The sequence below is a fragment of the Halorubrum ruber genome, from assembly GCF_018228765.1.
Taxonomy (GTDB): Archaea; Halobacteriota; Halobacteria; order Halobacteriales; family Haloferacaceae; genus Halorubrum; species Halorubrum ruber.
On the sequence record NZ_CP073695.1, the window covers coordinates 1,008,670 to 1,064,163 of the forward strand.

The window sequence follows — 55,494 nt, forward strand, 5'->3', positions numbered from 1 at the left end:
TCGACGCGGTCGCGGCCGCGGGCGAGACCGCCGCCGACCGCGCGGCCGAGGCCCTCGAACCGCACTTCTCGCCCGGCCCCCGGATCCGCGCCCGGGTCGACCGCCACGTCGGGGTCCTCCGAGACTTCGCTCCCCGGGACGACGTCGACCGCGCGCTGGAGGAACTCGACCGGATGCGTACCGACCTCGCCAGCATTGGTACTTCCATCTACGTCGAGGAGGAGTTCTCTCGAAACCCGATTCACAACCGGCTGTTCCGCCGGCTGCTGGCGCCGCTGCCGCCGGACGACCCCGAGCGCGGCCGCGTCACGGGCGGGACGCTCGTCGAGATCGCCGTCGCGAGCCGCGGCTTCTCGACGTTCGCGCACCGGCCGTACGACCGCGACGAGGTCGACCGCGACCGGATCCCGCGGATCTACGGCGACGCGTTCGCCTCCGAGCGACAACGAGAACTGCGCGCTCGCCTCGGCCCGATCCCCCAGCCGGAAGACCGCGTCGAGGAGCTGTTCGTCGCGTTCGCGGACCGCCCGCCGCTGGGGAACCGCCGTCGAGAGGCGTTCGAGGACTGGGCCCGCGAACTCGACGGTGTCCCCGTCCACGTTCAGCGATACCCGGACGCCGAGACCGCCGCGGCGCGGCTGTCCGCAGCGCTTGACGAGGGCGCGACGGAGGGCCGCGCGCCGATCGACCCCGAGGCGACCCTGGCCGGCTCCGACTTCAGCGGGAACGCCTCAACGGAGGAGGACGGTTCCGAGACCGACGCCGGCCCGACCGCCTGGTACCGGTTCTACCACCGCGAGGCGGAGGGCGAACGGTACGGCTTCGACGAGCACGCCGGCGTCCAGTACGGCTACCTCGTCCGGGCGGGGAGTTCCTGCTCGCGACCGGCTTCTCCGGCGACGCCTGGGAGGAGCGGGTCGGCTGGCACGGCCGATTACGGCACGGGTGGGTGACCGGCGCGTGAACGCCAACCAGATCGGTCTCGTGGCCGCGGTGTTCGCCCTCGTCGGCGCCGGCGTCGGTATCGTCGGCGCGGCCGCGACGGGCTGGGCGGAGGCGGCGCTCGCGACCGCAGCGACCGGCGAGACCGCGCGGTTCGGCCCGGTGTTCGTCGCGCAGTCGTACCTCGCCGCGACCGCGACCGTCCTCGTCTCCGCCGTCCCGCTGGCCGGCGTCCTCGGGGTCCTCGTCGGCTCGCGCTCCCGCAGCGTCTCCGCCGCGGCGACGACCTGTGGGCTCGGGACCGGCCTCGGCGCGCTGGCGTACGGGCTGATCGCGGTCACGGTGATCGTCGTCTCGCAGGGCGACGCCGCGACGCAGGCGCACGGGCTCGCGGACGCGGCCCTGCCGACGCTCGCGACCGCGTTCGTCGCCGGCGCCGTCGGCGCATCGACCGGCGTTCTCGGGACGGTGATGCGATGACCGCCGACCGAGACGGACCGGAGTCCGACCGCGCCGACCGTCCCGACAGACCGATCCGACGCGCGTCGCGGCGGGGCGTCCTCGCGGTCGGCGCAGTCGGCCTGCTCGCCGGCTGCCTGGTGACATCGGAGGAGGAGGGAGGACCCGACACCCGACAGACGGACGACGGAGCGAACGAAAGTGATACAGGAGATGACGACGGCGACGGGAGCGGATCGGACGGCGGCGCGGGAAGCGACGGAGACGGGTCCGACGGCGAGAGCGAGACGACGCCCGACGAGGTCGGTCCCGACGGATCAGGGCTCGTCGTCACCGACGCGACAGTCCTGGGAGTGGACGAGGGCGGGGGACGGACGACCGTCCGGGCTCGCTTGACCGTCGAGAACGCGGGACGGTTCGAGTACGGCGTCGTCGAGTTCCGGGTCGACGCGTACGCGACGCCCGCGGGGACCGACGAGCGCGAGGCGGTCGGGTTCGAGTACGACACCGAGAGGTTCACCGGCGACGACCGGTTCGACGGGTCGCGCCCGCGCCGCTTCGACGTGGAGATCACGTTCCCGAGCCGGCGGACCGGTGTCCGCCCCGAACCCGACCGCTACGTCGTCGACGCGGCCGTCAGGCGCGCGGAACCGATCTGAGGCGGTGCCGGGACTCGCGACCGCGGTCCGCCCGGGAGAGAGACTCGCCGTGATCGCTACCTCTTTATCTGCGCTCGCGAGCCGTGAACCCATGGAGGGACGGGCGGCGGCGCTCGGCGCCGGGACGGTGTTGAACGCGCTCGCGACCGGCACGGGCGCCGCCTTCGGCATCGACGTCGAGACGCGCGCGACGGTCGAACTCGACCCCGCGGCCGACGGGGTCGACGGGGAGATCGCCGAGGACGCCGACGCCGACACCGACCTGATCGAGCGCTGCGTCGCGCTCACGACCGAACGCTGGGGCGACGGCGAGGGCGGTCGCGTCCGGACCGACAGCGACGTGCCGCTGGCGGCCGGGCTCAAAAGCTCCAGCGCGGCCGCGAACGCGACCGTCCTCGCGACCTGCGACGCGCTCGGGCTCGCGGTCGGCGACGGCGGCCGCGCAAGTGACGACGCGGTCGGCGACGGCGGCCGCGCAAGTGACGACGCGGTCGGCGACGACGGCCGCGCAACTGACGACGCGGTCGGCGACGACCCGGACGGCCCCGCGGTCGACGTCACCCGCCTGGAGGCCTGCCGGCTCGGCGTGCGCGCGGCCCGCGAGGCCGGCGTCACCGTCACGGGCGCGTTCGACGACGCGACCGCGTCGATGCTCGGCGGCGTCACCGTCACCGACAACGACGCGGACGAACTGCGCGCGCGAGAGACCATCGACTGGAACGTGCTCGTCTGGACGCCGCCGGAGCGGGCGTACTCGGCCGACGCCGACGTGGCGCGCTGTCGGGCCGTGGCGCCGATGGCCAACCTCGTCGCCGACCTCGCGCTCGACGGCCGGTACGGCGAGGCGATGACGGTGAACGGGCTGGCGTTCTCGGCCGCGCTCGGCTTCGACGCCGACCCCGCGGTCGAGGCGATGCCGCACGCGACCGCGGTGTCGCTGTCGGGTACCGGCCCGAGCGTCGTCGCCGTCGCGGACCCAAACGACCCCGAGACCGACCTCGACGCGGTCGCCGACGCGTGGGGCGACCGCCCCGGAACGCTGCGTCGAACGACAACCAGAAACGACGGCGCGGCCGTCGAGTGAGCACCCATGAGCGGATCACCGACCGACCCCACCACCTACCAATGAGCGACACACCCAACACCGAGGACCGAAGCCTCGACGAACTGCGACGCGAGATCGAGGACATCGACCGCGAGATAGTCGAACTGATCGCCCGCCGGACGTACGTCGCCGACACGGTCGCGGCCGTGAAAGACGAACGCGACCTCCCGACAACCGACGAGGGACAGGAGGAGCGCGTGATGGAGCGCGCCGGCGAAAACGCCGAGCGCTTCGACGTGGACGCCAACCTCGTGAAGGCGATTTTTCGCCTGCTGATCGAGTTGAACAAGGTAGAACAGCGCGAGAGCCGGTAGCTCAGTCGAGGTCGAGACTCAGTTTTAGTGCCTCGTCGACGTCAGCCATCGTGGGTCCGTCGAGTGAACCGACGACCGAGTGAATCCGTTTCGGAACCGAAACGGTTCGGATCTGGTCGAGCCGAATTGACGAGTCCGTTTCGAGCGGTGACCCGTCCGCCTCGACGAACACCTCGAACGGATACTCGCGGTAGGTGCCCGTGACGGGCGCGATGATGGTCGTGCTGGAGTTTCGGTTTCCGATATCGTTTTGAACGACCACGGCCGGCCGCGTCTTCTTCATCTCGTGTCCTTCGGCGGGGTCAAGCCGAACGATTACCACGTCGCCCCGTCGCACGTCCGTGCCGTCACTCATCGAGGCCTTCCCACGCTTCGTCGGACGTTCCGCTCCATTCCTCGGTGAGCGTCTCCGCGCTCTCGGAGGCCTCCCGATAGGCTGCTGCCAGCTCGTCGTCGTCCGGCCGGTCGGACTCGACCTCGACGACGGCGACGGTCACGCGCTTGTTCGCGTACTCGGTGCCGAGATACACTCGACCCCGGTCGTCCGCCTCGCTCGTCTTGAGGTCTGTCGCGTCGACTTTCATCGAGGAATGGCACGGACCCGCTGCTAATATGTATTGCCCACTATTACCCACGGACCTCTCGTAGAAGTTGCAGAAGATATTATTTATTTCAGATATCTGAACAAAGTGGAGCAGCGGGAAAACCGGGAGGGCGGGAACGCTCTCACACCCCCGTCGACGCCCAGCGGAGGGCTGCTGTCGGGACTCTCGGACGGTCGGTCGGCGAAAGAATGAGGGACGCGGCCGGCGTGCGGATCGCCGCGACCGCTTCGCGGACGCGCTCTCTTACGTGTCGTCGCTCGGGCTGAACACCGATCGCGCGGTCGACAGCGCCTCCGGAACGGCCTCCTTCGGTGGGTCGACCCACGGCGAGCGGACGGTTTTCTCCACGATTCGGTCAGGGGGAGAGTCCCCGGTGGTCTCGGTTCCCATTGTGAGTTCGTGGTCGGCTCCGACGGCCCGACACGAACGTCTCGCGGGCCCTCGGCGGCACGTTGCGTCGCCCGATCCGGCGTGGGGGAGTTCGGTTCCTCGCTGAAACCGTTGGCGGTCGAGCGCCGACGGTTTCGTTACGCTTTACACTCGCCCATACTGAGCCGCGGGCAACTACGTGGTGTCGGTGCTACTTCTGACCGGCGCGTTCGTCGTCTCGTTCGCCGTCGCGGCCGTAACCGGCGCGAGCAGCGTCTCCGTCTCCATGGCGCCGGCGGTCGGGGCCAACTCGACGGGGGTGCTCCGGGGCGCGTTCCTCGTCGGACTCGTCGGGTTCGTCGGCGCCGTGGCCCAGGGCACGGCGGTGACGCGGGGGTCGGGACCGAGATCGTCTCCGGACCTGTCTCCTTCGAGATGGGGACGATCGCTCTGATCGTCATCGGGCTGTACGTCGGCCTCGGGATCTACTTCGAACACTCGATCCCCGTCGCGTTCTCGACCTTCGGCGCGATCGCCGGGGTCGGGCTGGCGGCGGGATACAGCCCGAACCTCGACTACTGGTCGCTCACTGTCACCTCGTGGATCGCCTCCGGTATCGCCGCCGTGTTCGTCGCGTACGGACTGGTCACCCTCATTCGTCGGTATGTGCCGGTGTCGGACCGGATGGACCGCTGGGTCGAGAACGCGGTCCTATTCGGCGGGATCGTGTTCTCGTTCATCGGCGGTGGCAGTCAGGTGGGGCTGGCGGTGGGGCCGCTCGTCGGGACCGTCAGCGACCTCGGCGTCGGGATCCTGCCGCTGATCGCCTTTGGGGGACTCGGCATCATGGTAGGTGCGTGGACGAAGAGCCCCGTCATGCTCCAGGCCGTCGGGCGACAGTACGCCAGCCTTGGCCAGCGGACCTCGCTCGCAGTGCTTCTGACCGCGATCCCGATGGTTCAGATCATCGCCAACACGCTCGGCGTGCCGATCTCGTACAACCACATCATCATCAACAGCATCGCCGGCTGCGGGTTCGCCGGCGCGGGCGCCGGCGTCGACACGCGCAAGTACGCCGGAACGCTCGTGAGCTGGCTGCTGACGCTGCTGGGATCGACGGGAACGGCGTACCTGCTGTACATCGCGAGCCAACACGTCCGGTAGCGCCGACCGGAGACGAAATCGAACAGTTGGTCGTTTCGCGTCCGACGACCCACGCGGACGGCGGGCTACTCGTCGCCGTCGCGGATCAGCATCACCTTCACCCGGCGAACGGCGTCGAAGTCGCGGAGCCGGTACGTCAGTTCGCGGACGCGCGCTGCGTCTCCGCGGCAGAACAGCGATTCGAGACACCACTCGCCCTGATGGGTGTGGCTCGTGTTGAGGATCACGTCCTGGTACTCGTGTTGGGCGCCGTGAAGCTCCCGGATGACGTCGTGGTGGCGGTAGTCGAAGCCGACGAGCGCGACGACCTCGCCCGAGGTGTCTTCGAGCCGCGAGTGCGACTCGACGAACTCCAGCATCGCCTCCCGCACCGCCCGCGAGCGGTTCTCGATCCCCTCGTCTCGCCACACGCGGTCGAACTCCGCGACCAGCTCGTCGGGGATGTTGAAACTCGTTCTCATTAGCCCGCCTTCGGACCCGGGGACACAAGAGGCTCCGTATTACGATCCCTCCGGTTCGGTACTAACAACCGCTAAACGGCCCCGTTCCCGACCCTCGAACAACGATGCTCCCAAGCGAACTGTTCGGGCCGCTCGCGGGCGCGGTCCTCCTCGGCGCGGTCCACGGTATCGAACCGGGGCACGGTTGGCCGGTCGCGGCCTCCTACGCGCTCGATCAGACCAACAAGTGGCTGTACGGGTTCACGGCGAGTCTAATCATCGGTTTGGGCCACCTCGTCAGCAGCATCGCGATGGTTGCTGTCTTCTTCTACGCGAAGAGCTACTTCGATCTCACGCAGGTCAACGAACCGATCACGGTGCTCGGCGGCGTCCAGATCGGCGGGCCGGTCAGCCTCGTGGCCGGCGCCCTGCTGATCGGGCTCGGCGTCCGCGAGTACCGCCACGGCCACTCTCACGGGACTCCCGGCGAGGCGCACGACCACGACTCGGAAGGGAGTCACGGTCACCACGACGGGCATGACCATCACGACCACGGCCATGACGGGCACGACCACCGCGACCACAGCCGTGACGGGCATAATCATCACGACCACCGCCATGACGGACACGAACACCACGACCACAACCATTCACACGACCACGACGGCTCCGACGGACGCCTCGCCCGCCTGAAGAGCGCTCTCCCGTTCGTCGGCGGCCACTCCCACTTGCACGGGAGCTTCGACGAGAGCGCCGACCGGGGCCTCCTCGGCATCGCGTGGTTCGCGTTCGTCCTCGGGTTCGCCCACGAGGAGGAGTTCGAGATCATCGCGCTGTGCGCCGGGTCGAGCTACTGCCTCGAGCTGATGAGCGCCTACGCGCTCACCGTCATCGCGGGCATCGTCGGACTCACCATGCTGCTCATCGCGGGCTACCACCGCTCCAGAGAGCGCGTCGAGCGGTTCACGCCGTACCTCCCGGCGTTCTCCGCGGCGGTCCTCGTCCTCATGGGAGTCGGGTTCCTCGCCGGGCTGTTCTGACCCACAGCCGCGCGCCCCGGCGCGCCGCTCCCTTCGCCGCCCCCTTCGCCGACGCGTAGCTTTAATTCGGACGACGGTGTGCGGGTAGCCGTGGTATCGCCCTCGTCGATCGCGGGCGCCGACTCGGGGATCGTCCGGGAGCGGCCCTTCCAGCTGCTGTTGCTGATCAACGTCCTCCCGCCGCTCGGCACCGCGCTCCTCTCGCCGGTGCTGGGCAGCCTCGTCGAGCCGCTCGGCGCCTCCACGGCGAACATCGGCCTCATGATGTCGGCGTTCACCGCGCCGTCGATATTCGTGATCCCGATCGCCGGCGTCGTCTCCGACCGGTACGGCCGGCGGCCCGTCCTGCTCTTCGGGCTCGTCTGGTTCGGACTCACCGGGACCGCCATCGCCTTCGTCTCGACGTTCGGCGCGGCGCTCGCCTTACGCGCGCTCCAGGGGATCGGCTTCGCCGCGCTCACGCCGATCATCATCACCAGCCTCGGCGACCTGTACGCGGGCACGAAGGAGGCGACCGCCCAGGGCCTCCGGTTCACCGGCTCGGGGCTCTCCCAGACGGCGTTCCCGCTCGCCGCCGGGGTGCTCGTCGGGATGGCGTGGCAGTACCCGTTCCTGCTGTACGCCGTCGCCTTCCCGATCGCGGCCGTCGTCTACCTGTACTTCGAGGAGCCGCTCGACGAGGCGGGCGGCGTGGGAGACGAGGCGGGCGGCGTGGGAGACGAGGCGGGCGGCGTGGGAGACGAGGCGGGCGGCGTGGGAGACGAGGCGGGCGAGGGAGGCGAGGCCGGGATCCGGGCGCAGCTCGGCGACATGCGCGGGCTCGTCGCGCAGCGCCGCGCGTGGACCATGGTCGTCGCCCGCGGGAGCGCGAACGTCGCGTGGTTCGGCTTCCTCACGTACAACTCGATCCTCGTCGTCGACGTGCTCGGCCACACGCCGGCGGAGGCGGGGGCGCTCGCGGCGCTCGCGAGCCTCACGTACGCGCTCGCGGCGACGCAGGCGGGCCGGATCGCCGAGGCGTTCGACGACCGGCTCTACCCGCTTCTGGCGCTGAACCTGTCGATGGGGGCGGGGCTCGGGCTCGCCTTCCTCGCCCGGTCGCTCGCGGTCGCCGCGGTCGGCGTCGCCCTCATGGGGGTCGGCTTCGGGCTCGTGCTCTCCATCTACCGGAGCGTCATCACGGCGCTCCCGCCGCCGGACCTGCGCGGGGGGCTGGTCAGCCTCGGCGAGGGGAGCGGGCGCGCGGCGGCGACGGCGACCCCGGTGGTCATGGGCATCGCCGTCGCGCTCGCGACCCGCCCGCTCGGATTCGAGGCGGCGGTCCGCGCGGTCGGCGTCGGCGCCGGCGTCGTCGGCGCCGGGGTCGGGATCGCCTGCCTGCTCCTGATGAGCGCGTCGCCGCCGATCCGGACCGAGGGGTAGGGCGGCTCGCTCGCCTCGATGGTCGCGATCCCCGAGAGCTTTGTCGGCCGCCCGCGACGCGTCGACCATGTCCGCCATCGACGTCGCCGTCCTCGACCACGACGCGCACGGCATCCCCGCGGCCGACTACGCGGAGATACTCGCCCGGCGGCTCCCCGACCGCGAGGTACGTCTCGCGGCGACGCTGGACGAGCACGAGCGCTACCTCCGCGAGGCGACGGTCGTCGCGGGGAAATACATCCATGCCGACGAGGTCGCGGCCGCCGAGAGTCTCCGGCTGTTCGCGTGTAACTCCGCCGGCGTCGACCACCTCCCGCTGGACGCGCTCGCCGAGCGCGGCGTCGCGGTGACGAACGCCTCGGGCGTCCACGGCCCGAACATCGCCGAACACGTGCTCGGCTGGGTGCTGACGTTCGCTCGGCGGCTCGACGAGGGGCGCCGCCGCCAGCGACGCCGGGAGTGGCGCCGCTTCCAGTCGTTCACCGAACTCGCTGGCAGCACCGTGACGGTCGTCGGCCTCGGCGCTATCGGCGAGGCCGTGGTCGAGCGGTTCGCGGGGTTCGACGTCGAGACGGTCGGGGTCCGCCACACCGTCGCGAAGGGCGGCCCGACCGACGAGGTGGTCGGCTACGACGACCTCCCGGACGTGCTGCCGGGCACGGACGTGCTCGTCCTCGCCTGCCCGCTGACGGAGACGACCGAGGGGCTGATCGGCGAGGCGGAGCTCGACGCGCTGCCGACCGACGCGGTCGTCGTCAACGTGGCGCGCGGCGGCGTGATCGACACGCCGGCGCTCGTGGACGCGCTCCGGTCGAACACGCTCCACGGGGCCGCGCTCGACGTCACCGACCCAGAGCCGCTCCCGAGCGACCACGACCTGTGGGGGTTCGAGAACGTCTTCCTGACGCCGCACGTCGCGGGCCACACGCCGAGGTACTGGGAGCGGCGCGCGGACGTCCTCGTCGAGAACCTCGAACGTGTCGCCGAGACCGGCGACTACGACGGACTGCGAAACCAGGTCGCCTGAAGCGAGGCCGTCGAAAACGGGGAGAGCCGTCCGGAACTATTGGTACGCCTGGATCCCGGTGAGGTCCTCGCCGAGGATCAGGGTGTGGATGTCGTGGGTGCCCTCGTAGGTGTACACCGTCTCCATGTTCGTCATGTGGCGCATCGGCGAGTAGTCCGCGGTGATCCCGTTGCCGCCGAGCATCTCCCGGGCGATCCGCGACTGGTCGCGGGCGGTGCGGACGTTGTTCCGCTTCGCCATCGAGACGTGTTGCGGCCGCATCTCGCCCGCCTCCTTGAGGTCCGCGAGCCGGTGCGCGAGCAGCTGGGCCAGCGTGATCTGCGTCGCCATCTCCGCGAGCTTCTCCTGTTGCATCTGGAAGCCGCCGATCGGCTTCCCGAACTGCTCGCGGTCGGTGGCGTACTCGCGTGCCACCTCGAAGCAGTCCGCCGCCGCGCCGACCGCGCCCCACGCGATGCCGTAGCGGGCCTGCGTCAGGCACGACAGCGGGCCCTTCATTCCCTCGACGTCGGGGAGGCGGTTCTCCGCCGGGACGCGGACGTTCTGGAGGCTGATCTCGCCCGTGATCGACGCCCGGAGACTGAGCTTCTCGTCGATCTTGTTCGTCGTGACGCCGTCGCGGTCGGTCTCAACGAGGAAGCCGCGGACCGGCGTTCCCTCCTCGCCGTGGTCCTTCGCCCAGACGACCGCGACGTCCGCGATCGGGGAGTTCGTGATCCACGTCTTCGAGCCGTTCAGGACGTACTCGTCGCCGTCGGGCTCGGCCATCGTCTCCATCGCCGAGGGGTTCGAGCCGTGCTCCGGCTCCGTGAGTCCGAAACAGCCGACCGCCTCGCCAGCGCCGAGCTTCGGGAGCCACTCCTCTTTCTGCTCGTCGCTGCCGAACGCGTGGATCGGGTACATCACTAAGGCGCCTTGGACGCTCGCCATCGACCGGAGCCCCGAGTCGCACGCCTCCAACTCGCGCATCAGGAGCCCGTAGGCCGTCTCGCTGACGTTCGGGAGGCCGTACCCGGCGAGGTTCGGCGCATAAAAGCCCATCTCGCCCATCTTCGGGATGAGCTCCGTGGGGAACGTGCCCTCGATCCAGTGGTCCCCCATGTCCGGGACCTCGCCGTCGACGAACGATCGCGCGGAGTCGACGAGCAGGCGCTCCTCCTCGGACAGGGTCGACTCCATGTCGAAGTAATCCAGCATACGATCGCTTGCGATCCCAAGGATAAATAAGTATAGTTGTGTCGGTCACTCGACCGAAATCGGCGGTCTCGTCAGTCGATTGAACGGATCCGAGGGCCCGCCGTCCGAGCGCGGGCCGCGCCGCCACCGTGGCCGAACAGATATTCCGGCCGAGAGCGCCTCAGTCCCAGCCGTCGGTCCCGTCGAGGAGGTGCTCCTCGACGACGGCCTCGTCGAGTTCGATCCCGAGCCCGGGCGCCTCCGGCACCGCGATGCGGCCGTCCTCGATCAGCGGCTCGTCGCGCGCCAGCAGGTCGTCCCACCAGTCGACCTCCAGCGCGTGGTACTCCAAGAGGTCGAAGTTCGGCGTCGCGGCGCCGAGGTGGACGCACGCCATCGTCCCGACCGGGCTACAGACGTTGTGCGGCGACATCGGCATGTAGTTCTCCTCCGCGCGGTCGGCGATCCGCATCGTCTCCGTGAGCCCGCCGACGGTCGTCGGGTCGGGGGTGACGATGTCGACGCCGTGGTCGTAGATCAGGTCCGACAGCTCGAACACGCGGAAGCGGTTCTCGCCGGTCGCGACCGGGGTCCGCGTCGCCCTCGTCACCTCCTTCTGGGCGTCCATGTTCTCCGGCGGGATCAGGTCCTCTAACCACATCAAGTCGAACTCCGCGAGCTCGTCGGCGAGCCGCTTCGCGCTCTCGACGGAGTAGTCCCAGTGGCAGTCGAAGGCGAGGTCGACGTCGTACCCGATCTCCTCGCGCACGGCCGCGACGATCTCTTTCTTCTCGCGGATCGCCGCGTTCGTCAAGCGCCCGTTGTACGGGTCGTTCTCGTTGTCGGCCGGGAGGTCGAGGTCGAACTTCAGCGCGGAGAATCCCATGTCGGTGACGCGGGCGGCCTCGGCGGCGTACGCCTCGGGGGAGTACGCCTCGGCGTCGGCGTAGGCAGTCGCCCCGTCCTCGACCGCGTACGCCTCGCCGGCGTGGCAGTCGCAGTAGAGCCGCACCTCGTCGCGGTACTTCGAGCCGAGCAGCTGGTAGACGGGGAGCCCGAGGATCTTCCCCGCCGCGTCGAGCAGGGCGATCTCGATGCCGGAGGCTGCGGTGACGACCTTCCCGGTCGTGCCGCCGTGGCCGGACATCTCCTGGAAGATGTAGCGCACCAATCGCTCGACGTCGAGCGGGTTCTCGCCGACGAGGAACCGGTTCGTGTACTCGACGAGCTCCGGGACGCCGCCGCCGCGGTACGCCTCACCGATCCCGGTGACGCCGGCGTCCGTCTCCACTTTGATCAGGTTCCACTCGAAGTTCCCCTCGACGACGCAGGCGTCGAGGCCGGTGATCTGTACGTCTCGGTCCGGGTCGCGGGTGTCGATCTGGTCTGAGTAGTCTCGCATGTGTGGTGGTGTTTGTATTTCGCTGGTATTGCCGAGTCAGTCGTCTCTGAACCGCTCCAACGCGTCCTTATCGAGTGGCACGCCGTGGCCGGGGCGGTCGGGCAGGTCGATGGTACCGTCGTCGCCGGGCTTCACCGGGTCGGCGACCACGTCGTCGAACGCCTTCACGTCCATGTCGCGGTAGAAGTACTCCACCCAGAGCCCGTTCTCGATGGCCCCGAGCAGAGAGGCGTGGATGTTCCAGTTGTAGTGGGGCGCGATCTGGATGTCGTACGCCGAGGCGTGGTTCGCGATCTTCAGCCACTCCGTGACGCCGCCGCAGACGGTGACGTCGGGCTGGAGGATCGTCGCCGCGCCGGTGTCCGCGAGCCGAGCGAAGTTGTGGCGCGTCCCCTCTAACTCGCCGGTGGCGACCGGGTAGTCGAGCCCGTCGTTCACCTCGGCCATCGTGTCGACGCGGTCGATCATCACGGGTTCCTCGATGAAGTACGGGTCGTACGGCGCGAACGCGCGGCAGTTGCGGAGCGCCTCGGTGCTGGACTCCCAGACGCCGTTGGCGTCGAGCAGCAGGGTGCGGTCGTCGCCGATCTCGTCGCGCACGGCGGCGACGCGCTCGGCCTCTTCGTCGGCCGAGAGGCGGCCGACCTTCATCTTCACGACGTCGTGGCCCTCGTTGAGGTAGCGCCGCATCTCGCCGCGGAGCGCCTCGTGGCCCTTGTCGTCGCGGTAGTAGCCGCCACTGGCGTACGACGGCACCGACTCGGCGTGGCCGCCGAGCAGCTTGTGAAGCGGCATGTCGGCGGCCTTCGCCTTCACGTCCCAGAGCGCGATGTCGACCGTCGAGATGGCGCGCAAGAAGAGGCCTGTCCGGCCGATCTGGACGTTCCCCTCGTACATCTCGTGCCACAGGCGCTCGGTGTCGCGGGGGTCCTCGCCGACGAGCAGCGGTTCGAGCAGCGACTCGACCGCGTCGGCGATGAGGCCGGCCCCCTCGTACCCCAGCGAGTAGCCGACCCCCTCGTGGCCGGTGTCCGTCCGCACGTACGTGATCGCGTGGTCCCGGTAAGTCAGCGTCCGGTTGGAGAAGGAGACGGGAGACCCCAGCGGTAACTTGATCGGGAACGACTCGACTTCGGTTATCTGCATGCGTGGTGCGGCGTCACACGGGTACAAGTAGACCGCTGTATCGGCAATGCTCTCGGTCGCGGCTCGTGTTCCCACCCGCAGCTTTTGTACCGGCGGCGCGAGGGCCCCCACATGGAGTTCCCCGACCGATCCGACGTGGACGGGCTCATCGACCCGCAGCCGCTTCCGGAGTTCGCGCGGGTGCGGTACGAGCCGCGGACGGAGCGCCTCGACGACCCCGTCGGGGCGGCCCGCGAGTCGCTCGACGCGCTCGACCTCGGCGACCTCCCGGCCGGCGCGACCGTGGCCGTCGGGGTCGGCAGCCGCGGCATCGATCGCATCGACGAGGTCGCGGCGGCGGTCGTCGACGAGGTCGCCGAGCGCGGCTTCGACCCGGTCGTCGTGCCCGCGATGGGCAGCCACGGCGGCGCGACCCCCGAGGGGCAGCGCGAGGTGCTGGCGGCGCTCGGGATCACGGAGGAGTCCGTCGGCGCGCCGATCGACGCGCGCATGGCGGCCGAGGAGCTGGCGACGGTGAGCGTGGGCGACGTCGACCTGCCGGTGTACTTCTCCGAGGCGGCGCTCGCGGCCGACGCCGTGCTCGTGGTGAACCGCGTGAAGGCCCACACCAACTTCACCGGGCCGATCGAGAGCGGGCTCGCGAAGATGACCGTCGTCGGACTCGGCAAGCAGCGCGGCGCGAAGTCGTTCCACTCGACGGCGATCGCCGAGGGGTACGTCGAGACGCTGACGGCGGCGCTCGACGTGATCGAGCGCGAGACCCCGATGATCGGCGGGATCGCGCTCGTCGAGAACTTCGAAGAGGAGACCGGCCACGTCGAGGCCGTCCCCGCGGGCTCGTTCCTCGACCGCGAGCCGGAGCTGCTGGAGCGCGCCTACGACGAGATGCCGACGCTGCCGATCGACGACATAGACCTGCTCGTCGTCGACGAGATCGGCAAGGAGATCTCGGGCGCCGGGATGGACACGAACGTCATCGGTCGCTACCGCGTCCTCAACGCGCCCGACCCCGAAACGCCGGACATCGACCTCATCTACGTGCGTGGCCTGACCGAGGCGACGAAGGGGAACGGCAACGGGATCGGGCTGGCCGACCTCACTCGGAAGCGCGCGGTCGACCAGCTCGACCTGAAGAAGACGTACGCGAACGCGCTCACGAGCGGGTCGCTCGCGAAGTCGAAGCTCCCCGTGGTGGCGCCCGACGACGAGTTCGCGCTCCGGACCGCGCTGGCGGCGCTGGGCGGGTACGACCCCGAGACGGTCCGGATCGTCTGGATCCGGAACACGCAGGACCTCGGCGAGTTCCGCGTCTCCGAGGCCGTGGTCGACGACCTCCCCGAGGCGGCGGAAGTGGTCGGCCGCGAGACGGTCGGATTCGACGGCGGAACGGCGGAGATCGAGGGGTTGGCCGACGACGCGGACGCGTAGGGTCGCGTCGCCGGTCGAACCGCGCCGCTCACCCGTCGTGTCTCCTCGTCGATACCTCCAGTTGCCTCTAGGAAAACGTTTTCACCCGATACGCGGAACCGATAGGGTATGGACCTACAGATCGACGGGAACGCGGCCCTCGTCACGGCGTCGTCCAGCGGACTCGGCAAGGCATCGGCGAAGGCGCTCGCCCGCGAGGGCGTCGACGTCGTCATCAACGGCCGCGACGAGGAGCGGCTGGCGGACGCGAAAGAGGAGGTCGAGGCGGTCGCGACCGGCGAGGTCGTCGCCCACTCCGCCGACCTCACCGACGCAGACGAGGTCGCGGCCTTGGTGGAGGCGACCGTCGACGAGTTCGGCACGATCGACCACCTCGTGACGAGCGCGGGCGGTCCGCCCTCGGGCGCGTTCCTCGACACCGACGATGAGGACTGGCAGCACGCGTACGACCTGCTCGTGATGAGCGTCGTTCGCCTGGCGCGAGAGTCGTATCCCCACCTCAAGGAGGGCGACGGCGGCACCATCGTCAACATCACCTCCCGCAGCGTGAAGGAGGCCATCGACAGCCTCGTGCTGTCGAACTCGGTCCGGATGAGCGTCATCGGGTTAGAGAAGACCCTCTCGAAGGAGTTCGCGCCGGAGGTACGCGCGAACGCCGTCCTGCCGGGCCCGCACGAGACGAGCCGGATCCGGGACCTCGTCGAGGCCGCCGTCGAGCGCGGCGACTACGACTCCTACGAGGAGGGGCTCGACGACTGGGCGCAGAACCCGCTCGGGCGCATCGGCGACCCGATGGAGCTCGGTAACACGGTCGCGTTCCTCTCGTCGCCGAAGTCGGGGTACGTCAACGGCACCGCCCTCCCCATCGACGGGGGATCGACCGGAGCGAACCTATGAAGCCGGTCGCGTTCGACGAGGCGGAGACGTACGAGCCCGACGAGGGGTGGCGGCGCGTGTCGATGGCGGGCAGCGACCGCTTCTCCTTCGAGTGGTTCGAGAAGCCGCCGGGGCACAGCTCCCCGATGCACGACCACGAGAACGAGCAGGTGTGCCTCTGTCTGGAGGGCGAGCTGACCGTCGTCTCCGAGGACGACGAGGTCACGCTACAGAAGAACGACTCCGTCCTCTTGGAGTCGAACGAGCCCCACAGGGTCGAGAACACCGGCGACGAGCGCGCGGTCGGCCTCGACGTGTTCGCGCCCGGGCGCTCGTTCGACTTCTGGACGGACCGGGAGGAGTGAGATGAACGGAGCCACCTCGCAATGAAGTATCTTGCGCGCACGGCGACCGGCGAGCCCCTCCTCGGCGGCGAGGACGGGTACGTCCCCCTTGACGCCGTCGAGCCGGACCTGAAGACGGTCGGCGACGCGCTCCCGCGGGCTGCCGCGGGCGACCTCGGTGACGTGGCCGACGCGACCGCGGACCCCGTCCCGGCGGCGGACGTGTCCTTCGGCGCGCCCCTGGAGTCGTTCGGGAAGCTGTGGGGGATCGGCCTGAATTACGAGGAACACGCCGGCGACCTCGACGAGCAGCGCCCCGAGGAGCCGGCGAGCTTCATGAAGCCGCGGTCGGTCCTGACCGGCCCCGGCGGGCCGATCCGCCTGCCGCCGGAGTCGCAGAGCGAACGGGTGACCGCCGAGGCCGAGCTGGCGGTCGTGATGGGCCGAACCTGTCGGAACGTCGACGAGGGCGAGGTCGACGACGTGATCGCGGGCTTTCTCCCCGTGATCGACATGACCGCCGAGGACGTGCTCCAGCGGAACCCGCGCTTCCTCACGCGGGCGAAGAGCTACGACACGTTCCTCGTCCCCGGCGCCGCGCTCGCGGTACCGGAAGGGCCGGTCGACCTCGACGAGCTCTCGGTGCGGACCGAGGTCAACGGGGACGTGCGAGCCGAAAACGAGATCCGGAACATGCTGTTCCCGCCGGCGGAGATCGTCTCGTTCCACTCCGACGTGATGACGCTGGAGCCGGGCGACCTCTTCAGCACCGGCACGCCCGGCGCGGCGCCCATCGACCCCGGCGACGAGGTGCGGGCGGTCGTCGAGTCGATCGGGTCCGTCACTGCGCCGGTGACGCGGTAGGCGGCCGGCGCCCCCGCAGCTACTTTTATTACCTCGTTTCGGGAAGGGACGGGTATGTACCGGGTACTGGTGCCGGTCGGCGGAGAGACCGAACACGCGCCGGCCGCCGCGGACGCGGTCGCGTCGCTTCCGAACGCCGCCGACGAGGTCGAGGCGGTGCTGCTCAACGTCTACGAGGGGTTCGAGGTCAGCGGCGAGGGGGGCCGCGTCGACTCCGAGGACGTGTGGAACGAGGAGAACTACCCCGAGGCCGTCGCCGCCGTCGAGGACCGGCTGGCGGCGGCCGGGGTCGAAACGTCGAAGCGGCGCGAACACGGCGACCCCGCGGAGACGATCCTCGAAGTCGCCGAGGAGCTCGACGTCGATAACATCACGATGAGCGGGCGGCGCCGGAGCCCGACCGGCAAGATGCTGTTCGGGAGCACGACGCAGTCGGTGCTGCTCGGAGCGGACCGACCGGTGACGGTCATCCTCGAGGAGTAGCTCCCCCGGCGCGGTCTCCTCGGCGGGTGGCCGGCTCCGGTGGTGGGTGCTTCAACGGGTGACGCGTTCCGGCGACTTGTTCGCTGATCGTCATTATAATGAATATTCCTTCGGTTTGAACTGAAACAAACAGGCACATTGTTAATGATCGACCGGGTGTACTCTGTTGAGTATGTCCGAGAACTCAATCGATCGGCGGAAGTTCCTGTACGGTACCGGCGCGGTAGGTGTCACCGGACTGGCCGGCTGTAGCGGCAACGGCGGTGACGGAGGAGACGGCTCCGACGGCTCCGACGGTTCGGACGGATCTGACGGCTCCGACGGCTCCGACGGCGGCAGCCAGGACCTCACGCTGCGCGTCGGCACGTCCGCCGGCGGGACGCAGGACGTCGGCCTCGCCGTCGAGCGCGCGGTGAGCCAAGAGAGCGACTCCCTGAGCTACTCGACCATCGAGAGCCCGGGATACATCGGGACGATCCGGCGGATGGCGAACAACCAGTTCAACGCCGGGATCACCGACAACAACTCGCTGTCGAAGGCGCTTGACGAGACCGGCGCGTTCTCCGAACAGCCCGTCGAGCGCATCCCGCAGTACGGGTTCTACGCGTTCCCGTACGCCATCTACATCATCGCTCGCGACGGCACGGGGATCGAGACCTTCGACGACCTCGCCGGCGCGAACGTCTATCCCGCCGAGCCGGGGTACTCGACGCGCGCGACGACGCTCGACGTCTGGTCGCAGGAGCCGACGGCCGACATCTATGACCAGATGAACATCCAGAACATGGGCGTCGACTCCGCGCCCGGCGCGTTCGAGGAGGGGACGATCGACGCCAGTATCGCGTACGGGACGCCCGGCGTGCGGTACACCGGATTCGTCCAGGAGATCGCCTCCCGTACCGACATCCACTACGTCGAGCCGACGGACGCGCTCCGCGAGTCCGCAGAGTCGTACCCCGGCGCCGGGTTCGGCACCACGAGCTACGACGACTGGCCCATCGCGGACACCGACATCGGCACGGACGAGGTGTTCCACTGGAACCTCGAGGTCAACTACACGTTCAACCCCGAGGCGAACCCGGACGCCGTCTACGAGCTGTGCCGCGTCGTCGACGAACACAACGACACGGTTAACGAGGGCGAAGAGCAGTTCAACGACTTCGAGTCCACCGCGGACATGCTCGGGTCGGCCCGCGAGAACATCCCGGTCCACCGCGGCGCCGTGCAGTACTACCGGGACAACGACGCGTGGGACGACAGCCTGACCGAAGGCGACAGCGCCTGATCGGCCGGGAAACCGGCTTTCCTCCCCGTTCACCGCGGTGTACCGATCAGTAATTTAAAATCATCGAACACGCAACCGACAACTCAGACACCAACCATGATACTATCAACCACGCCCGGGCGACCGACCAGCCTCTCTGACGTACTCCAGCGCCAATGAGTACGGACACGGCTTCGACGGAATCCGAGTCCGGGCTCCTTCGAGGGCTCAACGTCACGGTCACGGCGGCTGCGCTGCTGTTCTGGGCCGGCGTCCTCTACTGGGCGCAGACGCAGGCGATCTCGCAGGTGCGGTTCGCCACCGCATTCGTCGGCGGCATCCTGACCGTGTACGCGCTCAACGAGACCCGGCTCGCCATCGCGGACGGCGACTGGATCGACGGCGCCGTGCTGATCCCCGCGTCGCTGGCGCTGATGACCGCGTCGGCGTTCTTCGCGGTTAACTTCCAAGACGTGTACCTCCAGCGGCAGGGGTACGCGCTCGAACACGAGTACATGCTCGCGCGGCTCGTCGTCCTCTCGCTGATGTACCTCACGTGGCGCGAGTTCGGGAACGTGTTCCTCGGGCTCGTCTTCGCCGTGTTCGGGTACGCGATGTACGGGAATCTCGTCCCCGGCGTGCTGGGTCACGCGGGGATGAACCAGGCGACGCTGCTTCAGGCGACGGTCACAGACCTGTACGGGTTCTACGGGAGCCTGACGCAGATCACCGCCTCGTGGATCGCGCCGTTCCTACTGTACGCCGGACTGCTGTTCGCGTACGGCGCGTTCGACCTCATCCTGCGGGTCGCGATCGTGGCCGCGAAGTACATCGAGTCGGGGATCGCGCAGACCGCGGTGCTCTCCTCGGCGGTCATCGGCTCGATCAACGGCTCGTACACCGCCAACGCGGCGATGACGGGCTCGTTCACCATCCCGACGATGCAGGAGGCCGGGATGAAGGGGCACCGCGCGGCCGGCATCGAGGCGGTCGCCTCCACCTCCGGGCAGGTCCTCCCGCCGGTGATGGGGGCGTCCGCGTTCGTGATGGCGTCGTACCTCGGGGTGCCGTACCTCGACATCGTCGTCGCCGGCCTCGTCCCGGCCGCTATCTTGGTCGTCTCCATCTCCATCGCGGTCCACTACCTCGCCATCTCGGACTCCAGCAGTCAGGACATGGAGTTCTCCGAGTTCTTCGACGAGCGGCTGTCGACGGAGAAGAAGGTGTTCGAGGCGATCCGCTTCGGCGTTCCGTTCGGGATCCTCATCTACCTGCTCGGGATTGCCCAGTACACCGTGATGACGTCCGCGCTGTACACGGTGGTCGCGATGATGATCACGGGGACGTTCATGCCGCCGCTCCAGCGGCTGGTCGACAGCTCGGGCACCAGTCCGGTCGGCGAACTCGTCACGCAGGTAAAAAACACCGTTCACGGGATCCGCCGCGGCGCGATCATCCTGGCGCCGATCGCGATCATCCTCGTCGTCATCAGCGGCGTCGTGAACCTCTTCAGCACGACGGGGATCCCGGCGAAGATCGCGCTGCTGCTCATCAACATCTCGGGCGGCGTGCTGCTGTTCGCGGTGCTGCTCGGGATGGGGGTCGCGATCCTGATGGGGGTCGGCATGCCGACGGTGGCCGCCTACGTCATCGTGGCCATCCTCATCGTCCCGACCTTCGTCTCCGACTTCAACGTCCCGGCGATCACCGCCCACTACACGATGTTCTACGCGGCCATCCTCGCGGGAATCACGCCGCCGGTGGCGACCGCGGCGGTGATCGCGGCCGGGATCGCGGAGGCGAACTTCTGGCGGACCTGCGGGGCGGCGATCCGGATCGCCGCGCCGCTTTTCGTCCTCCCGGTCGCGTTCGTCTACAACCCCGGCCTGATCTCGATGGACGTCGGCGCGTACACGCTGTACGTCGGGCTGCTCGTCCTGCTGGGCGCCGTGGCGATCATCTACGGGCTGAACTACCCGTTCAAGATGCGTCCCGGTCGGAAGATCGGCGCGCGCGCGCTGCTCGCGACGCTCGGCGTGCTGATCATGGTGTACCCGTCGAACGTCGCGAAGATAGCCGGCATCGCGGTCTTCGCCGCCGTGTTCGTCGCGGAGAAGGTGATGATCCGCGGTCTCACGCTGCCGTTCGGCAGGGGGGCGAGCCAATGAGCGACGACGACTCCCCCGAGGCGGTCGCCGAGGAGTCCGCACAGCAGGCTGGCGGACTCGACGAGATCATCCCGGAACCGCTGCTGCCGGTGTGGAACCAGGTGGAGAAGGTCCAGGCGTTCCGCCGGACCCACGGGTCGAAGTACGTCGGCGCGCTCGAACTGCTCACCGCGCTCGCGCTCACCGGCGGCTACGTCTGGTGGCTCCTCATCTACCTCGAACTGCTGTGAGGTCGCCGGCGGCGCCGCCTCGCCGCCTCGGCTCTTTTTCCTGACCGTTCGACCGATCCCGGAACGTTCGCCCTCGACTCGCCGAATCGCGATCGACCTCGGGCTGCCGAATCCCGATCGGCCTCGACTCGTCGAACGGCGTTTCGCCTCGCGTCCGCGGGCCGTTCGCTCGACCGCGTAGCGGGAGGCTACCGTGCGAGCGCAGGAAAGCGACGATGTCTGAGAAACGAACGCAGGGAAAGGGTGGGGCCGCGACCGAGTCAGCGCCCGCCGTCGGTCATCGCGACCGGCTCGTCCGCGTCGACATCGCCGGGCGCCTCCGCGGCGGACTCGTCGCTCGACGCGGGGTCGGCCGCGGTGTCCGTGACGCCGAACTCCGTCCAGAGGGTGGCGACGACGATCGCGTACGCGACGAGGTCGTAGTGGACCGCCCCCTCCAGCCCGGTGAACGCGGTGAGGGTACTGTATCCGTACAGCGCGACAACCCCCCCGACGAACGCGGCCTCGTTGGTGAACCGGCCGTCGCGCACGGCGGCGGTCGCGCGGCGGATCGTCGGGCCGCAGGCGACGAGGAACGCGATCCCGGAGAGCGCGCCGAGGTTGATGAAGAAGTGCGTCGTCATCGCCGAGTCGAGTATCGACTGGAGGTACTGGACCGTCACGGGGTCGTAGAACAGCCACTCGATGCGGGTCGGGTACAACACCGCGACGTACGGCGTCGCGACCATCAGGCCGAAGAGGACCGCGACCGCGACGCGGGCCGACGCGAACTGCGACGCGCGCCGCGCCTCGAACGCCTCGTCGCCGGGCGCGACGACGAGCCCGCACGACTCGAGCGTCTCGCGGAGCGCGTCCCGCGACAGCGACGGGTCGTGGTGGACGCCCACCGTCCCGTTGCGCCGCGTCGCCGAGGCGTCGCTGACGCCGTCGACGTCGCGCAGGACCGCCTCCAACTGCCTCTCGCGGCGGTCGGTGTCGATCCCGTCGACCGAGTACGTGTCGTGGTCGTGGCCCTCCGGCACGCGGGCCGTTCGCGGTCCCGAGTCGACGGCGTCGCTCGGGGGCGTCTCACCGCCGGGCGGATCGCCCTCCCCCGTCTCGCCGGGCGCGTCGATCCCTCGCTCGCGGACCACGGCGTCGAGCGGCGTCTCGCCGCCGCGGTGGTCTCTCTCTCGCATGAGAGATACCTACGGTTACAAGAGCATGAAACTTCCCCTGAGCGGCGGCGCGTTCGGGGTCCCGAATGCGCTGTCACCGCGCCTCAGGCATTCACCGATTCGAGGTAGGAGCTCACGATCATCTGTCCCTTGCGGGTGAGCGCGGCCCCGCTCTCGCCGTCGGCGACGAGGCCGGCCTCCCGGAGCGTGTCGAGGATCATCGACGTCTGGGTGACGTCGCCGGTGACCACGTCGGCGATGTTCGCCTCGCCCCCCGCGGAGTAGATCGACACGAGGATCTCCAGCTGCTCTTCGGTCGGGTCGAACGAGTCGAGCTCCTCCATCGCCTCGTCGTACTCGATCTTGATGTACCGGCCGAGGATGTTGAGGGCGCGCTCGTTCGGCACGGTCGCGATCGACGTGACCGTCTGGCCGTCGGCGACGTGCCGGAACACGAGCGCGGGCCGTTTCTTCCCGCCGAGGGTGCGGTCCGTGCGCTCGTAGTCGATCACCGCGGAGAGGTCGACGGTGAACGGCTCCGGGCAGTTCTCGAACCGGATCTCGCCCGGCGACACCGACACCGAGGCGCGGTGGTCGCTCGCGTCTGTGACGCGCCCGCCGACCTTCGCCGGGTGCCGAACCGTGACGGTGACGTTCCGCAGCAGGGACTTGAACAGCAGCCTGACGAACTTGTCCATGTCCTCGGGCTCGCCCTCCACGAGCGCGGCGCGGCGCGACCCGTCTTGCTCGTACGCGACGGTGACGCTGTCGTTGAAAAACGAGCGCAGGTCGCCCGGCACGCTCCCGACGACGACGTCGAACACCCGCGAGAGCGGGACCGTCTCCTTTCCGTCGTCCGTCGCGACCACTAACCGCCGCTGGCTCAGCAGGACGCGGCCCGTCACCGGCTCGTCGGTTCCGAAACTCGCCGCGTGGACGCGGCCGACGAAGTCGGCGACGACGGACTCCTCCATCGAGGGATCCTGAGCGCCGTACGCTATTTATTGTTACTCACCTTGTATCAGTCGTGATAACCGTCTGTCACCTGCGCCGATCCGGAGTGGTCCACGCGGCGAACGGCGCCTTCGGTGCGTTTCGAACCCCGCCGTCGCCGCCGAGAGAAGTCGAATATGTTCGGTCGTCGGCGGTCGCTCGCGATGCGATCGGGTGGGGAACAGCAAAGCCTAATGAGGTGGGCATCAAATCGGCAGGTGATGCCCACAGTAGAATACCTCAACTACGAAGTGCTCGACGACCACGGCTGGTCGATGGACGACGACAACCTCTTCGAGGAGGCCGCCGACGCCGACCTCGACGCCGAGGACTACGGCACCCTCGAAGTGAACCAGGGCGAATACATCCTCGAATCGGCCGAGGCGCAGGGCTACGACTGGCCCTTCTCGTGCCGCGCCGGCGCCTGCGCGAACTGCGCGTCCATCGTCAAGGAGGGCGACATCGAGATGGACATGCAGCAGATCCTCTCCGACGAGGAGGTCGAGGAGAAGAACGTCCGCCTCACCTGTATCGGCAGCCCGGCCACCGACGAGGTCAAGATCGTCTACAACGCGAAACACCTCGACTACCTGCAGAACCGCGTCATCTGATCGGCTCTCTACTGCGGTGAAAGCCGTTCTCACGCGGGACCGCACCGCTTACGGTCCTCGCACCTCTTTCCGCTTCGGTAGCGGTGAGTCCGTCCCTCGACGACTTCTGTTACCGGAGACCGCGTCGCGCCCCCTCCGTCGCCCGAACAGGTTCGGGCGAGTTTCGCGGCCGTGAGAACGCGCGAAACCCCGTTCGGGGGACCGTCCGTATCGGGGGTATGGTCGAGAAGACGGACCGAAGCGAGGACGCGAACGGCCCCCGGTCGGCCGACGGTCGCCGGTTCGAGGTGTTCGTCCGCGAGGAGGAGTCGGACCCGCTCCGCCACGTCGGCACCGTCGCCGCGTCGACGTCCGACGTTGCGCACGAGGAGGCGAGCAAGCTGTTCGCGTGGTACGCCCGCGACGTGTGGGTGTGTCCGGCCGCGGAGGTGTCCCGCTACTCCGCGGAGTCGCTGGTTGGCGACGAGGACGAAGGGACGGAAGATTCAGCGGAGTCCGACGACGCCGACGAGCCGCGCGTCTACGAGGAGACTGAGGGGACGCCGACCGTCTCCTGCGGCGGGGCGCCGGTCGACAGCGACGGGGGCGGTGACGAGGCCGCGGAGCCGTCCGCGGAGGGGTCGCGATGATCTCCGTCAGCAAGCTGCTGTGCGGGCTCGACGCCGAGAGCGACGGGCTCCGCTACGACGCTGCCGACGGCTCGAAGGAGCCGCAGATCACGGAGGAGAAACAGCGACGTCCCGTCGTCGTCTGGAACACCACGAAGCGGTGCAACCTCTACTGCGAACACTGCTACGCGGGCGCCGACGCCGAGGGCGCCCCGAACGAGCTGTCGACCGCCGAGGGGAAGGCGCTCATCGACGACCTCGCCGAGTTCGGCGTCCCGGTCCTCCTCTTTTCCGGCGGCGAACCCCTTGTCCGCGAGGACCTCCCCGAGCTGATCGAATACGCCGACGACAGCGGGATCCGCCCGGTTCTCTCGACGAACGGCACGCTCCTCACCCGCGAGCGCGCCCGCGAACTGAAGGAGGCGGGGCTGAAGTACGCCGGCGTCTCGGTCGACGGGCTCCCCGAGCGAAACGACCGGATCCGGGGCGAGGAGGGCGCCTTCGACGCCGCGGTCCGGGGGATCGAGGCCTGCCTCGACGTCGGGCTCAAGACGGGGCTCAGATACACGATCACCGAACACAACGTCGACGACCTGGCGGGGGTCGTCGACCTGCTCGTCGACGTCGGCGTCGACCGCTTCTGCTTCTACCACCTCGACTACGGCGGCCGGGGCGCCGACATCTCTGACGTCGACCTCTCGCCCGAGGCGACCCGGAAGGCAGTCAGGGACCTCTGTGACCTCACCCGCGAGTACCACGAGCGCGGCGAGGAGATCGAGACGCTGCTCGTCGGCAACTACGCGGACGCGGGCCACCTCGTGGAGTACGCCGACCGGGAGATGGGGACCGACCGCGCGCGGCTCATTTATCAGTATCTCCGGCGCAACGGCGGCGACCCGACCGGCGAGCGCGTCGCCGACGTCGACCCCGTCGGCAACGTCCACCTCACGCAGTTCTGGCAGGGGTACTCCCCCGGCAACGTCCGCGACCGCTCGTTTGGCGCCATCTGGACCGACGAGTCGAACCCGCTCCTCGCCGGGCTCCGCGAGCGGGAGGAGCGGCTCACCGGGCGCTGCGCCGACTGCGCGTATCAGTCGATCTGCCGCGGCGGCTCGCGGCTCCGCGCGCTCTCGGCGCACGGCGATCCGTTCGCGCCCGACCCGAAGTGCTACCTCACCGACGCCGAGCGCGCCGGCGAGGAGGCGCTCGCGCGGATCGACGGCGCCGGCCGGTCAGCGCCCGCCGACGACTGAGCCGGGTCCGGGAGCCGGTCACCCTTCCGCGCCGTCGAAGACGTCCGTCACCAGCTTCGCCTGTGCGGTGCGGAGCCGCTGGGAGAGCGCGGACTTGCTGATTCCGAGCTCGTCGGCCAGTTCGCTCAGGCGGACGTCGCGGTCGTCGTCGAAGTAGCCGCGGACGACCGCGAGCTCGAGCCCGCGGCGCTGCTTCGGCGTCAGCGCGGAGAGGTCGAACGTGACCTGCTCGGTCGCGTCCGGCCCCTCGACGACCGCGAGCCGGACGAGACGCACCCGGTCGACGACCCCGCGGAGCTCCTCGACGAGCCGGCGGACGTCGGCCCGGTCGTCGACGTACGCGGTGACGAGTATCGTCCCGTCCTCGACGCGCCGGAAGTGCGGGACGTAGCCGAGCCGGCCGAACGCGTGACAGAGGCAGTCTGCGTCGACCTCGCCGGTCCCGCGGCGCACCTCGCCGTCCGGCGTCGTCACGTCGACGACGCACTCGTCGCCGACCGCGTTGACCGCGACCGCGGCGGCCTCGTCGGCCTCAGAGACGATCGGACAAGCGCGGTCGCCGGTCGGATCGACGTCGAGGTCGACCCGCAGGCGACGGTCGCCGTCGGTGCCGGCGGCGTCAGACATGTCTATCGCTACGGACGGCGTCGGTTTTACTCTTCGGCGGATTCCCGGGATCCGGCGCGGCGGTCGGCCGGTCGAGAAAAGTCGGCGGCCGTCGCCCGCGCCTCAGTCCTCTGACTCGGGGGCGGCCTCCTCGGCCGCGGGCTCCTCGGCCGCGGGCTCCTCGGCGGCGCCCGAGTCGTCCTCGCCCTCCTCGGAGCGGGCGGCGACGAGGGCGCCGCTGGCGACGCTGTACATCGGCTCGTCGGCCGAGCGTACGCCGCTGATCGAGAACGGGATGTTCGCGTCCGCGAGGTGGTCGGCGAACAGGTCCTCGAAGCCGTTCGGGCTGGAGGTACCGCCGGTGACGACGACGGGCACGTCCAGTCCCTCCTCGACGTCCTCCTCGTCGACCTCGCGGGAGATGTTCTCGATGACGTAATCGAGCAGGTTCTCGTAGTAGATGGCGAGCGCGCCCTCGACGCCGCCCACGTCGGTGCGGAAGTCGAGTTCGAAGTCGTCCTCCTTGATGCTCGTCACCTTGTCGACGGGGGTGCCCGTCGCCTGCGCGGTCTGCTCGTCGACCCAGTCGCCCCCGCGGGCGATGGAGAACTTCATGACGGGCACCGCGTAGTAGGCGAGACAGACGTTGGTCATCCCCGCGCCGAAGGAGATCCCGAGGCCGGTGAAGTTGTTGTCGGCCAGTTCGGAGTAGATGACCGCCATCCCCTCGTTGATCGGCTCGGGGTCGTACCCCATGTCGCCGAGCATCGACTCCAGCGTCTTCTCGTGGTACAGCGTCGTGAGCGGCGAGTCGATGGGATCCGCGGGGCTGGAGTAGAACAGCCGCTCGTTCGGCTTCGAGGGTTCGCCGACGACCTGCTCGGTGATCAGCTTGATCATCGGGATGGCCGACGCCTCCTCGCTGGAGAGGATGCCGTGTTGCATCGGCCGGCGGGTCTCCTTGTTGAAGATGTTCGCGAAGTTGAGGGCGTCGTCGCCGACGACGTACACCTTGTCGTCCTTCCGGATGTGGAGGACCTCGCTGCGCGAGAGCATCTGCTCGGCCATGTCGCTGTACTCGATCTCGACGAACGAGTTGCGCTGCTGTACAAACACCGTCTCCGCGCCCTCCTGCCGTCCGGAGAGGATGTTCATCGTGCCAACGTCTAAGCCCTTGGCCATATCCGGGTATTTCATTTCGGACCTGATAAACGTTCGTGGCGGACCGACCGACAACCGTCCGAGGCCGGGCGAACACCTTCGGGAGGGGACGAGGCGACCTCGCGACGATGAGATGCCCCCGCGACGACGAGACGCCCCCGCGACGACGAGACGCCCCCGCGACGACGAGACGACTGACGCCCCGTCGCCTACCGCGGCCCCCGACTGATCCCGCACCGTTTATTCCTCGCGGGCGGGAGTACGCGGACGACGTGCGAGACACGCTCCGCGGTATCGTCGAGCTCGCGCGCCTCGGCAACTGCGTCGCGGCCGGGGCCCTCACGGCCACCGGCGCGTTCGTCGCGGGCGCGAGCGGCGCCGCCCTCCCGACCGCGCTCGCGGCCGTGACCACCGCCTTCGCGGTCGCCGCGGGCAACGCGATCAACGACTACTTCGACCGCGACATCGACGCGGTCAACCGCCCCGACCGGCCGATCCCGCGGGGCGCCGTCTCGCCCCGGGGCGCGCTCGCGACCGCGACCGTCTGGTTCGCCGTCGCCGTCGCGGCCGCGGTCGCCCTCCCGCCGCTCGCGATCGCCATCGCCGCGGTGAACCTCGTCGCGCTGGTCACCTACACGAGCATTTTTAAGGGGACGCCCGGCCTCGGCAACGCCCTCGTCGCCTACCTCGTCGGCTCGACGTTCCTGTTCGGCGGGGCCGCCGTGGGGAACCCCCGCGCGGTCCTCGTCCTCGCCGCGCTCGCCGGACTCTCGACGTTCACGCGCGAGGTGATCAAAGACGTCGAGGACGTGGCCGGCGACCGCGAGGAGGGGCTCGCGACGCTTCCCATCGCGGTCGGCGAGCGCGCGGCGCTGTGGATCGGCGCGGCCGCGCTCGTCGTCGCCGTCGCCGTCAGCCCGCTGCCGTACCGCTCCGGGACGCTCGGCGCGGCGTACCTCGCGGTCGTCGCGGTCGCCGACGCGGTCATGCTGTACGCGGCCTACGAGAGCTTCTCAGACCCCGCCGCCGCGCAGCGACGGTTTAAATACGGCACCTTCCTCGCGGCGGCCGCGTTCGTCGTCGGGCGGGCCGCCGTGGTCGCGTGAGACGAGCGGCGCGGCCGCTCGCGGACGAGTAGTTCTTTAAAAAACGGTGGCAGTTCGAAGCGACGCTCGACGGCGGACGGTCAGGTGACGGTCACGCGACGTTGAAGCCCTTGTCGCGGAGGAAGTCCTCCACGCGACCCGAGTGGTTCCCCTGGAGCTCGATGGCGCCGTCCTCGACGGTGCCGCCGCAGGCGAACTTCGACTTGAGATCCGACGAGAGGGAGCTCAGGTCCACGTCCTTCGGGTCGAATCCTTCGATGACCGTTACCTCCTTACCGTACCTGCGCTCGTCGATGCGGATGCTGATCTGCTGGGACTCCTTCGCGACGTCCTCGCAGACGCAGAGTTCCTGGGGCAGTCCGCACGTCGAGCAGACTTCCGACATTACAGCCCGAATCTACAGGACGCCCATATTAAATAGTGTCGGGAAGCCCCCCGATCAGCGGACGAACCGCCCGATGAGCGGCAGTCGTTCGAGCGCGAGCCGCCGGACGGCCCGGCGGGCCGCGTCGGCCTCGTCGCGGGTCACGGATCCGGCGTACGCGGCGCGCTCGTACGCTTCCGCGACGGTCTCGACGCGCTCGTCCGCCCCGAGCGTCCGGACCGCGTCAACGTAGCGCCGCGGGGTCTCCCCCGGTCGCCGCTCGCGGTAGCGCCCGGCGAGGAGCCGTTCGAGGTCGGCGAACGCCCGCTCGGCGTCCGCCGCCGGGTCGCCGCGCCGCCGCGGGAGCGTCGGACCGATCCGTCGGCTCGCCCGGCTCGCTATCCCCGTTCGCCGGACGCCCGCGACGCCGAGGCCCGCGACGAGCAGCCAGTAGAGCGCGGTCTCCGGGTCCGGCAGCGACCCGAGCGGGCCGTCGCTCCCGCTCGACCCCGACCCCGCCGCCGGACCGGTGGTCGTCGTCGGCGCGGTGCCCGTTCGGGTCCCGTCGAGCCGCGCGATGCCGCTGGAACCGAGCGTCCCGTTGCCGCTCGTGTTCCCCGCCGTCGAGTTGTTCGTTCCCTCGGTCGTCTGCGCGCCGTCGTCGGTCGCCTCCGGATCGGTCTCGTCCGAGTCGACGTCAGTCTCAGGCGTCTGATCGGGCGCGGACGCCTCGGTGTCGACGTCTTCAGCGCCGTCGGCCCGCGCATCCGCGAGCCGGGTGTCGCGCGCCTCGTCGCGGGGCGCGGACGGGGTGGGGTCGAACGCCACCCAGCCGTGGTCGGGCACGTAGATCGACACCCATGCGTGGGCGTTCTGCCCGCGGACGACGTACTCGTCGTCGCCGACCTGCTGGCCTGAGGTGTAGCCACTCTCCATCCGCGTGGGGATCCCCTGCGACCGGAGCATCGCCGCCATCGTCGTCGCGAAGTAGACGCAGTAGCCGGCGTCCATCTCGAAGAGGAACGCGTCGGCGACGTCGCCCTCCGGTCGCTCGACGGTCAGCGAGTAGTCGTACTCCGAGCGCAGGTACGCCTCGACCGCGGCGGCCTGTTCGTACGGCGACTCCGCGTCCGCCGCGGCCGTGATCTCCTCGGTCCGCTCGCCGACCCGGTCCGGCGTGCTCTCGGGCAGCTGGGTGTACCGCTCCTCGATCGCTTCGGGGTAGTCGGTGCTGGAGTTCCGGAGCGTCGCGGGGTCGTCGTCGAGGACGCGGCTCTCGACGGTCACCGTCTCGCCCGGTTCGAGCGGGTTCGCAAGTCGGAGGCTGCCGCGCTCGTCGACCTCGACGGCGCCCCCGCCAGAGGCCGCGACCGGCTTCCACGGCGCCGGGAGCGCGCTCGACTCGGTCTCCGCGGTGATCGTCACGTCGACGCTGTCGTTCGCTCCCGGCGGGCCCGGCAGCGTGTCGTTGACCGCGGACCGCTCGCCGCTCCTGACCCAGCCGTCGCCGGTGTAGGTGTCGTACGCCCCGGTGTGCCAGTTCCGCTCGACTGGGCTCTCGATCGTGTACCGCACCTCCGGGGAGAGCCGCGTGGTGCCGATCACCTCCAGCTCGTCGTCGCCGCTCAGGCTCGACTCCAGCGTCGTCGTGCCGCGGTCGAGCCCCAGCGGCGCCGCCGCGCCGGCCGGGATCACGGTGACGGTCGCGCTCGCGACGACCATCGCCGCGACCACCAGCGCGAACGTGCCCGCGTGGCCGCGGCGCCGGCTCGGCGTCGACAGCGTGGAGAGCCCCACGGCGAGCGCGAGGCCGACGACGCCGGCGACAGCGGCGCCCGTCCCGGCGTCGCCGGTGAGCACGAGGAAGCCGAGCGTCCCGCCCGCGACCGTCGCGGCCGCGACGTGGCGCCCGCGTCCCGCGAAGTAGCCGACGAGGAACGTCGGCACCGGCGCCACCGCCAGCACCCAGACGTCCGCGAGCGCCAGCCGCAACACGGAGAGCCCGGTCGACAGCGCGAGGAGGTCTAAGGCGACGCTCCGGACCGAAAACAGCGCGCGCCGGCTCGCGGGGATCGCGAGGAAGTAGCCCGCGAGCCCCGCGGCGAACAGCACCCCGGCCAGCCACAGCGCGGTCCGCTCGCCGACCGCCCGCGCCAGCGCGAGCCCGCCGACCCCCGCGAGCGCGACGACGGCCGCGGTCCGCCCCGTCCCGCCGACGACGTTCGTCACCTCGAAGAACACGGCGAGGTACGCCGCGGCGACGACCGCGACGCCGACGACCGCCGGGTCGGCCAGCCGTCGGTCGCCGCCGGCGGACTCGCCCGGAGAGAGCCGCTCTCGGACGGAGGGGCTCCGACTCACGGCGACACCACCTCCCGTCCGTCCGCCGCATCGTCGGCCCCGCCCGGACCGTTGCCGTCGCTTGCCCCGCGCTCTCCCTCCGCCTCGCGGCGCAGGTCGGCGAAGGATTCGGACCGGTCGCCCGTGCGGAACCGGGCGCCGTCCGCGTCGGCGACGATCGTCACGTCGGCCTCGTCGTCGGTCACCGCGCCCGGGCCGGTCCGCGCCGCGAGCTCCAGCACCTCTCGCCGGCCGCGGCCGCCCGGGGCCGCCGAGACGCGCCCGCCGGGCAGCCGCACGTCGACCGGGACGCCGTCGTCGAGCAGCGCCAGCGCGAGGCTCGCCGTCGCCCGCGCGAGCTCGTCGGCGGCGGCCGCGCTCGCGGAGCGGTCGGCCGCCGAGTCGTCGCCGAGGGCGCTGCCCGCGAACGGCGAGCGCTCACCGCCGCTGCGGCCGCCGCGACCGCGCGCCTCGCCCCCGCCGACCTCAGTGCCGCCCGCGATCGTCACGCGGTTCCGAGCGGTCTCGGCCGCGAACTCCTTGACGACGATCTCGTCGCGCTTGGCGGTCGTCGCCCAGTGGACGTCGCGGACCGCGTCGCCGCGGGTGTACTCCCGGAGGCGGTCGAACTCCTCGCGCTGCCGGCTCACGTCGACCGCGTCGGCCGCGTACAGCGCCCGCCGGAACCGCGTCGGGACCGGGTCGCGGGGCGGGTAGACGGTCACCGTGTCGGTCTCGTCGACGACCATCTCGCGTTCGAACAGCCCGAACACGTCGGTCACGGTGAGCTCGACCGGGCCGAGCGTCCGCTCGCCGCGCTCGCGGTACGTGACGGCGTACGACACCGGCTCGGTGCCGACGGACGCACGGATCGGCGCCGTCGGCCCGTCGAGCCCCTCGTCGACGCGGACCCGGACGTCGGCGAGGAACGAGGGCCCGGCGCCGTGGTCGTCGCTGTCGCTCCGCACGGCATCGGGGCCAAACTCCAGGCGGACCTCGCGCGTCTCCCCGACGAACCCGTCGGGAGGCGTCACGTGTCGGACCGCGGGGACGTCGACGCGCGACACCTGGACGTAGCCCGCCGCGAGCGCGATGGCGACCGGGATCACGATCGCGTCGAGCGCGCGCCCGCCGGCGGCGAGCGCGCTGGCGGCCGCGACGAGGCCGACGACGACGGCGACGCGGCCCCGGCGGGTGAGTTCGGGCGTCATCTGTGCGAGGGCAGTGTCGGCGTCATCTCGTCACTCCACGCGGATCCGGTCGAGCGCGTCGGCGACGACGTCCGCGCCGTCGGTCCCGCCCGACTCGGTCCGGATGCGATGCGAGAGCACGGTCGGCGCCTCGGTCTGGACGTCGTCGGGGATCACGTATCCGCGGCCGTCGAGCGCGGCGCGGGCCTGTGACGCGCGGATCAGCGCGAGGCTCCCGCGCGGGCTCGCCCCGAGCTTCGCGTTCCGCCGGGTGAACACCGCGAGGCGGGCCACGTACTCCCGGACCGCCTCGGAGGCCTCTATCTCGCCGACGATCCGCCGCGCGCGCCGGACGTCCGCGATCGTGGCCACGGGCTCGATCGCGTCGACCGGGTGGTCGCCGGCGAGCCGCCCGAGGATCGCTGCCTCCTCCTCCGCGTCCGGGTAGCCGAGCCGGATCTTCTTCGTGAAGCGGTCGACCTCCGCGACGGGGAGCTCGTACGTCTGTCCCGGCTCCACGTCGTTCTGGGTCGCGATCACGCAGAACGGGTCCGGCAGGTCGCGGGTCGTCCCGTCGGTGGTCACCTGGTTCTCTTCCATCGCCTCCAACAGCGCCGACTGCGTCTTCGGCGGGGCACGGTTGATCTCGTCGCCGAGGACGACGTTCGCGAACACCGGCCCGGGCTGGAAGTCGAACTCGTCGGTGCGGCGGTTGAACACGTTGACGCCGGTGACGTCGGAGGGCAGGAGGTCGGGCGTGAACTGGACGCGCTTGAACGAGCCGTCGATCGAGCGCGCGACCGACTTCGCGAGCGTCGTCTTCCCGACGCCGGGCACGTCCTCGACGAGGAGGTGGCCGCGCGCCAGCACAGTGACGAGGACGTGTTCGACCGCCTCGCGCTTGCCCACGATCACGTCCTCGACCTCCTCGACGATGCGGTCCGCGAGCGCGGCGACGTCGGCGGGGGTCTCGGGCTCGACCGCCGCGGCGGTGCCGGCCGTCGTCCCCGCCCCCTCGCGGCCGGTCGATTCCGCCTCGGCGTCCGCCGACTCCGCTGGACCGGCCCCCGCCGGTCCCGACTCTCCGGGGGCCGTCATGTTCGGTCGGCCTCGTCCGGGTCGGGCTCCCGTCCGGAGACGACCGTGCGAATGCTCCCCGTGATCATTGATATACCCCGGGTAAGGCGAGCAACGGCATATGCGTTCCGCCGGCGGCGGTCCGCTCGTCGCGGCCGATCTCGGCGTTTCGGGTCCTCGGCGCTTCGGTGTCTCGACGTTTCACCCCGTCGGCGGCGACCCCGCGAACTCCCCGCGGCGCGCGACTACCGTTCCCTGACGTTCCGCCCGACCGGATCGCCGAACGACGCGGCCCCGGTCGCCGGGTCGCGCTCGTAGACGACCTCGCCGCGGACGAGCGTGACCTCGGGGAAGACGCCGCGGAGCCCCTCGAAGGGGGTCCACGCGGGGGCGCTGTGGAGCGCAGCGGCCTCGATCTCGCGCGGGTCCGCGGTGTCGACGAGGACGAGGTCGGCGTCGCGCCCCTCGGCGACCCGTCCCTTCCGGTCGAGACCGAATATCTCGGCGGGGTTGGCGGCGACCACGTCGCGGACGCGTTCGAGAGACAGCTCGCCCTTTCGGGCCGATTCGAGCAGCAGCGGGTACAGCGTCTCGACGCCGGGCACGCCGCTGGGCGCGTCGACGAGCCCCGCGCGCTTCTCTTCGACCGTGTGCGGCGCGTGGTCGGTCGCGACGACGTCGACGGCGCCCTCGGCGAGCCGGGCGAACAGCGCCTCGCGCCGCTCCTCGGAGCGGAGCGGCGGGTTCATGCGACCGAACGTCCCGAGCGACCGCGCCCGCTCGCGAGAGAGATAGAGGTGATGCGGCGTCACCTCGCAGGTTGCGTCCGTCCCGTCTTCGCGGGCGTCCGTCACCGCGTCGACCGCCTCCGGCGTCGAGGTGTGCGCGACGTGGACCCGCGCGTCGCGGTCGCCGGCCGCCGCGAGCGCGCTCTCGACCGCGGCGATCTCCGCGTCGGCCGTCCTATAGACGGACCACGCGTCGGCGGTCGCGGCCGTGCCGACGCCGCCGAGGTCGCCGTCGAGCGCGGACTCGTCGAACAGCGTCGCGTCCTCCGCGTGGACGGTGACCGGCACGTCGCGGGCGGCCGCCTCGTCGAGCACGTCCGCGAACAGGTCGGCGTCGATCCCCATGTCGCCGGTCGAGTCCGCGAGGAACACCTCGCCGAGGGCGAACAGCGGGCGGTCGAAGAGGCTCTCGGGGTCCCACTCCGCCGTGACGCCGCCGTTGATCCCGTAGTCGACGAGCGAGTCGGCCGCGAGCGCCGCCTTCTCGTCGAACGCCGCACCGTCGACGGTGGGCGGCGAGGTGTTCGGCTGGTCGACGACGGTCGTGACCCCGCCCGCCGCGGCGCTCCGTGAGCCCGAACTCCACGTCTCCTTGTGGCTCCCGCCGGGCTCGCGGAAGTGGACGTGGACGTCGACCGCGCCCGGTAGGAGGTGTCTGCCGCGCGCTTCGAGGACGCGCTCGCCGGCGTCGGCGCCGAGCCCCTCGGCGACCGCGGCGATCCGTCCGTCGTCGCCGATCCGCACGTCTCGAACCCGGCCGTCGGCCAGCGTCGCGCCCGTGATGAGCATCGTTGTCGGCCGGTCGCGGCGCGCGGGATAAACGCTGGTGGTTCCGGTCGGTCTCCCTGGCCCCCCTCCGAGCCGAGAGGCCGTCACCGCAAGAGGTTTGCCGGTTCCGACGGGTCTCCCGCCCATGGCCCTCCTCTCTCTCGCCCCCGCGACCGTCGACGTCGCAGTCGGATGGCTGTGGACGGTCGCGCTGCTCCTCTTCCCCGGGATCGTCGCCGCCGGACTGTGCGCACCGTTCCTCGCCGCCGAGCGCCTTCGGGCGCTGTTCGACGCGCTCCCGCCGGCCGGACGCGTCTTGCCCTCGTATCTCGGGGTGTGCGTCGGGCTCTCGGTCCCGTACGTCGTCGGCGTCGTCTTCACCGTCGCGCGCGCCGCCGAGGCGGGGCCCGCTTGGAGTTCCGGATTCCTGCTCACGGCGCTGATCGGGGCAGTCCTCGTCGCCTTCGTCGCGCCGGCGGTCGCCATGCTCGCCCTGCCACGGCTCGGCGTCGACTGGGACCCGACGGGGTACGGCTACTCGACGTGGCTCCTCCTCGTCGGCGCCGGACTGTGGTACGCGCTCGTCGCCGCGGTCCCCCTCGTCGCGCTCGCAATCGGGATGGCGCTGCCGGGCGGGTACTGACCATTCAGTCACCGATCGTCGATTTATAAATGGACGAGGCGGTCGGCGCGTGCCTCCGAGCGCCCCCTGGGCGCGAGGAGCACGCGCGAGGGACGCCGCGAGCGCAGCGAGCGGCGAGGCTGGGGAGGCGTGAGGTGCGGTCGCGGTGCGGGCCGGGACTCAAAGGGGCAGTCGCGAGGACGGCGCAGGCGACGTAAGCACCGCAGGAGCGAGTGAAACGAGCGACGAGGAGCGCAACGAGCGTGCGCCGTCCTCGCGACTGGGGCTTTGGGGGTGTTCGCCGGCGATCTGCTGATATCTGTTTATAAATGAACGGCTGGGGCTTTGACAGTCTTCGCCGGCGATCTGCTGACATCTGTTTATAAATAAACGGCTGGTGCTTTATGGGAGTTCACTGGCGATCTACTGGTGCGTATTTATAAGCGAGCGGCTGGGGCTTTGACAGTCTTCGCCGCCGATTCCCGAGTGCTAACTAATAGGAGACGCTGTGAGACGTTAGCGACGCTCCGATACGGTTTTGGGTCGCCCCGCGGAACTCTCGTCAAATGCTGTCTCGACAGTTCGTCCGGGAGAACCCCGAGGTCGTCCGCGAGGCGCTCGAAAACAAGGGCGTCGACGTGGACCTCGACCGGATTCTCGACGTCGACGAGGAGTGGCGGGAGCTGAAACAGCGCGGCGACGACCTCCGACACGAGCGCAACGAGGTCTCCTCGAAGATCGGCGACCTGAAACAGGCCGGAGAGGAGGAAGCAGCTCAGGAGGCCATCGAGCGCTCGCAGGAGCTCAAGTCGGAACTCCAAGAGGTCGAGGAGCGCGCCGACGAACTGGAGGCGGAACTGGAGGAATCCTTACTCGAACTCCCCCAGATCCCGCAGGACTCGGTCCCCGTGGGCGAAGACGAGTCGGAGAACGTCGAGCGCCGCCGCGAGGGGTTCGACGAGCTCCGCGACCTTCCGGCCGACGTGGAGCCGCACTACGACCTCGGCGAGGATCTCGAAATTCTCGACTTCGAGCGCGGAGCGAAGGTCGCCGGCGGCGGGTTCTACGTCGCGAAGGGCGACGGCGCCCGGCTAGAACACGCGCTGATCCAGTTCATGCTCGACGTCCACCGCGAGCAGGGGTACGAGGACGTGTTCCCGCCGATCCCGGTCAACTCCGCGTCGATGCGAGGGACCGGGCAGCTGCCGAAGTTCACCGAGGACGCCTACCGCGTCGAGGGGTCGAACGAGGACGAGTACGACGACGACGACCTCTGGCTGCTCCCGACCGCGGAGGTACCCGTCACGAACCTCCACCGCGACGAGATCCTGCTCGGCGAGGACCTGCCCCTAAAGTACCAGGCGTACACGCCGAACTTCCGGCAGGAGGCGGGCGAACACGGCACGGAGACGCGCGGCATCGTCCGCGTCCACCAGTTCAACAAGGTGGAGATGGTGAACTTCGTCCGGCCCGAGGAGAGCGACGAGCGCTTCGAGGGGCTCGTCGACGAGGCCGAGGAGGTGCTCCGGCGCCTGGAGCTCCCCTACCGCATCTTAGAGATGTGTACCGGCGACCTCGGGTTCACGCAGGCGAAGAAGTACGATATTGAGGTGTGGGCGCCCGCCGACGACATGGACGAGGGGCCCGAACAGGGCGGCCGCTGGCTCGAGGTCTCCTCCGTCTCCAACTTCGAGGATTTCCAGGCGCGCCGCGCGGGGATCCGCTACCGCGAGGAGCACCACGAGTCCGCGGAGTACCTCCACACGCTCAACGGCTCGGGGCTCGCGGTGCCGCGGATCGTCGTCGCAATCTTAGAGTACTACCAGAACGACGACGGCACCGTCACTGTCCCCGAGGCGCTGCGCCCGTACATGGGCGGCACGGAGGTCATCGAGGGCCACGACGCGGTCGGCGAGACGAAGCTGGGCGGGGAGTAGGCGGCGCGAGCGCCGTCGAAACCGGCCGGAGCGTCCCCACTCGGATCGAGGCCGACGCCGGCGGGCCGTTCGTGCGCGGATCGGGGCTGAATATCTTATACGCGAGGCGCGAACGGGACGTATGGAACGCGCCGCCACCGGCGAGGAAAGCTCGGGGCGACCGACCGCGGACCGCGTCCTCGTCACCGGCGCGACCGGCACCGTCGGCGAGCCCCTCGTCCGGAAACTCACGGACGGGGACGCGTCGGTCCGGCTCGCGACTCGGAACCCGGACGACGCACGCGAACAGTTCGGTGAGGGGCTGGAGTACGTCGAGTTCGACCTCGGTCGCCCCGAGACGTGGGGGTCTGCGCTCGCGGACGTCGACCGACTCTTCCTCCTGTACCCGCCGGGGAGCGCGGTGAGCGACATCACCGAGTTCGCGGACGCCGCTGACAGGGTAGGCGTCGAGCACGTCGCCTTCCTGTCGATCCTCGGCGCGGGGAAGCTCCCGATCCTTCCGCATCGCCGGATCGAGACGCACCTCGCGGGGACGGACCTCGCGTGCACCTTCCTCCGCGCCTCGTGGTTCGCCCAGAACCTGAGCGAGATCCACCGCGCGGAGATCGTCGACCGCAACGAGATATACGTCCCGGCGGGGGACGGCGTCCTGAGTTTCACCGACGCGCGGGACGTGGCCGCGGTGGCCGCGACCGTCCTCACCGACCCCGGACACCGGAACCGGGCGTACGACCTTACCGGCCCGGCCGCGCTCGACTTTCACGAGGTCGCCGGGGTGTTCTCGGACGTGCTCGACAGGCCGATCGAGTACGCCGACCCGTCCCGGCTGACGTTCGCGCGGCAGATGTATCGACGCGGGTTCTCTCCGGGATTCGTCGTGTTCATGGTCGCGGAGTATTCGGTCGTTCGACTAGGATTCTCCGGACGGACGACCGACGACATCGAGACGCTGCTGGGGCGACCGCCGAGAACGGTCCGCGAGTTCGTCGCGGACTACGCCGACGAGTTCCGCGCGTAGCGCGGGCCGGGGTGACGGTCCACCGAATCCGACGCGCGGTCGGCGAGTCTCATTCGAACAGCTCGCGCGTGTACCGGTGGATCGGTGCCTCAAGCCAGTCCCGCTGCTCTGCGATCGTCTCGAACGCCGCCCGTGCCTCGTCTTCGCTGAGCGCGTCGCGTTTGACCAACGCGCGGAGCACGATCGGCGACAGCGCGACCCGAGCGTCGACCGCCGCCCGCAGCTCCGGGAGCGCCCTGTAGTCGTCGGTGATCAGGAATTCTGCGCCCGTCTCGCGGACCGTGGCGACGCAGCTCGCCTCGCCCTCGTCGATTCGGCTCGTGATGATCCCCTCGCTCTCGTCGACGACGGAGCGCACGTCGATATCCTCGATCAGTTCCAATGCCCGGCCGGCGGCGTCACCGTGTCTGTCGTCGTACTCGGCGGTCTCTCGGAGCTCGCCGAGAACGGTCTCCGTGGTGACGACCTCGAACTCGCGGACCACGACGCCGAGGACCTCGCCGACCGCGAGCGAGACGAACGCGCTCGTGTCTGCGACCAGCATTCACAGGTCCGCGAGGTCGTCGGCGAGCGTCTCGCCGTCGTCGAGGAGTTCCTTCGAGGCGCGGACCGCCTCCGCATCCTGCCGTCCGACGATTTCGGCGAGCGTATCGAATCCGACGGTGCCGTCGAGGTACAGTTCGACGACCGCCTCGCGGAACTCCTCGTCGTCTTCTATCTCGGCTAAGTACCGCCGGAGGGCCTCGATGAGTATCTCCGTCCGGTCCTTGTGCGTCACCTCCGCGGCGACGTCCGCTTGCTCCACCAGCTCCTCGGGGAGCCGGAAGTTGACGCGCTTCGTGCTCATGTACACACGTTGTATGTACGCAGTAAAAATCGTGTCGCCGCTACCGACCGGCTGCCCCGACCGCCGCTACTGGTTCTCTAGAGCGTCGAGGATGCACGCCGCGGCGACGACCGCCTCCTTCGGCACGTCGCTCGCGTCGTCGACGGTGACCGTGTAGGCGTCGCGCATCGAGAACTGTCCCTCGATGTCGCCGACGTGGCCGCCGTCCGCGTCGAATATCTCGTACTTGTTCGGGATCAGGTTCGCGGCCCCGACGAGGTGGCGGAGCCCCGAGAGCAGCTTGTTCTTCGATTCGATCGTCGCCAGCGCCTCGCCCGTGTCGGGGTCGCGGATCGTCCAGTTCTCGACGAACAGCGAGTAGTCCTCGTCCAAGACGACGACCTCCTCGCCGGTGCCCGCGTCGACGATGGCGTAGTTGCCGCCGACGTCGATAATGCCGCCCGCCTTCACCGAGAAGGCGTCCTCGTCGTCGCCGGTGACGAACGGGAACTCCTCTTTCAGCTTGAACATCTTCTGTTTCCCGCGGAGGACCACGTTTCCGGCGCTGTCGCGGACGGTGTACTTGTTCCGGACCAGCGACTGTTTGACCTCGTAGCGGTCGTCGCTGAGGTCGACGGTCGAGATGTCGTACTCGTCCGACTCGGACGGGAACATGGAGGGATCGTCCATGGGTTGCGAAGGGCGTCACCGCCGGAAAAAGCTCCCGCTCTCTGACGGCGCTCGCGCCCGGACGCGGTGGCTCAAGCGATCGTCGTAGCCTCCGGCACCCCTTTTGAACGGCGAGCGGTCGTCCCGGGTATGTCTCGGTTCGCACTCGTCGCGGTCGCTTGCCTCGTCGTCCTCGCCGGCTGCCTGTCCGCCGGCTCGCCCGCCTGTCCCGCGATCGGACCGGACGGCGAGCGGGTCGACGACCCGGTGTGTCCGGACGAACGGGCGGGCGGGCTCTCGCTGTCCCTCGAACGAGACGCCGAGACCGTCCGCGTCACCGCCACGAACGTCGGGGACGGAACGGTGCCGGTCAACCCGGACCAATGGGTCGTCTTCCGGAACGCCGCGGAGCGGGGAGCGGACGCCCCCGAGTGGGAGACGGCCGCGAACGCCCCGGCGGGCACCCACAACCTGACCGTGCGGGAGCTGCCCCCGGGCGAGACGGAGACGTGGGAGGTCCGCTACGACCCGACCGCGCCGGACGCGTCGGACCGCCGCGACGCGGTGCTCGACCGACCGGGCGAGTACGTCTTCTCGCTCGGGGCGGACGGTCGGACCTACGTCGTCTCCTTCCGGATAGCGGAGGCGTGAACGACGGCGTCAGCCGGCCGATGGCGGGCCGATTCATCTCCGCTCGGCGGCGTCTCAGGGCCGGCTTCGCGCTATACCGCCCACGCGAACGCTTCGTCGTCGTCGGCGCCGGCGGCGCCTCCCGCTTCAGGTCGGCCCCTCGCTCTCCCGCTGTCGGTGGTGACGCCGGAGGACGCCGACCTTGTTCGCGACCGTCGCCGCCAACTCCCGGAACGCCGCCGCGGTGTCGCCGTCGTCACCGAACACGATCGGCTCGCCGTCGTCGGCCCCCGCGCGGACGGCCGGGTCCAGCGGCAGCGATCCGAGGTACGGGACGTCGACCGCGTCGGCCAGCGTCCGGCCGCCGTCCTCGCCGAAGATCTCGTGCGTGTCCCCGCAGCTGGGGCAGACGAACCCGCTCATGTTCTCGACGACGCCCAACACGTTGGTCCGGTACTCCCCGAACATCTGGACGCCCCGGCGGGTGTCTCCCACCGCGACGGACTGGGGGGTCGTGACGACGACCGTCCCAGTGACGGGGAGATTTTGAAGCACCGTCAGTTGGACGTCGCCGGTCCCCGGCGGCAGATCGACGACGAGGTAGTCGAGCGACCCCCACGACACGTCGTCGAAGAGGTCGGTGAGCGTGTTCTGTGCGACCGGGCCGCGCCAGACGACCGGGTCGTCCTCGTCGATCAGCAGGCCGACGCTCATCAGTTCGAGCCCGTGCGCGGTCGGCGGCTCGATCCGCTCCTCGCCGTCGACGGTCGCCACGTCCGGCTCGGCGTCGGCGCCGAGCATCTGCGGGACGTTCGGGCCGTACACGTCGGCGTCGAACAGCCCGACGTTCGCCCCGCGGTCCGCGAGGCCGGCGGCGAGGTTGACGGCGACGGTGCTCTTCCCGACGCCGCCCTTCCCGGAGGCGACGGCGATCACGTTCTTGACGCCCGGCAGGACCGACGACTCGGCGGCGTCGAACAGCGGCACGTTCGCCGAGAGCTCGACGTCGATCCCCGCGTCGGCGGCGACCTCGCGGACGCGGTCCGCGATGGCGGCCTCGTCCGGCGCGTGGGGCGCACCGAGCGCGAGCTCGACGGCGGCGGTCCCGTCGTCGACGGTCACGTCGGTGACGAGGCCGGCGCTGACGATGTCCGTCCCGAGCGCCGGGTCGTCGACGGCGCGGAGGCGATCACGGAAGTCTGCGTCTGAGATGGTGGTAGTTGTCATCGGTGGTGTGGTTACGGTGGCGTGGTTACGCGGTCATGTTCTCGGACGGCTGCGCGTCGGCGTCGACGACTTCTCGCGCGTCCCACGCGGTGAACGTCCGCGCGAGCCGGGCGATCGCGGCGAAGACGCCCTCCGCGGTGTCGCGGCTCGCGACGGCCTCCTCGAACCGGTCGATCCAGCCCAGCCGCGAGAGCGTCCGGGCCTGGAGTTCGCGGACCGCGTCGAGGTCCGACTCGGTTCCGTCGCCGTCGCGGAGCGCCGCCTCCCGCTCGCAGAGGGCGCGCATGAACTCGAAGCAGGCGGCGACGTGATCGGGGATGTCGTCGCCCCGCTCGGGCGAGAACCCGCCGACGGCGTACAGTTCAGCCATGTCGGCGGCCGGGTCTCCGAGCAGCTCGCCGGCCTCCCCGGCGGTGTGGTACCGCGAGTCAGACTCGAACTCCTCGCTCGGGTCGACCGCGTGGGCGGACGCGAACGGCGGGACGTAGTGGCTCCCGGGCACGACGAACAGGTTGTCGTACCCGATCTTCAGCGCGTCCGCGTCGTACTCGTCGCCGCGCAGGGGCGCCGTCTCGATGTCGATCGGGAACGCCTCGGCGACGGCGGCGAAGGCTCCCTCGTCGATCGCGGCCGCGGTCGTCTCGGCCTCGCCGTCGAAGGTCGCCGCCAGCAGCCCGTACAGCCGCGCGCGGGCCGTTGCGGTCGCCGTCTCGTCGAAGTCCTCGTGAGCGGTTTCGGACATGCTGATCACCGCCGCTCCACGTCGACGAAGGCGTCGTACTGCGCGTTGCTCCCGCCGACCAGGTCCGAGAGACCGGTGTCGCCGAGTCGCGCGTCTAACGGCTGGACGTGGTTGATCGCGAAGCCGGCGTCGCGGCCCTTCGCGTACCCGGCCTCCTCGCTCATCGGCTCGTCGAACTGGTAGTCGCTGTGGCCGTCGGCCTCGACCGCCGGCCGCGTCTCGCCGTCAACTGTCTGGGCCGTCGCCCCGTCGCCGGTCCGACCCCAGCCCCACATCGCCCCGACGACGCCCGGCCGGATGCCGCTCGTGACCATCGCGACCCCGTCGACGGTCTCGCGACCGGCGTCGATAGCGATCTCGTCGCCGTTCTCGATGCCCCGCTCCTCGGCGTCTCGGGGGTTGATCCACAGCGGGTTCTCGGGGCGCGTCTCGCGGAGCCACGGGCTGTTCTGGGTGCGGTGCATGCCCTGCGTCCGCGGCTTCCAGTTGATCAGCCGGAGCGGGCGCTCCCGGTCATCGTCGCCGCTCACCGCGGCCTGGACGGTGCCGTCGTAGTGTTCGACGTCGTCGACCCGCGGCAGCGGGTCGAAGCGTTCGCCGGTGAAGGAGTGTTTCCCGTTCGGGACGACCTCGCTGTAGAAGTCGACGCGGGACTCGAGCTTGTACCGCATGTGCTCGCCGTCGTAGGCGTTCGAGTCGTCCGCGCGCTCGGCGTAGTCGTAGTCGTGACCGTGCTCGGCGAACGCCTCGTCGTACCCCTCGGTCGGCTCCTCGAAGCGGCCGCCCCGGTTCAACACGGTGACGACCTTCGGCCACTCCTCGTCGGTGACCGCAGCCTTCCAGCGGTCGAGGTCGAACGCCTCGCCGAGGCCGTTCTCGTGGCTCTCGCGGAACACCCGCCGCTCGTCCTCGCTCGCGTCCGCGACCGGGTCGCGGCTGTAGGCGATGTTGGCGGCGAGCTTCAGGTAGAAGTCCTCGGCCCGTTCGAGGGGCCACAGGTCTCCGTCGGCGTCGGGGACGGCGTCCTCGCCGACTCCCGGGAGGTCGAGCTCCGACCACAGCTCGACGAGGACGTCCTCGAACGGACGCGCGTTCGGGACGACCGACACCGCCGGCTGGCTGATCTTCTCGTCGGCCAGCCGCTTGTTCGGGTACGTCCCGAAGTTCTCCCACCGTTCGAGGTAGGTCGGCTCCGGCAGGATGTAGTCGGCGTACTGGCTCGTCTCGCCGATGACCGTGTCCGAGGCGACGATCAGCGGGATCGTGTCGGTGTCCTTCAGTATCGCCGGGATCTCGTCGCCGCCGGCGACCGCCATCACGTGGTTGTTCGAGTACGGCCGGATGAACAGCGCCTCGACGCCGTACGGGTACTCGTCGGCGGCGCTGCCGTAGAGCTCCTGGGTCGCCTGCGGCGGCGCGACGGGGAACCACGGCCGCTTCGCCGGGTAGCCGTCGTCGCGGTCGAAAAGCGAGGTGTCCTCGTAGTTGACGCCGCCGCGGAGCAGGGGGATCCCCCACGGCGAGTGGCCGTCCGGGACCGAACCGAGCTCGTACCGGCCCGACATGGTGTCGTAGCCGGCGTACGGCGTGATCTGGCCGCCCTTCCAGTCGTAGTTCCCGATGAGGTGCTGGAGGGTGGCGATCGCCCGCGTGTTGTAGAAGCCGTTGGTGTGCTTCGCCGGCCCGCGGTAGGCCATGATCGCCGCCCGCTTGCCGTGGCTGGTGAACTCGTCGGCGATCTCGGCGATCTGCTCGGCCGGTACGCCGGCCATCTCGGCGTACTCCTCGACGGTGTGTTCGAAGACGCGCTCGCGGTACTGGCTCCAGACGCTCCGGACCGCCGTCCCGTCGATTGTCACGTCGACGTCGAGGACCGCCGTGTCGACCTCGCTCGCGGGGCGCGGCTCGCCCGTCGCCGCGTCGACGGCGACGAAGTCGTCGGCGGCCTCGTCGTCCTCGTCGACGAGTCCTAGGTCGGCGGCGTGCGCCTTCGGCCCCGCCGGCTCGTCGACGAGGACGAGGTGTGTCGCGTCGCTCCACGTCGGCTCGTCGTCGTCGCTCGCGGCCGACCGCGAGGGGTTCTGGAGGTACGTCAGGTCGTGGCGGTCGTTCTCGATGATCCACCGCGCCATCCCGAGCGCGAGCGCCCCGTCCGCGCCGGGTTCGACGGGCACCCACGTGTCGGCCTTCTCGGCCGTCTTCGACAGGCGCGGGTCGACGACGTCCATCCGCATCCCGTCCTCGATGGCGTTCGTCAGCTTCGGCGCGAGCCACGTCGGGCCCTTGTTGGCGACCATCGGGTTGGTCCCCCACGCGATGAGGTACTCGCAGTTCTCGACGTCCGGGTACTGCCGCTTCTTCTGGGCGGCGTGCGACCGAACGTTGCCCATCACGCTCGAGACGCCGCAGGTCCCCGCGTGGTGGATGCTGTTGATCGACCCGAGCCCCTGATGCCAGAGCCGGTTGCGGATGAAGTTCCGCCGGAACCCGCCGACGTCGACGATCTGGTTGGACTTCGGGCCGAGGTCGGGGTGGTCGGTGTCGATGAGGTCGTCCGCGTACTTCTCGTCGAACGCTGACTTGGACAGCTCGCCGCTCTGAACGGCCTCCCAGTCGCTCATCACCGCCTCCTGCGGGGCGTACCCCCAGATGTCTTCGAGCCCGGGGTGGCCGAGCTCGTCGTCGCCCTCGACGATGTCCCGGATCGCCTCGTCCCATGAGACGGTCTTCCACTCGCCCGAGCCCCGCGGGCCGACCCGCTTCATCGGCTGCCGGACGCGGTAGCTGTCGAAGGCCGTCTGGATGCCCGCCTGTCCCTTCAGGCAGATCCGGCCGCCCGAAAGCGACCAGCGGTCGGTGTCGACGTCGCCGCTCCCATCGACGTCGCCCATCGCCACGTCCTCCGGGTCGCTGTCGTAGGGGACCTGCGAGAACGGTTGCGTGGTGAGGAACGAGTACGGGTTTCCGGCGAGCTTCCGGACGAGCGAGCTGTACTCGCCGGTGCCGCTCCCGTCCGCGAGCCTGACCTTGATCGGACAGAACGTGTTACACTGGCCGCAGGTTGTGTGTATCACGTCGCTCGCGCCGTACTCGCCGTACTCGTCGCCGACGTAGTGGTGTTCGTCGTCGGTCCACAGGTCGTCGACGTCCACGTCGACCGCGGCGTTGCTCGCCGCCGCGATAACTCCGATACTCCCGGCCGCCTTGACGAAGTCGCGACGCGAAACCCCCGCGCCGCCCTCGCCCGAATCGTCGGAACTCATTCGTGGTCACCTCCGGAAAGCGGGGTCAACGGAAGCGTCTCCGCGCCCAGCGTGTACAACAGCAGCCCGACGCCGATCATGCCGACGCTCGTTCCCCACTCGACGAGGGTCGGGAAGTACGACCCGTGAGGGAGCCCCTCCATCACGGGCATGACCTGCGCCGGAACGACGATGTTGAACCGCACCGCGACGATTCCGACGACGACGCTCAGCCCGGCCAGAACCATCACCGAGGGCGAGCGCCGCCATGACCGCTTGCTCAGCAACACCATGGGGAATACCCAGCTGAAGCCGACCATGAACCACCAGAACGACCACGACATCGGGCCGTACATGATCACCTGCCAGGTCTCGATCTCGTGGGGGTGGAGGCTGGCGATCGCGATGAACGTCTCGATGGCGGTCAGCGCGGCGTCGACGATAATGAAGCCGATCACCAGCTGTGCGAGCCGATCCAACAGGTCAGGGTCGACCGACTCGCCGTCGAACAGCCGGGTCCGAAGCACGTAGATCAGCATCACCAGGGCGGTCCCGCTGAGTAGCGCCGAGACGACGAATATCACCGGGAACAGTCCGCTGTTCCAGTACGGACGGGCCTTCGAGACGGCGAACAGCACGCCGGTGCCGCCGTGGACCATGAAGATCGCCAGCGGGATCCCGACGACGCCGGCCCGCTTGAGCCAGCGTCGGTCGAACGCCTGCGACGCCTCGCTCGTGTCGAGCCGGCCGAGCGCGAGCGCCGCGTAGAACCGCCTTTTGAGCCCCGAAGTGCGCTCGGCGACCCGCGCAAGGTCGATCCGCATCGAGAAGTACAGCTCCGTGATCAAGATCCCGATGTAGGCCACGTAGGCGTGGACCTCCCACGAGAGCGCCGAGGTCAGCTGGCGCCAGAGGAACGGGAAGTACATCCGGTCCATCCGCCCGAGGTCGATCCAGACGAACAGCAGCGCCACCGCCATGCTGATGACGGCTGCGAACAGCGCCTCGCGGTCGATCCGGTGCATCCCCTCGACCTCGAAGACGTTCGCCATCGTGCTCACGAGGAAAGCGCCGGCCGAGAGGCCGACGAAGTAGATGTAGAACGCGACCCACGCGCCCCACGGGACGACGCTCGTGAGGTTCGTGCTCGCCATCCCCTCCGTGAGCCGAAAGTACGTCGCGTACGCGCCGACGGCGACGAGGACGCCGACGACCGCGTACCAGGCGACGCGCAGCCGGTCGTCCTCGAACCCCGGGTCGAACTCGACGTGTGGACTCTGTGTCGCCATGGGTCTATTTGAGGTAGTAGACGTTGGGGTCGGTCCCCTCGTCTTCTTTCAGTTGGAACGCGCGCGACGAGTCGGCCATCTTCGCGACCTCGCTGTCGGGGTTCTCGAGATCGCCCATGTTCCGGGCGTCGCCGACGCACGTCTCGACGCAGGCCGGCTCCTCGCCGCGCTCTAACCGGTGCGTACAGAAGCTACACTTGCGGATGTTGCCGATCGGCGACTCGCCCTCCTCGCGCGGGCCGCGGTCAACGCCGTACTCCGGGCTCGTGACCTCGCCCGCCCCCTCGACCTCGTCGTCGTAGTTCTCGCCGAAGTCGAAGTACCGCGCGCCGTACGGGCAGGCGATGTTGCAGTACCGACAGCCGATACAGCGGTCGTAGTCGATGTTGACCACGCCGTCGTCCATCTTGTACGTCGCCGAGACGGGACACACCTGAACGCACGGCGGGTTGTCGCACTGCATGCACGGGCGCGGCACGTTCGTCCGCGTGACGTTCGGGAACTCGCCGTGTTCCTCCTCCATCACGACGTTGTACGAGACCCCGGGCGGGGTTCGGTTCTCGGACTTGCACGCGACCGTACACGAGTCGCAGCCGACGCACTTCTGGAGGTCGATCACCATCCCCCACTTCTCGTCGCCCGCGCCGATCCCCCCGTCCGACTCGTCTCCCGCCTCGTCCTCGACCTGCGCCGTCTCCGTCGAGAACGTGTCCATTGACCCGACGGCACAGCTGAGCGACTCGGCCGTCTCGGTCGAGACCGTCTGGTCGCCCGAGTCGACCGCCGGGTTCGGCGTCTCGCGGTACGCCTCGCCGAACTCCGCGGCGGCGGCCTCGTCGTACTTCTCCCAGTAATCGTCGCCGGTGATCTCGCCGCGAGCGACGCGCTGCGCGTCCTCGGCCATCGCGACGCCGAGGTCGGTGTCCGCCTCGACGTCCGCGAGCTCCTCCCGCGGGTCGGGCCGCTCCGCTTCCACCATCGCGTCGAGGTCGGCTTTCCCGACGTTCGGGATGCCGGGGAGGGTGTCCCCGTCGTCAGCGGTGCTCATCGCCACCACCCGTCGCCGGTCGTCTCGCCGACGGGCGCTCGGTTCCGCGCCGGCCGGTTAGTCCTGGAGGTCATACGCGTGAACGTACGCAGACCCCGGTGGAAAGGGTGATACCAATACAGTTTGCCCCGGCCGCTCTCCGAGGGAACACCCCATATTCCGGGTACCAATACTGTTTGGATCGGGGGATCGGTCGGCCGGATCGACCGTTTCGCGCCCCGCGACGGCGACCGCCGATATTATCACCGAGAACGGACACCCCCCGGACATGAACGCACCGTACCGAAGCGGACGAACGACCGGCGGGGCAGAGACGACGGTCCGCCGAGGGAGGGAACGGAGCGGATGAACTGGATCATCGCGCTCTCGATCGGGCTTCGGCTGCTCGGCGTCGGCTACTCGGTCCTGCTGCTCGCGAGCACCCGCGATCGGCGGTTCGGCTTCCTGACGCTGCTTTTGACCTTCATGACGCTCCGGCAGCTGCTCACCGTCCGGACGGCGACCACGGGGGTCGAGGAGCTCCCCGGGCTCGTCGTGAGCGGGCTCACCCTCCTGACGGTGTACTACCTCTCCGAGTACGTCGACGAGGAGGACGCCGTCAAAGCGCGGCTAGAGCGGGCGAACGAGCGGCTTCGGGGCTTCCGGAAGGCCATCGAACACGCCGGGCACGCGATCTTCCTCACGGACCCGGAGGGCACCATCGAGTACGCGAACCCGGCCGTCGAAACGGTCACGGGGTACGGACCGGACGAGGTGGTCGGCGAGAATCCCCGACTCTGGCAGTCGGGGAAACACGACGACGAGTTTTACGAGGGGCTCTGGGAGCAGATCGAGTCGGGGTCGGTGTGGGAGGGCGAGCTGACGAACCGCCGGAAGTCGGGGGAGCTCTGCTGGATCGACGCGACGATCGCGCCGATCACCGAGGACGGCGAGGTGGACCGCTACGTCGCGATCGAGCGCGACGTCACCGAACGGAAGGAACGCGAGCTGCGCATCGAGGACCAGAACGAGCGGTTGGCCCTCCTGAACAACACGAACGAGGTGCTGCGAGACGTCAACCGGGAGCTCGTCGCCGCGTCGACGAGAGCCGAGATCGAGGCCGCCGTCTGCGAGCAGTTCGCCTCCGCCGAGCTCTTCGACGTGGCCTGGACCGGCGGACGCGGGCTCGTCGACGGCACCGTCAGTCCGCGCTCGTGTTCGGGGGCCGACGTCGACGCGCTCGACGGCCACATCGAGACGCTGTGCGCCACCGACCCGACGCCGATCGAGGCGGCGCTCGACGCCTCCCGTCCGGTGTTCACCGAGGTCGACGACGACGACCTCGCCGGATGTCCCGGTGAGTCGCACTGCGTCGTGGTGCCGCTCGCGTACCGCGGCGCGGAATACGGCGTACTCGTCGTGATGACCCGCAACGCCGACGCGTTCGACCTGATCGAGCGCGACATCTTCGCAGAACTGGGCCGCACCGTCGCCGACGCGATCAGCGCCGTCGAGAGCAAGCGGACGCTCGCCGCGGACAGCGTCACCGAGCTGGAGTTCCAGCTGACCGGGATCGACGAGCCGCTGGCGACCATGGCGGCGGAGCTGGACTGTACGGTCGACGTCGAGCACGTCGGCGGCGGCGAAGACGACCGCGTCCAGTACGTCACGGTCGCGGACGCCGAACCGGATGCCGTCTCCGAGTACGCCGCCGGCGCCGACGGCGTCGACGCGGCACAGCACGTCTACACCCACGAGGGACGCTCGCTGTTCCGGTTCTCGCTCGGCGAGCGGTCGATCGTCGCGACGCTGGCGCAGTACGGCGCGGGCGTCGAGTCGCTCTCGGTCGCCGGGACGAGCGGGACGCTGGTCGCGCACGTCGCCAGCTCGAACGACATCCGCTCCGTCGTCGACGCACTTCAGACGGCGTACGACGGGCTGACGCTCGTCGCGCAGCGCGAGCGCGAGCGGGACGTCCAGACCGAGGCCGGGTTCCGGAAGCAGTTAGCGGGGGCGCTGACGGACCGACAGCGCGAGGCGGCGCGCACCGCGCACTACGCCGGGTTCTTCGAGTGGCCCCGCGAGCACACGGGCGAGGAGGTTGCGTCGATGATGGACATCTCACAGACGACGTTCACACAGCACCTCCGGGCGGCCGAGAACAAGCTGTTCGCCGCGCTGTTCGACGACGCCGTCACGGTGTCGTAGCTGTCCGCGGGACCGGCTCCGGTCGGCTACGGCGTCAGCCGGTCGACCGAGAGCCACTCCACGTCGGCGTCGAGGGTCGCGCCGGCGGCGCCGTCGCTGGAGCGCTCGCCGCCGACCGCGGTCAGCGCGAACGCCATCTCCTTGCGGACGCCGCCCGCGAGCCGCACGTCGAGCGAGAGCTCGCGCGGCGAGAACTCGTGGTCCGGCCCCACCACGCGCACGAGGTGCTCGGAGTGCGGGAGGTCGTCGACCGTCTCCACGTCGAGGTACGTCCGGAAGTCGGCGCCGAACTTGAAGCCGGTTTTCGGCACCGCGTCGGCCGCGCGGAGGCGCTTATAAACCGCGAGCCGGCGGTCGAACCGCTCGCCCTCCACGTCGCGGCCGCGGGCGACGACTCTGGCGGCGGCGTCACCGGCGTTCGCGTCCGCGTCCTCAGTTCTCTCGCCTTCCACCGACGCCGACAGCGACAGCCGGCCGTCTGCCGCGAGCGATGCGGCCTCGACGAGCGAGAGCTGGAGCGCGCCCTCCACGTCGGCGGCTCGCCCCGTGAGCGGCCGGCCGTAGAAGCCGCGCTCGTAGAGGTCCTCGGGGGCGTCCCAGACGACGACGCGATCGGCGAGGAGGACGCCGGTCAGGTCGCTCGGCGGCTCGTAGTCGGTCGCGCCCTCGATGCCGCCCGCTTCGGCCGCGAAGTAGGTGATGTCGGACTCCTCGTCGACGACCGCGAGGGTGCGCCCGGCCAGTTCCGCGGCCGCGACGGACTCGCGTTCGCCGACGACCTGTATCGGGTACTTCACGTTGCCCGTGTCGGGCGTTTCGCCGCGCTCGTAGGCGACGAAGTCGACCGCGTCGCTCGGGGCGTCATCCCCGCCCGGCCACGGCTCGCGGGCGGGCGAGAGGTAGAAGCCCCGGTCGCGGAGGTCGGAGTAGACGAGGAAGCGCACCGCAAAGCGGTCGGCCGCGGCCGCGCTCGCGACGAAGAAGCGCTCGAAGCCGACGGGATCTGAATCATCGCTCAGCGTTATCCCGGAGAGGTCGCCGCGGAACAGCAGGTGGGCGGCCTCGACCCGCGAGAGCGCGATCTCGTTCCCGTCGAGCGGCCGCCCGTACCCCCGGGCGTCGTAGAAGCGCTGGCGGGCGTCCCCGCCGACGCGGACCGCGTCGCCCCGCAGGTGTCCCGTCGGTTGCATATCAGTCACCGCGGCCGGCCGAGGGAAGGGGGTTGCGGTCGATACGCGCTTGACTGTGGTCTGTCCGATCGGGACGGAAGTCGTTTATAAATGCGAGTTTCAAGCATTGCCGACGGCTGTTTATATGTGATTAGCAGCATATCGGCGGCGAACACCGCCAAATCCCCAGCCGCTCACTTATAAATAATCGACTGCGGATCGACGACGGATACCTCCAAAGCCCCAGCCGGGAGGCGGGCGCACGCTCGCTGCGGTCCTCGGTCGCTCGCGCTGCTCGCTCCCTGTGGTCCTTGCGTCGTCATCAGAACGCCCCGCGTTCTGATTGGCTCACGAGAGCTTCGCTCTCGTGAACGCCTGCGCCCGCCTCCCGGCTGCCCCTTTGAGTCCCACCCGACCGCACCGCAACCGCGCCTCACGCCTCCCCAGCCTCGCGGCTCACGGCTCGCGGCTTCGCCGCTCGCGTTCGCCGCGTCCCTCGCGCGTGCTGGCTCGCGGCCGCCGAGGGCGGCCGCTCGCAGGCGCACGCCACCGCGGCCGCTATTTATAAGCAACTGTCACTACCCTCCCGACCGTTTTGGATCGATATCCGCGGCCGGGAACCCGCTCGCGACGGCGTCGGACAAGGATAAAGAGCCGCGGGCCGGAAGGGTGTGTATGAACGACACCGCAGGGCTCCGGCTCACGGTGCGTGCCGCCGAGAAGCGGGACGCGGGCCGGGGCATCGCCAGGCTCCCCGAGTCGGCCCGCAAGCGGCTCGCCCTCCTCAGCGGCGACACGGTCGAGGTGCGCGGCGAGCGCACCGCGGTCGCGAAGGTGTGGCCGGGCGGCCCCGACGCCCCCGACGGCTCCGTCCTCATCGACGCCGACACCCGTGCGAACGCCGGCGTGAAGGTCGGCGACACCGTGACCATCGCGCCCGTCGACGTTTCCGACGCCGACCGTGTGGCGCTTTCGGCGCCCGGCCGCCTCGCCGAGGTGGACGTGAGCCGCGAGGTGGTCGAGCGCGCGCTCTCCCGCGAGCTCCGCGACCGTCCCGTCACCGAGGGCGAGGCCGTCCACGTCGAGCGGCTCGGCGGCCTCCGGTTCGTGGTCGCCCGGACCGCGCCCGCGGGGACCGTCCGGATCACGGCGTCGACCGACGTGTCCGTCGAGTACGAGGGCGACGCCGAACCGACGAGCGACGCTGGGTCCGCGGGCGACCGCGCCGACGCGCCGACGGACGCGGGAAGTGACCGAGCCGGAGGATCTGGGACCGCCTCGGGCTCGGGGACCGACCTCCCCGGCGACGACGCCCGGCCGAAGACCGGCGACGCCCCGCCCGCCGAACACACCGCGGGCGCGACCTACGAGGACATCGGTGGGCTCGACGAGGAGCTCGAGCTGGTCCGGGAGACGATCGAACTCCCGCTCTCCGAGCCGGAGGTGTTCACCCGGCTCGGCATCGACCCGCCGAAGGGGGTCCTCCTCCACGGGCCGCCGGGGACCGGGAAGACGCTCATCGCCCGCGCCGTCGCCAACGAGGTCGACGCGACGTTCATCACGGTGGACGGCCCGGAGATCATGTCGAAGTACAAGGGGGAGTCGGAGGAGCGGCTCCGCGAGGTGTTCGAGCGCGCGAGCGACGACGCCCCGGCGATAATCTTCTTCGACGAGATCGACTCGATCGCGGGGAAACGCGACGACGGCGGCGACGTGGAGAACCGGGTCGTCGGCCAGCTGCTCTCGCTGATGGACGGGCTTGACGCCCGCGGCGACGTGATCGTCATCGGCGCGACGAACCGCGTCGACACCATCGACCCCGCGCTCCGCCGCGGCGGCCGGTTCGACCGCGAGATCGAGATCGGCGTCCCCGGCGAGGCGGGCCGCCGGCAGATCCTCGACGTCCACACGCGCCGGATGCCGCTGGCGGACGACGTCGACCTCGATCGGATCGCGAGCCGGACGCACGGGTTCGTCGGGGCCGACATCGAGGGGCTCGCGCAGGAGGCGGCGATGACGGCGCTCCGCCGCGCCCGCGAGTCGGACTCGCGCGCGCTCAACGACGTGACCGTCAGCAAGGCCGACTTCGAGGCCGCTCACGCGAGCGTCGAGCCGAGCGCGATGCGCGAGTACGTCGCCGAGCAGCCGACCACCGACTTCGCCGACGTCGGCGGCCTCGACGACGCCAAGGAGGAGCTCGAACGCGCCGTGACGTGGCCGCTCTCGTACGGGCCCCTCTTCGACGCGGCGGGCGCCGACCCCCCGACCGGCGTCCTGCTGTACGGCCCGCCCGGGACCGGGAAGACGCTGCTCGCGCGCGCCATCGCCGGCGAGAGCGGCGTCAACTACATCCAGGTCGCCGGCCCCGAGCTCCTCGACCGGTACGTCGGCGAGTCGGAGAAGGCGGTGCGCGAGCTGTTCGACCGCGCCCGGCAGGCGGCGCCCGCGATCATCTTCTTCGACGAGATCGACGCGGTCGCGACCGACCGCGACGCGGCCGGCGGCGACGGCTCCGGCGTGAGCGAGCGCGTCGTCTCCCAGCTGTTGACCGAGCTCGACCGCGCCAGCGACAACCCGAACCTCGTCGTCCTCGCGGCGACCAACCGGCGGGACGCGCTCGACCCCGCGCTGCTCCGCCCCGGGCGCTTGGAGACCCACGTCGAGGTCCCCGAACCGGACCGCGAGGCGCGCCGCAAGATCCTGGAGGTCCACACCCGCGAGAAGCCGCTGACCGACGAGGTCGACTTGGAACGGGTCGCAGACGAGACGGAGGGGTACTCCGGCGCGGAGATCGCCTCACTGACCCGAGCGGCCGCGATGCGCGCCATCGAGCGCGTCGCCGACGAGCACGGCGAGGCCGCCAACGACCACGCCGACGAGGTCGGGGTCACCGGCGAGGACTTCGACGCCGCGCTCGAATCGGTCCGCCCCGAGACCGCCTGAGGGCGGGGAAACGGATTGTCGCACGACCCCGTTCGACCCGCTCTCAGTCGTCTTCAGCGGTCGCGCCCGCTTCCGTTTCGTCTTCCTCGGACGCGCCCTCGCCGGCCTCTCCGCTCCCGTGACCGCCGTGCGCGTGGGCGTCGCCGAGCGCGCCGGCGCCGAACTCGTCGACGGGCGTGACGCTGTAATCGACCGTGAGCGTGTCCTTCGTCGCGCGGACCTTCCCCACGAACGCCGATATCTCCTCTAACCCGCCCTCCAGTACGAACAGCTCCATACAGTACTGCGAGCCGACGTGGCTGTGGAAGTTCGAGGCGACGATCCCCTCGTCCTCGTGTCGCAGCCGCATCATCCGCTCTTCGACGTTCGTCGTCTCGTAGTTGAACAGGACCGTCACCACGGCCATCAGCGCGCGGTCCTCCAGCTTCGCGTCCTCGAACTCGCCGAGGAGGTTCCGCGAGGCCTCGCGGACGACCTCGCTGCGCCCGGTGTACCCGTGTTCGTCCGCGAAGCTGTCGATCCGTTCGAGTAACTCCTCCGGCATGGAGACGCTGACGACTGTCATGTATTAACTCACGCCGGCAAAGTTGTTAATCCTTGAGGTCCGAGCGGTCGCGTTCCGCTTCCCGTTCGGGCTCGTCGCCACCCTCCGAACCGTCGACGACGTTCTCTCTTCCGCCGCCGCCCTCGATCCGCTCGCCGAGCCACGCGTAGTGGTCGAGCAGCGCCGCCTCGCCCGCGTCGGTGAGCGCGTACACGTCGGCGATTCCCTCGGTCCGTCGGTCGAGGTACCCGGCCTCGACGAGCGCGGAGAGGGTGCCGTAGAAGGAGCCGGGGTCGATCCGCTCGTCGTAGTGGGATTCGAGCCGGCTCTTCGCCGACTGCGCGCGCAGCTCCCCGTGGTCGTACAGCAGCGCGCAGAGGTCGCGACGACGGCCGCTGTGGAACCACTTGGTCATGGTCGGCGCCTCGCCCCGCGGGCTGATAAATTGCTCA

54 protein-coding genes and 1 pseudogene (2 of these 55 cut by a window edge) are annotated in these 55,494 nt (G+C 70.0%); 28 read left to right on the forward strand and 27 right to left on the reverse strand.

Annotation, left to right across the window (positions count from 1 at the left end):
• The 5 genes and pseudogenes from J7656_RS04985 to J7656_RS05005 all read left to right on the forward strand — a co-directional run.
• Positions 1–964 (forward strand): annotated as a pseudogene (locus tag J7656_RS04985) (hypothetical protein); it begins 379 nt to the left of the window's first position.
• On the forward strand, positions 961–1,422 hold the full coding sequence (locus tag J7656_RS04990; protein WP_017344189.1) for a hypothetical protein: 462 nt from the start codon (positions 961–963) through the stop codon (positions 1,420–1,422). The pseudogene J7656_RS04985 and the gene J7656_RS04990 overlap by 4 nt, the downstream one beginning before the upstream one ends.
• Positions 1,419–2,060 (forward strand): hypothetical protein, encoded by a 642-nt coding sequence (locus J7656_RS04995; RefSeq protein ID WP_017344190.1) that lies wholly within the window; start codon positions 1,419–1,421, stop codon positions 2,058–2,060. The genes J7656_RS04990 and J7656_RS04995 overlap by 4 nt, the downstream gene beginning before the upstream one ends.
• Positions 2,061–2,151: 91 nt before the next feature.
• Positions 2,152–3,144 (forward strand): shikimate kinase, encoded by a 993-nt coding sequence (locus J7656_RS05000; RefSeq protein ID WP_211554285.1) that lies wholly within the window; start codon positions 2,152–2,154, stop codon positions 3,142–3,144.
• A 41-nt stretch (positions 3,145–3,185) separates the two neighbouring features.
• Entirely contained in the window at positions 3,186–3,479 is a 294-nt protein-coding gene (locus J7656_RS05005) for a chorismate mutase (protein ID WP_017344192.1), read from the forward strand.
• A gap of 1 nt (position 3,480) precedes the next feature.
• Here the strand turns inward: J7656_RS05005 and J7656_RS05010 are convergent, their stop codons facing one another.
• Together J7656_RS05010 and J7656_RS05015 are read right to left on the reverse strand one after the other, a co-directional pair.
• Positions 3,481–3,834, reverse strand: a complete 354-nt coding sequence (locus J7656_RS05010) for a type II toxin-antitoxin system PemK/MazF family toxin (protein WP_026046287.1) — start codon at positions 3,832–3,834, stop codon at positions 3,481–3,483.
• Positions 3,827–4,063 carry a hypothetical protein gene (locus J7656_RS05015; protein ID WP_017344194.1) on the reverse strand — a complete coding sequence of 79 codons (237 nt, stop codon included), beginning with the start codon at positions 4,061–4,063 and terminating at the stop codon, positions 3,827–3,829. Before J7656_RS05015 ends, J7656_RS05010 begins: the two co-directional genes overlap by 8 nt.
• Before the next feature lie 598 nt (positions 4,064–4,661).
• Here J7656_RS05015 and J7656_RS05020 point away from each other — a divergent pair.
• Both J7656_RS05020 and J7656_RS05025 read left to right on the forward strand, forming a co-directional pair.
• Positions 4,662–4,907: a hypothetical protein gene (locus J7656_RS05020; RefSeq protein WP_211554288.1), complete on the forward strand. Its 246-nt coding sequence runs from the start codon at positions 4,662–4,664 to the stop codon at positions 4,905–4,907.
• Positions 4,889–5,617, forward strand: coding sequence for an inorganic phosphate transporter (locus J7656_RS05025; protein ID WP_211554289.1), 729 nt, complete (start codon positions 4,889–4,891; stop codon positions 5,615–5,617). The genes J7656_RS05020 and J7656_RS05025 overlap by 19 nt, the downstream gene beginning before the upstream one ends.
• A 65-nt stretch (positions 5,618–5,682) precedes the next feature.
• On the opposite strand, the gene J7656_RS05030 is transcribed toward J7656_RS05025, so the two are convergent.
• Positions 5,683–6,078, reverse strand: coding sequence for a CopG family ribbon-helix-helix protein (locus J7656_RS05030; RefSeq protein ID WP_017344197.1), 396 nt, complete (start codon positions 6,076–6,078; stop codon positions 5,683–5,685).
• A 104-nt stretch (positions 6,079–6,182) separates the two neighbouring features.
• On the opposite strand from J7656_RS05030, the gene J7656_RS05035 reads away from it, so the two are divergent.
• The 3 genes from J7656_RS05035 (at position 6,183) to J7656_RS05045 (ending at position 9,546) form a co-directional block, all read left to right on the forward strand.
• Entirely contained in the window at positions 6,183–7,097 is a 915-nt protein-coding gene (locus J7656_RS05035) for a hypothetical protein (RefSeq protein ID WP_211554291.1), read from the forward strand.
• Positions 7,098–7,187: 90 nt separating this feature from the next.
• Positions 7,188–8,519, forward strand: a complete 1,332-nt coding sequence (locus tag J7656_RS05040; protein WP_211554293.1) for an MFS transporter — start codon at positions 7,188–7,190, stop codon at positions 8,517–8,519.
• Between the two features lie 67 nt (positions 8,520–8,586).
• On the forward strand, positions 8,587–9,546 hold the full coding sequence (locus J7656_RS05045) for a D-2-hydroxyacid dehydrogenase (protein WP_211554295.1): 960 nt from the start codon (positions 8,587–8,589) through the stop codon (positions 9,544–9,546).
• A gap of 36 nt (positions 9,547–9,582) precedes the next feature.
• Here J7656_RS05045 and J7656_RS05050 read toward each other — a convergent pair whose 3' ends face one another.
• The 3 genes from J7656_RS05050 to J7656_RS05060 all read right to left on the reverse strand — a co-directional run bounded on the left by J7656_RS05050 (position 9,583) and on the right by J7656_RS05060 (position 13,270).
• A complete protein-coding gene (locus J7656_RS05050) occupies positions 9,583–10,743 on the reverse strand; it encodes an acyl-CoA dehydrogenase family protein (RefSeq protein WP_017344201.1) in 1,161 nt (386 codons plus the stop codon).
• A gap of 160 nt (positions 10,744–10,903) precedes the next feature.
• A complete protein-coding gene (locus J7656_RS05055; RefSeq protein WP_017344202.1) occupies positions 10,904–12,124 on the reverse strand; it encodes a mandelate racemase/muconate lactonizing enzyme family protein in 1,221 nt (406 codons plus the stop codon).
• A 36-nt stretch (positions 12,125–12,160) separates the two neighbouring features.
• Positions 12,161–13,270 (reverse strand): mandelate racemase/muconate lactonizing enzyme family protein, encoded by a 1,110-nt coding sequence (locus J7656_RS05060; RefSeq protein ID WP_017344203.1) that lies wholly within the window; start codon positions 13,268–13,270, stop codon positions 12,161–12,163.
• A 111-nt stretch (positions 13,271–13,381) separates the two neighbouring features.
• Between J7656_RS05060 and J7656_RS05065 the strand changes: the two genes are divergently transcribed.
• From J7656_RS05065 to J7656_RS05100, 8 genes are all read left to right on the forward strand, one after another.
• Entirely contained in the window at positions 13,382–14,698 is a 1,317-nt protein-coding gene (locus tag J7656_RS05065) for a nickel pincer cofactor-dependent isomerase, group 22 (RefSeq protein ID WP_017344204.1), read from the forward strand.
• A 108-nt stretch (positions 14,699–14,806) separates the two neighbouring features.
• Positions 14,807–15,595, forward strand: a complete 789-nt coding sequence (locus tag J7656_RS05070) for an SDR family oxidoreductase (RefSeq protein ID WP_017344205.1) — start codon at positions 14,807–14,809, stop codon at positions 15,593–15,595.
• Positions 15,592–15,939 (forward strand): cupin domain-containing protein, encoded by a 348-nt coding sequence (locus J7656_RS05075; RefSeq protein WP_017344206.1) that lies wholly within the window; start codon positions 15,592–15,594, stop codon positions 15,937–15,939. The genes J7656_RS05070 and J7656_RS05075 overlap by 4 nt, the downstream gene beginning before the upstream one ends.
• A gap of 21 nt (positions 15,940–15,960) precedes the next feature.
• A complete protein-coding gene (locus tag J7656_RS05080; RefSeq protein WP_017344207.1) occupies positions 15,961–16,782 on the forward strand; it encodes a fumarylacetoacetate hydrolase family protein in 822 nt (273 codons plus the stop codon).
• A 54-nt stretch (positions 16,783–16,836) separates the two neighbouring features.
• Entirely contained in the window at positions 16,837–17,265 is a 429-nt protein-coding gene (locus tag J7656_RS05085) for a universal stress protein (RefSeq protein WP_017344208.1), read from the forward strand.
• Positions 17,266–17,437: 172 nt separating this feature from the next.
• Entirely contained in the window at positions 17,438–18,550 is a 1,113-nt protein-coding gene (locus J7656_RS05090) for a TAXI family TRAP transporter solute-binding subunit (protein ID WP_017344209.1), read from the forward strand.
• 155 nt (positions 18,551–18,705) lie between these two features.
• The gene (locus J7656_RS05095) at positions 18,706–20,697 is read left to right on the forward strand and encodes a TRAP transporter permease (RefSeq protein WP_211554296.1); all 1,992 of its coding nucleotides are present in this window, start codon (positions 18,706–18,708) and stop codon (positions 20,695–20,697) included.
• On the forward strand, positions 20,694–20,927 hold the full coding sequence (locus J7656_RS05100; RefSeq protein WP_211554297.1) for a hypothetical protein: 234 nt from the start codon (positions 20,694–20,696) through the stop codon (positions 20,925–20,927). Before J7656_RS05095 ends, J7656_RS05100 begins: the two co-directional genes overlap by 4 nt.
• 260 nt (positions 20,928–21,187) lie before the next feature.
• On the opposite strand, the gene J7656_RS05105 is transcribed toward J7656_RS05100, so the two are convergent.
• Both J7656_RS05105 and J7656_RS05110 read right to left on the reverse strand, forming a co-directional pair.
• Positions 21,188–22,105: a hypothetical protein gene (locus J7656_RS05105; protein ID WP_017344212.1), complete on the reverse strand. Its 918-nt coding sequence runs from the start codon at positions 22,103–22,105 to the stop codon at positions 21,188–21,190.
• Between the two features lie 83 nt (positions 22,106–22,188).
• The gene (locus J7656_RS05110; protein WP_211554298.1) at positions 22,189–23,058 is read right to left on the reverse strand and encodes a CheF family chemotaxis protein; all 870 of its coding nucleotides are present in this window, start codon (positions 23,056–23,058) and stop codon (positions 22,189–22,191) included.
• A gap of 240 nt (positions 23,059–23,298) precedes the next feature.
• Here J7656_RS05110 and fer point away from each other — a divergent pair, with 240 nt between their 5' ends.
• The 3 genes from fer to J7656_RS05125 all read left to right on the forward strand — a co-directional run bounded on the left by fer (position 23,299) and on the right by J7656_RS05125 (position 25,549).
• Positions 23,299–23,688: a ferredoxin Fer gene (gene fer / locus J7656_RS05115; RefSeq protein ID WP_004596710.1), complete on the forward strand. Its 390-nt coding sequence runs from the start codon at positions 23,299–23,301 to the stop codon at positions 23,686–23,688.
• 218 nt (positions 23,689–23,906) lie between these two features.
• Positions 23,907–24,317: an Htur_1727 family rSAM-partnered candidate RiPP gene (locus J7656_RS05120; RefSeq protein ID WP_017344214.1), complete on the forward strand. Its 411-nt coding sequence runs from the start codon at positions 23,907–23,909 to the stop codon at positions 24,315–24,317.
• On the forward strand, positions 24,314–25,549 hold the full coding sequence (locus J7656_RS05125; RefSeq protein ID WP_017344215.1) for a TIGR04347 family pseudo-SAM/SPASM protein: 1,236 nt from the start codon (positions 24,314–24,316) through the stop codon (positions 25,547–25,549). Before J7656_RS05120 ends, J7656_RS05125 begins: the two co-directional genes overlap by 4 nt.
• 18 nt (positions 25,550–25,567) lie before the next feature.
• On the opposite strand, the gene J7656_RS05130 is transcribed toward J7656_RS05125, so the two are convergent.
• Together J7656_RS05130 and J7656_RS05135 are read right to left on the reverse strand one after the other, a co-directional pair.
• Entirely contained in the window at positions 25,568–26,176 is a 609-nt protein-coding gene (locus J7656_RS05130) for a helix-turn-helix domain-containing protein (protein ID WP_017344216.1), read from the reverse strand.
• A gap of 102 nt (positions 26,177–26,278) precedes the next feature.
• On the reverse strand, positions 26,279–27,337 hold the full coding sequence (locus J7656_RS05135; protein WP_017344217.1) for a disk-shape morphogenesis protein volactin: 1,059 nt from the start codon (positions 27,335–27,337) through the stop codon (positions 26,279–26,281).
• Between the two features lie 251 nt (positions 27,338–27,588).
• On the opposite strand from J7656_RS05135, the gene J7656_RS05140 reads away from it, so the two are divergent.
• A complete protein-coding gene (locus tag J7656_RS05140; protein WP_017344218.1) occupies positions 27,589–28,422 on the forward strand; it encodes a geranylgeranylglycerol-phosphate geranylgeranyltransferase in 834 nt (277 codons plus the stop codon).
• Between the two features lie 91 nt (positions 28,423–28,513).
• On the opposite strand, the gene yciH is transcribed toward J7656_RS05140, so the two are convergent.
• From yciH to J7656_RS05165, 5 genes are all read right to left on the reverse strand, one after another.
• Entirely contained in the window at positions 28,514–28,807 is a 294-nt protein-coding gene (yciH, locus tag J7656_RS05145; protein ID WP_004596695.1) for a stress response translation initiation inhibitor YciH, read from the reverse strand.
• A gap of 54 nt (positions 28,808–28,861) precedes the next feature.
• The gene (locus tag J7656_RS05150; protein ID WP_211554299.1) at positions 28,862–31,147 is read right to left on the reverse strand and encodes a transglutaminase TgpA family protein; all 2,286 of its coding nucleotides are present in this window, start codon (positions 31,145–31,147) and stop codon (positions 28,862–28,864) included.
• A complete protein-coding gene (locus J7656_RS05155; protein WP_211554300.1) occupies positions 31,144–32,337 on the reverse strand; it encodes a DUF58 domain-containing protein in 1,194 nt (397 codons plus the stop codon). The genes J7656_RS05150 and J7656_RS05155 overlap by 4 nt, the downstream gene beginning before the upstream one ends.
• A 30-nt stretch (positions 32,338–32,367) precedes the next feature.
• Positions 32,368–33,414 carry an AAA family ATPase gene (locus J7656_RS05160; protein ID WP_211554301.1) on the reverse strand — a complete coding sequence of 349 codons (1,047 nt, stop codon included), beginning with the start codon at positions 33,412–33,414 and terminating at the stop codon, positions 32,368–32,370.
• 224 nt (positions 33,415–33,638) lie between these two features.
• The gene (locus tag J7656_RS05165; RefSeq protein ID WP_211554303.1) at positions 33,639–34,970 is read right to left on the reverse strand and encodes a dihydroorotase; all 1,332 of its coding nucleotides are present in this window, start codon (positions 34,968–34,970) and stop codon (positions 33,639–33,641) included.
• A 124-nt stretch (positions 34,971–35,094) separates the two neighbouring features.
• Here J7656_RS05165 and J7656_RS05170 point away from each other — a divergent pair, with 124 nt between their 5' ends.
• The 3 genes from J7656_RS05170 to J7656_RS05180 all read left to right on the forward strand — a co-directional run bounded on the left by J7656_RS05170 (position 35,095) and on the right by J7656_RS05180 (position 38,526).
• Entirely contained in the window at positions 35,095–35,592 is a 498-nt protein-coding gene (locus tag J7656_RS05170) for a DUF8162 family protein (RefSeq protein ID WP_211554306.1), read from the forward strand.
• Positions 35,593–36,137: 545 nt separating this feature from the next.
• Complete coding sequence (gene serS / locus J7656_RS05175) at positions 36,138–37,508, forward strand: serine--tRNA ligase (RefSeq protein ID WP_211554308.1); 1,371 nt, start codon at positions 36,138–36,140, stop codon at positions 37,506–37,508.
• A 121-nt stretch (positions 37,509–37,629) separates the two neighbouring features.
• Complete coding sequence (locus J7656_RS05180) at positions 37,630–38,526, forward strand: NmrA family NAD(P)-binding protein (protein WP_017344226.1); 897 nt, start codon at positions 37,630–37,632, stop codon at positions 38,524–38,526.
• Between the two features lie 49 nt (positions 38,527–38,575).
• Here the strand turns inward: J7656_RS05180 and J7656_RS05185 are convergent, their stop codons facing one another.
• The 3 genes from J7656_RS05185 to J7656_RS05195 all read right to left on the reverse strand — a co-directional run bounded on the left by J7656_RS05185 (position 38,576) and on the right by J7656_RS05195 (position 40,042).
• Positions 38,576–39,070: a PIN domain-containing protein gene (locus tag J7656_RS05185; protein ID WP_211554310.1), complete on the reverse strand. Its 495-nt coding sequence runs from the start codon at positions 39,068–39,070 to the stop codon at positions 38,576–38,578.
• Positions 39,071–39,373 (reverse strand): ribbon-helix-helix protein, CopG family, encoded by a 303-nt coding sequence (locus J7656_RS05190; RefSeq protein ID WP_017344228.1) that lies wholly within the window; start codon positions 39,371–39,373, stop codon positions 39,071–39,073.
• 66 nt (positions 39,374–39,439) lie between these two features.
• Positions 39,440–40,042: an LURP-one-related family protein gene (locus J7656_RS05195; protein ID WP_017344229.1), complete on the reverse strand. Its 603-nt coding sequence runs from the start codon at positions 40,040–40,042 to the stop codon at positions 39,440–39,442.
• A gap of 129 nt (positions 40,043–40,171) precedes the next feature.
• Between J7656_RS05195 and J7656_RS05200 the strand changes: the two genes are divergently transcribed.
• Entirely contained in the window at positions 40,172–40,672 is a 501-nt protein-coding gene (locus J7656_RS05200; protein ID WP_017344230.1) for a hypothetical protein, read from the forward strand.
• A 126-nt stretch (positions 40,673–40,798) separates the two neighbouring features.
• Here the strand turns inward: J7656_RS05200 and J7656_RS05205 are convergent, their stop codons facing one another.
• From J7656_RS05205 to J7656_RS05225, 5 genes are read right to left on the reverse strand one after another with little or no spacing between them, the layout of a single operon-like run.
• Positions 40,799–41,878, reverse strand: coding sequence for an Mrp/NBP35 family ATP-binding protein (locus J7656_RS05205; protein WP_017344231.1), 1,080 nt, complete (start codon positions 41,876–41,878; stop codon positions 40,799–40,801).
• A 25-nt stretch (positions 41,879–41,903) separates the two neighbouring features.
• A complete protein-coding gene (locus J7656_RS05210) occupies positions 41,904–42,620 on the reverse strand; it encodes a TorD/DmsD family molecular chaperone (protein WP_017344232.1) in 717 nt (238 codons plus the stop codon).
• Positions 42,621–42,625: 5 nt separating this feature from the next.
• Positions 42,626–45,883, reverse strand: a complete 3,258-nt coding sequence (locus tag J7656_RS05215) for a molybdopterin-dependent oxidoreductase (protein WP_017344233.1) — start codon at positions 45,881–45,883, stop codon at positions 42,626–42,628.
• On the reverse strand, positions 45,880–47,151 hold the full coding sequence (nrfD, locus tag J7656_RS05220) for an NrfD/PsrC family molybdoenzyme membrane anchor subunit (RefSeq protein ID WP_211554312.1): 1,272 nt from the start codon (positions 47,149–47,151) through the stop codon (positions 45,880–45,882). Before nrfD ends, J7656_RS05215 begins: the two co-directional genes overlap by 4 nt.
• Positions 47,152–47,155: 4 nt before the next feature.
• On the reverse strand, positions 47,156–48,199 hold the full coding sequence (locus J7656_RS05225) for a 4Fe-4S dicluster domain-containing protein (protein WP_017344235.1): 1,044 nt from the start codon (positions 48,197–48,199) through the stop codon (positions 47,156–47,158).
• Positions 48,200–48,544: 345 nt separating this feature from the next.
• Between J7656_RS05225 and J7656_RS05230 the strand changes: the two genes are divergently transcribed.
• The gene (locus tag J7656_RS05230) at positions 48,545–50,386 is read left to right on the forward strand and encodes a bacterio-opsin activator domain-containing protein (RefSeq protein ID WP_026046292.1); all 1,842 of its coding nucleotides are present in this window, start codon (positions 48,545–48,547) and stop codon (positions 50,384–50,386) included.
• A 26-nt stretch (positions 50,387–50,412) separates the two neighbouring features.
• Here the strand turns inward: J7656_RS05230 and endA are convergent, their stop codons facing one another.
• Positions 50,413–51,576, reverse strand: coding sequence for a tRNA-intron lyase (gene endA / locus J7656_RS05235; RefSeq protein ID WP_211554314.1), 1,164 nt, complete (start codon positions 51,574–51,576; stop codon positions 50,413–50,415).
• A 654-nt stretch (positions 51,577–52,230) separates the two neighbouring features.
• Between endA and J7656_RS05240 the strand changes: the two genes are divergently transcribed.
• Entirely contained in the window at positions 52,231–54,498 is a 2,268-nt protein-coding gene (locus J7656_RS05240) for an AAA family ATPase (protein ID WP_211554316.1), read from the forward strand.
• 43 nt (positions 54,499–54,541) lie between these two features.
• On the opposite strand, the gene J7656_RS05245 is transcribed toward J7656_RS05240, so the two are convergent.
• The 3 genes in view from J7656_RS05245 to J7656_RS05255 are tightly spaced (at most 34 nt apart) and all read right to left on the reverse strand, a layout consistent with a single transcriptional unit that may run on beyond the window.
• Positions 54,542–55,063 (reverse strand): CopG family ribbon-helix-helix protein, encoded by a 522-nt coding sequence (locus J7656_RS05245; protein WP_017344238.1) that lies wholly within the window; start codon positions 55,061–55,063, stop codon positions 54,542–54,544.
• Positions 55,064–55,088: 25 nt separating this feature from the next.
• Entirely contained in the window at positions 55,089–55,457 is a 369-nt protein-coding gene (locus J7656_RS05250) for a PadR family transcriptional regulator (protein ID WP_017344239.1), read from the reverse strand.
• Positions 55,458–55,491: 34 nt separating this feature from the next.
• On the reverse strand, positions 55,492–55,494 hold the 3' portion of the coding sequence (locus J7656_RS05255) for an HAD family hydrolase (RefSeq protein ID WP_017344240.1). It continues 714 nt past the right edge of the window; only the last 3 of its 717 coding nucleotides appear in the window; its start codon lies beyond the right edge, outside the window; the stop codon is at positions 55,492–55,494.

Excerpts from the sequence above, each read along its gene's own strand:
- J7656_RS05050 (WP_017344201.1), bottom strand. The coding sequence starts at position 10,743 with ATGCTGGATTACTTCGACATGGAGTCGACCCTGTCCGAGGAGGAGCGC.
- fer (WP_004596710.1), top strand. The coding sequence starts at position 23,299 with ATGCCCACAGTAGAATACCTCAACTACGAAGTGCTCGACGACCACGGC.
- J7656_RS05205 (WP_017344231.1), bottom strand. The coding sequence starts at position 41,878 with ATGACAACTACCACCATCTCAGACGCAGACTTCCGTGATCGCCTCCGC.
- J7656_RS04995 (WP_017344190.1), top strand. The coding sequence starts at position 1,419 with ATGACCGCCGACCGAGACGGACCGGAGTCCGACCGCGCCGACCGTCCC.
- J7656_RS05000 (WP_211554285.1), top strand. The coding sequence starts at position 2,152 with ATGGAGGGACGGGCGGCGGCGCTCGGCGCCGGGACGGTGTTGAACGCG.
- J7656_RS05135 (WP_017344217.1), bottom strand. The coding sequence starts at position 27,337 with ATGGCCAAGGGCTTAGACGTTGGCACGATGAACATCCTCTCCGGACGG.
- J7656_RS05240 (WP_211554316.1), top strand. The coding sequence starts at position 52,231 with ATGAACGACACCGCAGGGCTCCGGCTCACGGTGCGTGCCGCCGAGAAG.
- J7656_RS05055 (WP_017344202.1), bottom strand. The coding sequence starts at position 12,124 with ATGCGAGACTACTCAGACCAGATCGACACCCGCGACCCGGACCGAGAC.
- J7656_RS05095 (WP_211554296.1), top strand. The coding sequence starts at position 18,706 with ATGAGTACGGACACGGCTTCGACGGAATCCGAGTCCGGGCTCCTTCGA.
- J7656_RS05085 (WP_017344208.1), top strand. The coding sequence starts at position 16,837 with ATGTACCGGGTACTGGTGCCGGTCGGCGGAGAGACCGAACACGCGCCG.
- J7656_RS05070 (WP_017344205.1), top strand. The coding sequence starts at position 14,807 with ATGGACCTACAGATCGACGGGAACGCGGCCCTCGTCACGGCGTCGTCC.
- J7656_RS05225 (WP_017344235.1), bottom strand. The coding sequence starts at position 48,199 with ATGAGCACCGCTGACGACGGGGACACCCTCCCCGGCATCCCGAACGTC.
- J7656_RS05155 (WP_211554300.1), bottom strand. The coding sequence starts at position 32,337 with ATGACGCCCGAACTCACCCGCCGGGGCCGCGTCGCCGTCGTCGTCGGC.
- J7656_RS05075 (WP_017344206.1), top strand. The coding sequence starts at position 15,592 with ATGAAGCCGGTCGCGTTCGACGAGGCGGAGACGTACGAGCCCGACGAG.
- J7656_RS05245 (WP_017344238.1), bottom strand. The coding sequence starts at position 55,063 with ATGACAGTCGTCAGCGTCTCCATGCCGGAGGAGTTACTCGAACGGATC.
- J7656_RS05100 (WP_211554297.1), top strand. The coding sequence starts at position 20,694 with ATGAGCGACGACGACTCCCCCGAGGCGGTCGCCGAGGAGTCCGCACAG.
- J7656_RS05015 (WP_017344194.1), bottom strand. The coding sequence starts at position 4,063 with ATGAAAGTCGACGCGACAGACCTCAAGACGAGCGAGGCGGACGACCGG.
- J7656_RS05160 (WP_211554301.1), bottom strand. The coding sequence starts at position 33,414 with ATGACGGCCCCCGGAGAGTCGGGACCGGCGGGGGCCGGTCCAGCGGAG.
- J7656_RS05195 (WP_017344229.1), bottom strand. The coding sequence starts at position 40,042 with ATGGACGATCCCTCCATGTTCCCGTCCGAGTCGGACGAGTACGACATC.
- J7656_RS05215 (WP_017344233.1), bottom strand. The coding sequence starts at position 45,883 with ATGAGTTCCGACGATTCGGGCGAGGGCGGCGCGGGGGTTTCGCGTCGC.
- J7656_RS05010 (WP_026046287.1), bottom strand. The coding sequence starts at position 3,834 with ATGAGTGACGGCACGGACGTGCGACGGGGCGACGTGGTAATCGTTCGG.
- nrfD (WP_211554312.1), bottom strand. The coding sequence starts at position 47,151 with ATGGCGACACAGAGTCCACACGTCGAGTTCGACCCGGGGTTCGAGGAC.
- J7656_RS05250 (WP_017344239.1), bottom strand. The coding sequence starts at position 55,457 with ATGACCAAGTGGTTCCACAGCGGCCGTCGTCGCGACCTCTGCGCGCTG.
- J7656_RS05030 (WP_017344197.1), bottom strand. The coding sequence starts at position 6,078 with ATGAGAACGAGTTTCAACATCCCCGACGAGCTGGTCGCGGAGTTCGAC.
- J7656_RS05180 (WP_017344226.1), top strand. The coding sequence starts at position 37,630 with ATGGAACGCGCCGCCACCGGCGAGGAAAGCTCGGGGCGACCGACCGCG.
- J7656_RS05080 (WP_017344207.1), top strand. The coding sequence starts at position 15,961 with ATGAAGTATCTTGCGCGCACGGCGACCGGCGAGCCCCTCCTCGGCGGC.
- J7656_RS05045 (WP_211554295.1), top strand. The coding sequence starts at position 8,587 with ATGTCCGCCATCGACGTCGCCGTCCTCGACCACGACGCGCACGGCATC.
- J7656_RS05065 (WP_017344204.1), top strand. The coding sequence starts at position 13,382 with ATGGAGTTCCCCGACCGATCCGACGTGGACGGGCTCATCGACCCGCAG.
- J7656_RS05165 (WP_211554303.1), bottom strand. The coding sequence starts at position 34,970 with ATGCTCATCACGGGCGCGACGCTGGCCGACGGCCGGGTTCGAGACGTG.
- J7656_RS05200 (WP_017344230.1), top strand. The coding sequence starts at position 40,172 with ATGTCTCGGTTCGCACTCGTCGCGGTCGCTTGCCTCGTCGTCCTCGCC.
- J7656_RS05130 (WP_017344216.1), bottom strand. The coding sequence starts at position 26,176 with ATGTCTGACGCCGCCGGCACCGACGGCGACCGTCGCCTGCGGGTCGAC.
- J7656_RS05105 (WP_017344212.1), bottom strand. The coding sequence starts at position 22,105 with ATGCGAGAGAGAGACCACCGCGGCGGCGAGACGCCGCTCGACGCCGTG.
- J7656_RS05025 (WP_211554289.1), top strand. The coding sequence starts at position 4,889 with ATGGGGACGATCGCTCTGATCGTCATCGGGCTGTACGTCGGCCTCGGG.
- serS (WP_211554308.1), top strand. The coding sequence starts at position 36,138 with ATGCTGTCTCGACAGTTCGTCCGGGAGAACCCCGAGGTCGTCCGCGAG.
- yciH (WP_004596695.1), bottom strand. The coding sequence starts at position 28,807 with ATGTCGGAAGTCTGCTCGACGTGCGGACTGCCCCAGGAACTCTGCGTC.
- endA (WP_211554314.1), bottom strand. The coding sequence starts at position 51,576 with ATGCAACCGACGGGACACCTGCGGGGCGACGCGGTCCGCGTCGGCGGG.
- J7656_RS05190 (WP_017344228.1), bottom strand. The coding sequence starts at position 39,373 with ATGAGCACGAAGCGCGTCAACTTCCGGCTCCCCGAGGAGCTGGTGGAG.
- J7656_RS05230 (WP_026046292.1), top strand. The coding sequence starts at position 48,545 with ATGAACTGGATCATCGCGCTCTCGATCGGGCTTCGGCTGCTCGGCGTC.
- J7656_RS05120 (WP_017344214.1), top strand. The coding sequence starts at position 23,907 with ATGGTCGAGAAGACGGACCGAAGCGAGGACGCGAACGGCCCCCGGTCG.
- J7656_RS05035 (WP_211554291.1), top strand. The coding sequence starts at position 6,183 with ATGCTCCCAAGCGAACTGTTCGGGCCGCTCGCGGGCGCGGTCCTCCTC.
- J7656_RS05125 (WP_017344215.1), top strand. The coding sequence starts at position 24,314 with ATGATCTCCGTCAGCAAGCTGCTGTGCGGGCTCGACGCCGAGAGCGAC.
- J7656_RS05110 (WP_211554298.1), bottom strand. The coding sequence starts at position 23,058 with ATGGAGGAGTCCGTCGTCGCCGACTTCGTCGGCCGCGTCCACGCGGCG.
- J7656_RS05170 (WP_211554306.1), top strand. The coding sequence starts at position 35,095 with ATGGCCCTCCTCTCTCTCGCCCCCGCGACCGTCGACGTCGCAGTCGGA.
- J7656_RS05185 (WP_211554310.1), bottom strand. The coding sequence starts at position 39,070 with ATGCTGGTCGCAGACACGAGCGCGTTCGTCTCGCTCGCGGTCGGCGAG.
- J7656_RS05210 (WP_017344232.1), bottom strand. The coding sequence starts at position 42,620 with ATGTCCGAAACCGCTCACGAGGACTTCGACGAGACGGCGACCGCAACG.
- J7656_RS05090 (WP_017344209.1), top strand. The coding sequence starts at position 17,438 with ATGTCCGAGAACTCAATCGATCGGCGGAAGTTCCTGTACGGTACCGGC.
- J7656_RS05060 (WP_017344203.1), bottom strand. The coding sequence starts at position 13,270 with ATGCAGATAACCGAAGTCGAGTCGTTCCCGATCAAGTTACCGCTGGGG.
- J7656_RS05005 (WP_017344192.1), top strand. The coding sequence starts at position 3,186 with ATGAGCGACACACCCAACACCGAGGACCGAAGCCTCGACGAACTGCGA.